This is a genomic window from Paenarthrobacter nitroguajacolicus, assembly GCF_029952445.1.
In the GTDB taxonomy this organism is placed as follows: Bacteria; Actinomycetota; Actinomycetes; order Actinomycetales; family Micrococcaceae; genus Arthrobacter; species Arthrobacter nitroguajacolicus_B.
Genome location: NZ_JAQPPK010000035.1, coordinates 1 through 41,584, shown reverse-complemented (window position 1 = coordinate 41,584; position 41,584 = coordinate 1). Strand labels below are relative to the sequence as shown.

General features: G+C 62.9%; 38 protein-coding genes, 1 tRNA gene and 1 rRNA gene. 25 read left to right on the top strand and 15 right to left on the bottom strand.

The window, feature by feature from the left end:
* Positions 1 to 249 precede the first annotated feature (249 nt).
* Complete coding sequence (locus PJL15_RS20125) at positions 250 to 717, top strand: hypothetical protein (protein WP_281452911.1); 468 nt, start codon at positions 250 to 252, stop codon at positions 715 to 717.
* Between the two features lie 41 nt (positions 718 to 758).
* Here PJL15_RS20125 and PJL15_RS20120 read toward each other — a convergent pair whose 3' ends face one another.
* The gene (locus PJL15_RS20120) at positions 759 to 2,318 is read right to left on the bottom strand and encodes a glycoside hydrolase family 32 protein (RefSeq protein WP_281452910.1); all 1,560 of its coding nucleotides are present in this window, start codon (positions 2,316 to 2,318) and stop codon (positions 759 to 761) included.
* Between the two features lie 326 nt (positions 2,319 to 2,644).
* On the opposite strand from PJL15_RS20120, the gene PJL15_RS20115 reads away from it, so the two are divergent.
* The 7 genes from PJL15_RS20115 to PJL15_RS20085 all read left to right on the top strand — a co-directional run bounded on the left by PJL15_RS20115 (position 2,645) and on the right by PJL15_RS20085 (position 10,124).
* A complete protein-coding gene (locus PJL15_RS20115; protein WP_281452909.1) occupies positions 2,645 to 4,081 on the top strand; it encodes a GH32 C-terminal domain-containing protein in 1,437 nt (478 codons plus the stop codon).
* A gap of 46 nt (positions 4,082 to 4,127) precedes the next feature.
* Positions 4,128 to 5,465, top strand: a complete 1,338-nt coding sequence (locus PJL15_RS20110) for an ABC transporter substrate-binding protein (RefSeq protein WP_281452908.1) — start codon at positions 4,128 to 4,130, stop codon at positions 5,463 to 5,465.
* A gap of 47 nt (positions 5,466 to 5,512) precedes the next feature.
* On the top strand, positions 5,513 to 6,394 hold the full coding sequence (locus PJL15_RS20105; protein WP_281452907.1) for a carbohydrate ABC transporter permease: 882 nt from the start codon (positions 5,513 to 5,515) through the stop codon (positions 6,392 to 6,394).
* Positions 6,391 to 7,296, top strand: a complete 906-nt coding sequence (locus PJL15_RS20100) for a carbohydrate ABC transporter permease (protein ID WP_281452906.1) — start codon at positions 6,391 to 6,393, stop codon at positions 7,294 to 7,296. Before PJL15_RS20105 ends, PJL15_RS20100 begins: the two co-directional genes overlap by 4 nt.
* A gap of 38 nt (positions 7,297 to 7,334) precedes the next feature.
* A complete protein-coding gene (locus PJL15_RS20095; RefSeq protein ID WP_281452905.1) occupies positions 7,335 to 8,408 on the top strand; it encodes a LacI family DNA-binding transcriptional regulator in 1,074 nt (357 codons plus the stop codon).
* Positions 8,409 to 8,505: 97 nt separating this feature from the next.
* Positions 8,506 to 9,399 (top strand): glucose 1-dehydrogenase, encoded by an 894-nt coding sequence (locus tag PJL15_RS20090; RefSeq protein WP_281452904.1) that lies wholly within the window; start codon positions 8,506 to 8,508, stop codon positions 9,397 to 9,399.
* 335 nt (positions 9,400 to 9,734) lie between these two features.
* Positions 9,735 to 10,124, top strand: a complete 390-nt coding sequence (locus PJL15_RS20085) for a response regulator transcription factor (protein ID WP_281452903.1) — start codon at positions 9,735 to 9,737, stop codon at positions 10,122 to 10,124.
* Between the two features lie 26 nt (positions 10,125 to 10,150).
* On the opposite strand, the gene PJL15_RS20080 is transcribed toward PJL15_RS20085, so the two are convergent.
* Together PJL15_RS20080 and PJL15_RS20075 are read right to left on the bottom strand one after the other, a co-directional pair.
* Positions 10,151 to 10,609, bottom strand: a complete 459-nt coding sequence (locus tag PJL15_RS20080; protein WP_281452902.1) for a Clp protease N-terminal domain-containing protein — start codon at positions 10,607 to 10,609, stop codon at positions 10,151 to 10,153.
* 8 nt (positions 10,610 to 10,617) lie between these two features.
* A complete protein-coding gene (locus PJL15_RS20075) occupies positions 10,618 to 10,821 on the bottom strand; it encodes a helix-turn-helix domain-containing protein (RefSeq protein WP_281452901.1) in 204 nt (67 codons plus the stop codon).
* A 95-nt stretch (positions 10,822 to 10,916) separates the two neighbouring features.
* Between PJL15_RS20075 and PJL15_RS20070 the strand changes: the two genes are divergently transcribed.
* The 3 genes from PJL15_RS20070 to PJL15_RS20060 are packed head-to-tail and all read left to right on the top strand — an operon-like array spanning position 10,917 to position 12,152.
* The gene (locus tag PJL15_RS20070) at positions 10,917 to 11,204 is read left to right on the top strand and encodes a hypothetical protein (RefSeq protein ID WP_281452900.1); all 288 of its coding nucleotides are present in this window, start codon (positions 10,917 to 10,919) and stop codon (positions 11,202 to 11,204) included.
* A gap of 4 nt (positions 11,205 to 11,208) precedes the next feature.
* Positions 11,209 to 11,739: a DUF2306 domain-containing protein gene (locus PJL15_RS20065; RefSeq protein ID WP_281452899.1), complete on the top strand. Its 531-nt coding sequence runs from the start codon at positions 11,209 to 11,211 to the stop codon at positions 11,737 to 11,739.
* Between the two features lie 29 nt (positions 11,740 to 11,768).
* Positions 11,769 to 12,152 (top strand): DUF1801 domain-containing protein, encoded by a 384-nt coding sequence (locus PJL15_RS20060; RefSeq protein ID WP_281452898.1) that lies wholly within the window; start codon positions 11,769 to 11,771, stop codon positions 12,150 to 12,152.
* A gap of 224 nt (positions 12,153 to 12,376) precedes the next feature.
* Here the strand turns inward: PJL15_RS20060 and PJL15_RS20055 are convergent, their stop codons facing one another.
* Positions 12,377 to 12,841 (bottom strand): DUF3806 domain-containing protein, encoded by a 465-nt coding sequence (locus PJL15_RS20055; RefSeq protein ID WP_281452897.1) that lies wholly within the window; start codon positions 12,839 to 12,841, stop codon positions 12,377 to 12,379.
* Positions 12,842 to 13,020: 179 nt separating this feature from the next.
* Between PJL15_RS20055 and PJL15_RS20050 the strand changes: the two genes are divergently transcribed.
* On the top strand, positions 13,021 to 14,232 hold the full coding sequence (locus tag PJL15_RS20050; protein ID WP_281452896.1) for a Fic family protein: 1,212 nt from the start codon (positions 13,021 to 13,023) through the stop codon (positions 14,230 to 14,232).
* Positions 14,233 to 14,308: 76 nt separating this feature from the next.
* On the opposite strand, the gene PJL15_RS20045 is transcribed toward PJL15_RS20050, so the two are convergent.
* Together PJL15_RS20045 and PJL15_RS20040 are read right to left on the bottom strand one after the other, a co-directional pair.
* Positions 14,309 to 14,385 (bottom strand) — tRNA-Thr (locus PJL15_RS20045).
* Between the two features lie 196 nt (positions 14,386 to 14,581).
* Positions 14,582 to 15,460 carry a DsbA family protein gene (locus PJL15_RS20040; protein ID WP_281452895.1) on the bottom strand — a complete coding sequence of 293 codons (879 nt, stop codon included), beginning with the start codon at positions 15,458 to 15,460 and terminating at the stop codon, positions 14,582 to 14,584.
* 176 nt (positions 15,461 to 15,636) lie between these two features.
* Between PJL15_RS20040 and PJL15_RS20035 the strand changes: the two genes are divergently transcribed.
* From PJL15_RS20035 to PJL15_RS20015, 5 genes are all read left to right on the top strand, one after another.
* A complete protein-coding gene (locus tag PJL15_RS20035; RefSeq protein WP_281452894.1) occupies positions 15,637 to 17,136 on the top strand; it encodes an alpha,alpha-trehalose-phosphate synthase (UDP-forming) in 1,500 nt (499 codons plus the stop codon).
* The gene (otsB, locus tag PJL15_RS20030) at positions 17,126 to 17,923 is read left to right on the top strand and encodes a trehalose-phosphatase (RefSeq protein ID WP_281452893.1); all 798 of its coding nucleotides are present in this window, start codon (positions 17,126 to 17,128) and stop codon (positions 17,921 to 17,923) included. Before PJL15_RS20035 ends, otsB begins: the two co-directional genes overlap by 11 nt.
* Before the next feature lie 206 nt (positions 17,924 to 18,129).
* Complete coding sequence (locus PJL15_RS20025; protein ID WP_281452892.1) at positions 18,130 to 19,212, top strand: ABC transporter ATP-binding protein; 1,083 nt, start codon at positions 18,130 to 18,132, stop codon at positions 19,210 to 19,212.
* A gap of 88 nt (positions 19,213 to 19,300) precedes the next feature.
* The gene (locus PJL15_RS20020; protein WP_281452891.1) at positions 19,301 to 20,887 is read left to right on the top strand and encodes a beta-N-acetylhexosaminidase; all 1,587 of its coding nucleotides are present in this window, start codon (positions 19,301 to 19,303) and stop codon (positions 20,885 to 20,887) included.
* Positions 20,884 to 22,299, top strand: coding sequence for a DUF4032 domain-containing protein (locus tag PJL15_RS20015; protein WP_281452890.1), 1,416 nt, complete (start codon positions 20,884 to 20,886; stop codon positions 22,297 to 22,299). The genes PJL15_RS20020 and PJL15_RS20015 overlap by 4 nt, the downstream gene beginning before the upstream one ends.
* A gap of 9 nt (positions 22,300 to 22,308) precedes the next feature.
* On the opposite strand, the gene PJL15_RS20010 is transcribed toward PJL15_RS20015, so the two are convergent.
* Entirely contained in the window at positions 22,309 to 23,064 is a 756-nt protein-coding gene (locus PJL15_RS20010) for a GntR family transcriptional regulator (RefSeq protein WP_281452889.1), read from the bottom strand.
* A complete protein-coding gene (locus tag PJL15_RS20005; protein WP_281452888.1) occupies positions 23,045 to 24,571 on the bottom strand; it encodes a chlorohydrolase family protein in 1,527 nt (508 codons plus the stop codon). The genes PJL15_RS20010 and PJL15_RS20005 overlap by 20 nt, the downstream gene beginning before the upstream one ends.
* Before the next feature lie 85 nt (positions 24,572 to 24,656).
* Here PJL15_RS20005 and PJL15_RS20000 point away from each other — a divergent pair, with 85 nt between their 5' ends.
* From PJL15_RS20000 to PJL15_RS19975, 6 genes are all read left to right on the top strand, one after another.
* Complete coding sequence (locus PJL15_RS20000) at positions 24,657 to 25,712, top strand: ABC transporter permease (RefSeq protein ID WP_281452887.1); 1,056 nt, start codon at positions 24,657 to 24,659, stop codon at positions 25,710 to 25,712.
* A 38-nt stretch (positions 25,713 to 25,750) separates the two neighbouring features.
* Entirely contained in the window at positions 25,751 to 27,475 is a 1,725-nt protein-coding gene (locus PJL15_RS19995; RefSeq protein ID WP_281452886.1) for an ABC transporter substrate-binding protein, read from the top strand.
* 66 nt (positions 27,476 to 27,541) lie between these two features.
* Positions 27,542 to 28,543, top strand: coding sequence for an ABC transporter permease (locus PJL15_RS19990; RefSeq protein ID WP_281452885.1), 1,002 nt, complete (start codon positions 27,542 to 27,544; stop codon positions 28,541 to 28,543).
* Complete coding sequence (locus PJL15_RS19985; RefSeq protein WP_281452884.1) at positions 28,540 to 29,586, top strand: ABC transporter ATP-binding protein; 1,047 nt, start codon at positions 28,540 to 28,542, stop codon at positions 29,584 to 29,586. Before PJL15_RS19990 ends, PJL15_RS19985 begins: the two co-directional genes overlap by 4 nt.
* 7 nt (positions 29,587 to 29,593) lie before the next feature.
* A complete protein-coding gene (locus PJL15_RS19980) occupies positions 29,594 to 30,616 on the top strand; it encodes an ABC transporter ATP-binding protein (RefSeq protein WP_281452883.1) in 1,023 nt (340 codons plus the stop codon).
* 23 nt (positions 30,617 to 30,639) lie between these two features.
* Positions 30,640 to 31,869 (top strand): amidohydrolase family protein, encoded by a 1,230-nt coding sequence (locus tag PJL15_RS19975; protein ID WP_281452882.1) that lies wholly within the window; start codon positions 30,640 to 30,642, stop codon positions 31,867 to 31,869.
* Positions 31,870 to 31,955: 86 nt separating this feature from the next.
* Here PJL15_RS19975 and PJL15_RS19970 read toward each other — a convergent pair whose 3' ends face one another.
* From PJL15_RS19970 to PJL15_RS19955, 4 genes are all read right to left on the bottom strand, one after another.
* A complete protein-coding gene (locus PJL15_RS19970; RefSeq protein ID WP_281452881.1) occupies positions 31,956 to 32,441 on the bottom strand; it encodes a pyridoxamine 5'-phosphate oxidase family protein in 486 nt (161 codons plus the stop codon).
* Positions 32,442 to 32,487: 46 nt separating this feature from the next.
* Entirely contained in the window at positions 32,488 to 33,900 is a 1,413-nt protein-coding gene (locus PJL15_RS19965; protein WP_281452880.1) for an MFS transporter, read from the bottom strand.
* 449 nt (positions 33,901 to 34,349) lie between these two features.
* Entirely contained in the window at positions 34,350 to 35,675 is a 1,326-nt protein-coding gene (locus PJL15_RS19960; RefSeq protein WP_281452879.1) for an MFS transporter, read from the bottom strand.
* A 161-nt stretch (positions 35,676 to 35,836) separates the two neighbouring features.
* Complete coding sequence (locus tag PJL15_RS19955) at positions 35,837 to 37,300, bottom strand: FAD-binding oxidoreductase (protein ID WP_281452878.1); 1,464 nt, start codon at positions 37,298 to 37,300, stop codon at positions 35,837 to 35,839.
* Positions 37,301 to 37,532: 232 nt separating this feature from the next.
* Between PJL15_RS19955 and PJL15_RS19950 the strand changes: the two genes are divergently transcribed.
* Positions 37,533 to 39,260, top strand: a complete 1,728-nt coding sequence (locus PJL15_RS19950; RefSeq protein WP_281452877.1) for a glycoside hydrolase family 13 protein — start codon at positions 37,533 to 37,535, stop codon at positions 39,258 to 39,260.
* 21 nt (positions 39,261 to 39,281) lie between these two features.
* The gene (locus PJL15_RS19945; protein ID WP_281452876.1) at positions 39,282 to 40,304 is read left to right on the top strand and encodes a LacI family DNA-binding transcriptional regulator; all 1,023 of its coding nucleotides are present in this window, start codon (positions 39,282 to 39,284) and stop codon (positions 40,302 to 40,304) included.
* Between the two features lie 8 nt (positions 40,305 to 40,312).
* On the opposite strand, the gene PJL15_RS19940 is transcribed toward PJL15_RS19945, so the two are convergent.
* From PJL15_RS19940 to rrf, 3 genes are all read right to left on the bottom strand, one after another.
* Positions 40,313 to 40,858, bottom strand: coding sequence for a GNAT family N-acetyltransferase (locus tag PJL15_RS19940; protein WP_281452875.1), 546 nt, complete (start codon positions 40,856 to 40,858; stop codon positions 40,313 to 40,315).
* The gene (locus tag PJL15_RS19935; protein ID WP_281452874.1) at positions 40,827 to 41,318 is read right to left on the bottom strand and encodes an SRPBCC domain-containing protein; all 492 of its coding nucleotides are present in this window, start codon (positions 41,316 to 41,318) and stop codon (positions 40,827 to 40,829) included. Before PJL15_RS19935 ends, PJL15_RS19940 begins: the two co-directional genes overlap by 32 nt.
* A gap of 140 nt (positions 41,319 to 41,458) precedes the next feature.
* Positions 41,459 to 41,575 (bottom strand): 5S ribosomal RNA (rrf, locus tag PJL15_RS19930).
* Between the last annotated feature and the right edge of the window lie 9 nt (positions 41,576 to 41,584).

Below are 41,584 nucleotides of genomic sequence, written 5' to 3'. Positions count from 1 at the left end.
CCTCCACCAAAACCGACAACCTCAAAGTCACCACCGCCTTCCCCACCACCGCGGACAACACCTTCCAAGGCGCAACCTCCACCATCGCCTTCGCCTTCACCGGCACCCAACGCACCGAAACCACCAAATAGGCAAAACCAACCAAAAGCCCCGGGAACCGGCCCGTTTGCCCTTCAGGCCGGTTCCCGGCCATTCCCCTGCCGCCATTCCTGGCAATCCACACCATCGAAACGGAAGTGACGACGAATCATGCGGGTCAAGTTCATCCTCTGGCGGGCGCCGGCCATCATTCTGGCCGTCCTGCTGATGCTGATGGGCTTTGCACTATCGCCGGCCCAGGCGCAGTTCAACGACGTCGAAAGCGCCGGCATGCCGGTAGCCGCGGCCAAGATCCAGGCGCCGGCTGCCACCGCTGTTTCGGTCACCAAGAGCTGCGACTCATTCTTGTGGTTCGGCCAGGCGAAGATCAGCGTCGGGAGCTACCCGGTCATTACGTACGCAAACTACTACGAGCTCAAGGTCATTGATCCCGACGGAGTGGTTCAGTTCACCGGTGATATGAGCAAGTCGTCCGGCCGCTCCTATAGTTCTGGAGTCCAGGGAGTTGGGAACCTTAGCGGTACGTGGACTTACCAGATCCGCGGCTACTACAAGGTCCCCAACTCCACCAACAGCTGGGCAGGGCAGCCCCTCACCGGCACGCTGAACTGTCCCTGATCCACCACGCTGAGTCCCCTAAGGGTGCGGACGGGGAGCGGCTAGATCGGGTTGCCGAACTCGCGGATTGTTATCCCCGTGAAGTTCGCCGGGCCGCCGTCGGCGTAAAGGGAAATCCCTGTGTCGCCGTCCGCGAAATGCACTTGCTGCGAAACAACGCTGTGCCCGGCGTTCACAAAGACCTCCACGCTCTGCTTATCCACGAATATGCGGAGGTGGACTGATCGGGCATTGGCATCAATCGGTGCGGCGGCGCGGGTATATGGCACCAGCGAGTATCCAGCCGCATCTGAGGGCGCCCGGTCTACATAGAGGTCCCCGCCGTACTTGCCGATGTTGGTGTGCCGCGATCCGTCTGCGGAACGTCCCACGGATACTCCGACATTCGCTGCGGTATCCCACGCGATATCCAGTTCCAGCTCGTAGGCCCGCCCATTCCATGGCAGGACGACACTGCCGTTGACGGTCTGGTTCGGAAGTGTGGTGGTAGCTGTGACGTACCCCGTGAGCGCACTCACGGGGCTGCTCAGCAGGGAGTACCAGCCCCCTCCCTGCTTCTCCAGGCGAAGTTCACGTGTAATGGAGTTCTGCCCGTTGTAGCCATCCGACGCATCGGTGGGAACGTCGCGGGCCGCGTACTTCCAGTTGTTCATCCATGCCGTCGCCAGCCGCTTGGTTTCGGGCGCATCCACCGACGGCCACGTCACGCCGGCATACCAATCCCAGCCCCAGTCGAGCCACTGGGGAGTGAGGTTGTCCGCCACAAAGGAAGTGCCGTTCCAGGTCCCCATCCAGTAGGCATAGGTCATGGGCAACCCGATGCTGTAGGCATCCATGCTCGCCGCAAAAACCAAGTGCCGTGTGCCATCGCCTGCGGTCATTTCAAACAAGTCCGGGCACTCGATTCCGCCCAACGCATGGTTGGGATAGTCGAAGTTCGACTTCCATTCCCAGTTCCGGAGATTGGTGGAGGTGTAGAAGGCGGCGTACCTGGCTCGGCCAATGACGCACACCCATTCGCTGCGTACGGCGTCCCAGTGGATTTTGGGGTCGCGGAACCACTCGGCGTTTTCGACCTCTGCCGGCGTGGTGGCAGCACGGCCGTCGGTGTTCACGATCACCGGATCCGGGAGGGCCGTGAAGGTGTAGCCACCGTCGGTGGACCAATAGAGGTACTGCTCCTGGTACTTCCGGATTCCGTCAGTCGGCTTGGTAGCCAGTACGACGACGGCTCCGGCACCAAAGCCTGCCGTGTTGGCTGTATCCACTACCCCTGAGCCGGACCATACGGGGAAGTTCGGTTGGAGGGGCAGGACGGCTCCGTGGTGGGTGAAGGACACTCCGTCCGTGGTGGTCGCGTGGTCCCATCCGCCTTGGCCGTTGTTGATACTGGAGTGCAGGTAGTACAGCTGGTAGCCGCCGTTCGTGTTCACCGGCCGCTGTGGATCACACAGCCATCCCGATGGTGGGGTCATGTGATAGACCGCCCGCTGGGAAGTGGAAGCATGGGCGGGGCCAGTAGCGGCGCCACCCATCAGCAGGGCCAAGGCCCCGGCTCCGGTACCTTGCAGGATCGTTCGTCGTGAGAATTCGGGCGTCATGAAGCGGTTTCCTCTCAAGCATTCATTGGTTGAGAACGCGATGGCAGCGCGGACACAGCAGTACATCCGGGCACGCCAAAGTGCGCCATCAAAGGAGCTGGATTACTTCGTCCGTTGGGCGCGACCAGTGTGTCCGCTCGGCGTCGAGGGGACGCGGGTGTGCCCTAGGTAAGCAAGGACGTTAGCGACATCAAGAGCCATTGGTCAAGCGTTTTAGCGTAGAAAAGTTCCGCGAAAATTAACTTTGCTAAAACGCTTGATCAAGCGGATTCGCGGTGCTAGCTTTCAAGTGATCAAACGCTTTAGCAGAATGGACATCAGCGCAGATGAAACGCTCAGTCTTCTTCCAACCCGCCGACGGCTGGGTTGGCGACCTTATCCCCTTCGAGAAGGATGGGGAGTTTTGGCTCTTCTATCTCCACGAAGTACGCTCAGACCCCAAACCAGGGACGTCATGGAACCTCATTACCACCAAGGACCTCACGCAGTTTGAGGACCACGGGGTAGCCCTCCCCCACGGAACCACCGCCGAACTGGACTTCAACGCCTACACGGGCAGCGTCGTCGTCGACGAATCCGGCGTCCACCACCTGTTCTACACCGGCCAGAACCCGCGCAACCTGGGTGCCGATGGCGTGCCTCTCCAACTGGTGATGCACGCCACCAGCATCGATGGCATGCAGAGCTGGACCAAGCATCCAGAACTGACGTTCGGAGCTCCGGATGGCTACGAGTCCGGGGACTGGCGGGACCCGTTCGTCTTCCGCGACGAAGCCAAGGGCCATTGGCGGATGCTGCTCGCGGCCCGGCATTCCACGGGCCCCGAACGGCGCCGGGGAGTCATTGCCCAATGCATCTCCACGGACCTGATGACCTGGGAGCACACCGAACCCTTCTGGGATCCGCGCCGCTACATCACGCACGAATGCCCGGACGTCTTCCAATGGGGCGAATGGTGGTACATGGTGTACTCCGAGTTTTCGGAATCCTTCACCACGCGGTACCGGATGGCGAAAAGCCCGGATGGTCCCTGGACCGTACCCAACCTGGACACGATCGACGGCCGGGCGTTCTACGCATCCAAAACTGCTGAACGCGATGGACGGCGCTTCTTCTTCGGCTGGATCGCCAGCAAAGAAGGCAACAGGGACCACGGGCCCTGGGAATGGGCCGGCACCATGTCCGTCCTGGAAGCACGGCAGAATCCGGACGGCACCCTCGCATTCTCCTTCGCGGACGAACTCGTGGAGAGCTTCTGGGAGGACGTGCCGGCGTCCCTGGCAGCCGAATTGCCGGTGTCGCTGGACGTACCGGACGGCTATACCGCAGTGGTCTCGCAGGAGGAACTCCCCACGCAGTTCTACGCAAAAGCGGTCCTGGACATCGCACCCGACACCACCGAATGCGGACTGCTCCTGCGATCAAGCCAGGACGGCGACCATTCGTACATCCTGCGCCTGGAGCCCAAGCGCAACCGCCTCGTCTTCGACCGATGGCCCCGCGCCATCACCGGAGACGCGCAGTGGCACGTGTCCGGCGACGTTCCCTTCGACATCGAACTGGAGCGGCCCTGCAACCTCGCCCCCGGCGAGCACAGCCTTGAGGTGATCGTCGACGGCGACACTTGCGTCGCCGTCGTCGACCGCCAGGTTGCGCTCAGCGCCAGGATCTACGACCTGACGACGGGACGGATCGGCGTCTTCGCCGGCGAAGGTTCCGTCACCGTCACTGAGCTTGAAATCCGTCAACGCACCGAAAACTAAACCACCCCAACCCCAACCTCTGTTCCAATCAAGGGAGATTGCCGCAATGAAAAAACTACTCCGCGCTGCCGCCGTCGCCGCTGCAGCTGCCCTGGCATTGACAGCTTGCGGCGGTGGAGGAAACACCGCCGACCCTGCCAACGTCAGCCCCACCGGTGAGATCAAACCCCGCGAAATTTCCTGGCTGCTCTCCAGGCCCGCCGACGGCGCAGTCATCAACATCATGAAGAAGCTCGCCGATGACTATGCAAAGGACCACCCCGGCTTCGCGCTGAACCTCATCACCACCCCGGACCGGCCGTCGTACATCCAGAAGCTCGAAACACTGGCCGCAGCCAACAAACTCCCTGAGCTCTTCGACACCGACGCCACTCCGTTCGCCCAGCAACTGGCAAAGCAAGGCAAGATGGTGGACGCCGACAAGCTGCTGAAGTCCTTGAATCTCTACGACAATTACCGCCCTGGAGCCTTGGACTACCAACGGTTCGACGACGGTTCGCTCTACATGATTCCGTTCCAATTCGAGCTGGAATTCGTTTGGTACAACAAGGCCCTCCTGGAAAAGGCCGGGGTTTCCGTCCCGAAGTCCCTGGACGACATCCCGGCTATGTGCACGTCTTTGAGGAATGCCGGAATCACTCCGATCGCCATCGACGGGCAGGACCAGTGGCCCTTGGAACGCTACGTTGCGTACCAGCCGTTCAGGGAGGCCGGCCCTGACTTCGTCCAGAAATTGAAGAAGGGTGATGCCTCGTTCTCGGATGCTGCCGGCCAAAAGACGGTGGAGTGGATGGCCTCGCTCGGCAAGGCCAACTGCTTCCAGGACGGATTCTCTTCACAGGGATATTCGGATGCCCAGAACCAGTTCACGTCCGGCCAGGCGGCCATGTACAACATTGGAACGTGGGAACTTCCGAGCCTGGCCACGGACAAGCTGAATCCCGCGGTCCGGGACAACATCGATTTCTTCACCTTGCCCACCACCGCGGGGTCGGTAACGTCGGCCAATGAGTTCGTCTCACCGTCCGGCATTGGCATGGCTGTGAACTCCAAGACCTACGATCCGCTGGTAAGCGACTTCCTCAAGTTCGCCTTGGAGAAGTACCCGGCCGAGTACGCGGCTACCGGCGCGCTGTCCCCCACCACCAATGTGCAGACCACCGTCCCCGCCAACGCAACGCCGCTCTATAAGAAAGCCCTGGAGACGGCCAACGACCTTGGGGACAAGCAGGCCATGCCATGGGATACGCAGTTGGACCCCACCACCAACGGCAGGCTCCAACAAGAGCTGGTGCTGCTGGTCCAAGGCGACATCACGCCTGAACAGTTCACCACCACGATGAACGACGCCATCAAGCAGAACGCGCCCAAGTTCTTCAAGTAAACGTAGCAGCGGGGGGTCGCAAGGCCCCCCGCCCGAAAGGCCCTGCCATGCTTCCCAACCGGTCAAGGACGTCCGTCCTGGTCTTCCTGCTCCCGCCGCTGCTGCTCTACTGCGCAGCAGTGCTCTTCCCCATCCTGCAATCGTTGTTCCTCAGCTTCTTCTCCTGGAACGGCATCAGCGACATGGAGTTCGTCGGACTCCAGAACTACATCCGGATGCTCACCGCTGATGACGTTTTCTGGCGCTCCTTCTTCAATGCCCTCCTCTACCTGGCCATCTGCCTGGTCCTGCAACTCGGTGGCGCCCTGGTTGTCGCCAGCCTTTTGACCTCCCTGCGCCGCGGCCGGGAGCTCATCAAAACCCTCTACCTGCTGCCCGCCGTCATCTCCACCGTGGCGATTGCCTTCCTGTTCGTCCGCATCTACTCGATCGATCCCGTAGGGCTGCTCAACCAGCTCCTTCACTGGGTGGGACTGGGTTCCCTTGAACGGGCCTGGCTATCCGACGTGAACACGGTGCTGGCCGCGGTGTCCGCCCCCGAGGGATGGCGTTTCACCGGGCTCTACATGCTCATCATCTACGCGGCCCTGATCGCCGTTCCCAAGGAATTGGAAGAAGCCGCAGTCCTGGATGGCGCATCGAAGTGGACGCTCTTCACCAAGATCCGCTTTCCGTACATCCGGCCTGTCTGGATCACCACCACCATCATGGCCACCACCTACGGGCTGCGCGGCTTCGACATCCCCTACCTCATGACCAACGGCGGCCCCGGACAGTCCTCCGAGCTGCTCACCACCTACATGTACAAGACGGCCTTCACCAGCACTGACTTTGGCTACGCAAGCACCATCTCCGTGTTCATCGTGATCGAGTGCCTCGTCGCCGTCGGCCTCATTCTCTTCATGCTCAAGCGGAAGGCAGACTCATGATCGCCCAAACAGCCCCGGCCACCCAGTCACCGGCGGTCCCGCCGTCGTCGGCTGCGCCCAAGCGGCGACGCCGCAAGCCGAGCCTGTACCGGACGCTTTCGCGGGTCCTGATCATGCTCATCGTCATCGTCCAGGTGTACCCGCTGGCCTGGCTGTTCCTCACCAGCCTCCGCACGGAACAGGACTTCGCAACCGGAGACCCCTTCGCCCTGCCAAGTTCATTGACGTGGGAGAACTACGCGCGGGCCTTTGAAACGGGCGATCTTGGCCGGAACATCCTGAACAGTTTCATCGTCACCATGGGCGCCAACCTGCTCATTGTCCTGTTCGGCATGATGGCCGCCTACGCCATCCAGGTCCTGGGCTTCCGTTTGAGCAGGTTTGTCAGGGGCTTGTTCCTGGTGGGAATCATCGTTCCTGTCCAGATCGCGCTGGTCCCGTTGTTCATTGACTACTCCACCGTGAACCTCCTGGACACCTACCAGTCGATGATCATTCCTTTGGCCGGGTTTGCGCTGCCCATGTCCATCTATCTGTTCTCGTCGTTCTTTGAGTACATTCCCCGGGAAACGTATGAGGCGGCCTCGCTTGACGGCGCCGGCCCTTACCGGATCTTCGGACTGATTACCTTGCCGTTGTCGCTGAATACGGTTGTCACCGTGGTTCTGGTCAACAGCATTTTCATCTGGAACGACTTCATTTTCGCCAATACCTTTGTCCTCTCCGAGGATCTCAAGACGATCCCGCTGGGCCTGCAGAACTACATCGGTGCCATGGGCAAAGTGGACTGGACGGCCACGTTCGCTGCCGTCTGCGTGACCATCACACCGTTGCTGCTGGTTTTCCTGGTGCTGAACAAGGCCATGATCCAGGGCCTTGAGAGCGGGGCGACGAAGGGATGACGGCGACTGCAGATGGATATACTCCTGATGGAGGACAGATGATTTCGCAGGAGAAAAATTCAGGCAGCGCGGCCGACGTTCCAATCACTACCGACCGCGCCCATCCGGTCACCCTCCGTGAAGTTGCTGAAGCAGCCGGTGTTTCAACGGCCACAGTGTCTCTGGTCATCAACAAAAAGAAGAACGCCCGTATCGCCGATGAGACCCGCCGACGCGTGCAGGAGGCCATCCGGCGCCTGGGGTACCGGCCCAACGCGATGGCAAAGAACCTGGTCAGCGGGACGTCCAAGTTCATCGGTCTCGTTGCCGACGGCGTAGCGACTACCCCGTTCGCCGGCCAGATCATTCATGGCGCGCAGGACGAAGCATGGAAACACGGCTACGCCCTGCTGATCGCCAACACAGAGGGCAACGTGGACCTGGAAAAGGACGCCATCGCCATGATGCTTGAGTACAAGGTCCGCGGCATCCTCTACTCGACCTGGTTCCACCGGGCTACCGAGATTCCCGCAACCCTGCGTGAGTCCGATTTCGTGCTGGTCAATTGCTTCTCGCCGGATTCGTTGACATCCCGCGCAGTGGTGCCGGACGAGGCACAGGGCGGGAAGTCGGCCACGGAAATTCTGTTGCGCGGCGGCCATCGCCGCATCGCGTTCATCAACACCACAACCCCTGCTCCGGCCAAGGATGGACGACTTAAGGGCTACATGGATGCGCTGGAAGCTGAGGGAATTGCGTTCGATCCCGAGCTGGTGTTGGAGGCCTACCCGGACCAGGAGGGTGGCTACGGCGCTACGGAGGACTTGCTCAAGCTCAACGTTTCCGCCGTTTACTGCTACAACGACCGCATGGCAATGGGCCTCTACGACGGCCTCCGGGAGCACGGACTGGCCATCCCCGACGACATCGCCGTAGTGGGTTTCGATAACCAGGAAGTCATCGCCGCGCACCTTCGGCCGCCACTGTCCACAGTGTCCCTGCCCCACTATGAACTCGGCGCAGCAGGAGTCCGCTTGCTGCTGGGCCTGGACCAGGCCGACGTCGAGGGCCCCGTGAAAATCGCCTGCCCTGCCGTTGAGCGGGCGTCCGTGGCGGTCCACTCAGCCGCCTGATACGTCTGGTTTGGCATAGGCGCCTCCACATGCCTAGGCTGGAATCATAAGCTTACTTAGCTTTTGTTTTCCATGCCGAAGCAACCGGAGGACCACCATGACTGACCAGTACACCTTCCGCAACCCGGTCACTGCCTACGAGCAGATCTCCCCGCCAAAGCAACACCAGCCCGAGCCCGGCCTCGACGCCGAACTGACGCCCAAGGCCGACCTCGGCGAAGACAGTTACCGCGGTACCGGAAGACTTGAGGGACGCAAAGCGATCGTCACCGGCGCGGACTCGGGAATCGGCGCAGCCACCGCCATCGCCTTCGCCCGCGAGGGGGCCGACGTCGTGCTTTCCTACCTTCCCGAGGAAGAAGAGGACGCCGCACGGGTCGCAGGACTCATTGAGGCCGCAGGCCGCAAGGCCGTAAAAGTCCCCGGCGACCTCAAAGACTCCGCAACCTGCCAGGAAGTGGTGGACACCGCCGTCGCGGTTTTGGGCGGCGTTGACATCCTGGTCAACAACGCCGGCAAGCAGGTCGCCCAGAAGGACCTCGCCGACATCACGGACGAGCAGTTCGACCACACCCAGAAAACCAACGTGTACGCGATGTTCTGGCTGACAAAGGCCGCGCTCCCCCACATGCCCGCCGGCTCCACGATCATCAACACCACCTCCATCCAGGCGTACAACCCATCACCCACACTGGTGGACTACGCCACCACCAAAGCGAGCATCAACAACTTCACCAAGGGACTCGCGCAGCAACTCGCGCCAAAGGGCATCCGCGTCAACGCCGTTGCACCCGGACCCATCTGGACCCCGCTGCAGGTCAGCAGCGGCCAGCCCAAAGAGGAACTCCCCGAGTTCGGCCAGTCCACGCCCTTGGGCCGCGCCGGCCAACCGGCGGAACTGGCTCCGGCCTACGTGTTCCTGGCGTCACCCGAATCCAGCTACGTCGTAGGAGAGACGCTCAACGTCAACGGCGGCAGCCCCACGCCGTAGCGCAACCTGGAGAAGTACGACGGCGACGCCTCCACACGCTGGGGGGGTCGCCGTCGTCGTCCCAGCCGCGTAGCCCTCGCGTCAGGGCCGGACGGCACTTCTGGGAGATGCCTCCGGCCCTGCGCCGCGGATCCGATGGGCAGCACCGGCCGACGAGGGGGGTCATGGGCCGTTGCTTGGATCCGCTGTATCCAGTACAGGCCCGACCACGGGGAATGACACGAGTAGTTTGTACTCGTTTTTTACTCCTCGGCGAGGGCGCGCTACTTGCCACTGCCCTGCCTGCGAACCTTTAGAGCAGGCTTGCCTCTAGACTGGCCCTGAAGGGGGCCCATATGACTTCACGAGGCATCTGCGTCGTCATCGAAGACGACAACGACATCCGCGACCTCATCGACCTGATCCTTAGCGCTGAAGGATTCGAGGTCCACGCGTTTGAAACGGGTACGGAAGGCGTGATGGCCGCCGAACGGCTGAACCCGACCCTGATTACCCTTGACGTGGGCCTTCCGGACATGGACGGCCGCGAGGCGGCGAGGCTCGTTGCCGCCGTGTCCCCGGCGCCGATCCTGATGATCACGGCGTTCGCCGAACGGGACGATGAACTCCACGGCATCGCCTCCGGCGCTTCGGCCTACCTGGTCAAGCCGTTCCGGCCCCAGCAGCTTCGGGAAGTCGCGCAGGGGATGGTTCCCCAAGAGCTGGCAACCATCCCACCTGCGTAGCGGGTGTCAGGGTTCTGCCTGCCGGCCTAGCGGGACAACAGCCGAGCGCGAACGGCCGTGCGGTCCACTTTGAGCTCCTGGAAAAGGGCAGACACGGGGTCGTGCTCCTCTCGCTCCAGCAGCGAAATCAGGAGGCTCGACGCTGTGATCTTCCGCGATTTTTGATCGACGGCAAATTTCACCATTGAAGCCATGACCTCTTTGGCCCCGGAACTGAAGGGCGGCTTCCTCCCGAGGGTTGGCATGGCTGCCCGCACAAGGTCTTTGCTTTCGAAGCCGATTGCTTTCAACGCAGCGGAATCCAAGCGTGCTGCGGCCTTCCGCGCATCCTCCAAGGAAACACCCAGCGCCTCGGCCGGACCGCGTTCGTGGAGGGCCCCCAGAAGCAGGTGCTCGGTTCCCAGCCGTTTGTCGCCCAGACTGCGCGCTTCTTCCATGGCATACCCAACAATCCGGCGGGTGTCCTGCGTAAATTGCTCAAACATGGCTCAACTCATTCCCTGTATTTAGCGTGCACCGATTGCCGGGAAACACCCAAGGCGTCACCGATCTGTTCCCACGTCCAGCCTTGCTCACGGGCCGCCCGGACATGGACTGCCTCCACCTGTTCGGCCAGGCGATGGAGGGCGCCCACGGCCCGCAATCCAACTGCGGGGCTGGTGGAGTGGATCTGCTCGGACAGTTCTTCGGCTTCCATACGTGTCAGGCTAGATTGACAGGTGCTCCTTTGTCAATGCAGACTGACAGGGTTCTTCTTGCGGGGCTGGATACTCTTCTCGACTAGACTCACCTGTGAGGACGGATTGGGGGATCCACGACGACGCACAATCGTCGTTCCGCTGGTCAGTCGAAGCCAGCAAGCAAAGGATCCCTGTGGCCTTCTTCCAGGATTTCCCCGTACCGACACCACCGCAACGCGGCCGCCAAGTCCGGCTCGTTCCACCGCCGTGGTCCGGAGCGCAATGGCCTGAACTCGGTATCGAGGAAAACTCATTGATTCTCGACGGCGGACAACTCAGGTCCGCCGCGGCAAGAGCCAAGGAGTTCTGGCCGGCCGATTACCCCGGCTCGGCAGGCTGACCCCATGCCCTCTCCCTGGACCTTCCTCATCGCCCTGCACGCCATCGCTGCGGGCTACGCATTGATCTTCGGCGCAGTGAACCTGCTCCGCCGCAACAAGGGAACCACAGCTCACAAGATCCTTGGACGCATCTGGGCTGTGAGCATGTACATCGTGGTGTTCACGTCCTTCGGAATCCGGACCATCGACGGCGGGTTCAACTGGCTCCACGCACTGTCCGTTCTAACGTTCTGCACCCTGACCCTGGGCTTATGGTCCGTCCGTCGCGGCAATATCCGTGCGCATCAGCGGTTCATGACCGGCAGCTACTTCGGACTCGTAGGTGCGTTCATCGGCGTCGTGGCCGTACCCGCGAGGCGACTGCCGCAGATGGCCGTCCACGACGTCGGCGGACTCGTCCTCTGGGTGGCCGCCCTTGCGCTCACCGCTGGGCTGACCGTGGCCGGGCTGGCGCAGCTGCGCCGGAAGGCTCCGCATTCGGGCAGCCATGCCCAATCACCAGCGCCGGCCGGCAACTCACGCCGGAGCTTGTGACCCGGCTCCGGATGGGGCAATCTGATGGGGTGATCACCTCGAATGTCGATCCCCGAGTTGACGAGTACATCGACCGGCTCCCCAAATGGCAGCAAGCCATCTGCCAACAAGTGCGTTCGATCGTCCGCGAAGCTGATCCCGAGGTAGTCGAGACCATCAAAAGGTCCGTACAGCCATACTTCGTACTCCAGGGCAACATCTGTGCCCTGTTGGCCACTAAAGACCATGTCAACATATTCGTCTATGACCCGACGGTGCCTGATCCACACGGGATTATTAATCAAGGACAGGGCAACGCCACTGCACGAGCAATCCAGGTCTACGACGGGGACGAGATCAACGTGGATGCCCTGCTTGAGATGTTCCGTGCGGTCATCGCAAACAACCGCGCCGGTGGCTGGCGTCGTTTGTAGGCTGCACCCGAGCTACCGCGCGCTGGTTCGTGATCGGGATTGCAGATCCGCATCGCTGACGTATTGAGGTCCGTTGCGGTCTGTCCCCAGCCATCCATGAAGCATGAGCACAAGCGCGGCTCCGGACAATAGCCCGTCAGCTATTCCTCAGCGGCTGTTCGAGTGCCAGCGGCGGCCTATGGGGCCGTTTCCACGACCGAGGTATTCATCGAGGTCCACTGTGGCTAGCCGCGTCCGCCGAAGTGCTTATAGACCGCCCCGGCCAACACCGGAATGAAGTCGCCGTCGTCACCCTGCGCCCATCGTTTCTCGACGGCGTTCAGCGGGTAGACCAATGTGTTGTTCTGCTCGGCGTGCAGCGCCATTTCCCGCCCCAAGGAGTCCTCTGCAATAACCCATCGCAAAGGTGTCGTGCGTACCAGCAGTTCACCGTAAGCGACGCCTGCTGCGTTGCAGTACGGTTCCCGAAGGTCCGCCAGGGTGCCGTCGGGAGATGTCTGCCAGGTTGCGTAAACGAGCTCATAGAACTCAGCCACACTGACCGGGTCCTGAAGATCCACTTCTGCTTGGTCTGCCAGCTTGATGTGGTTCGCCAGAAATGCCTTGTGCTCATCGTTTAGCTCGGAATATACCGGGCTCTCCACGTCCGCGACCGGCGTGGATGCAGTCCTCTTCCTAAAGAATCCCATGTCGCACAGCTAACCAGTTCTCAGCGTCGGATGCCGAATCGGTCCCTCGCAGCAACACGGCTTCAGGTCCAACGAAGGACGTCCGCCAGCAATTAGTCGCTCTGAAGCTCAAAACCTCAAATATTCTCATTCTTATGCGATTATGAGAAAATCAACTCTCGATCTTCTCAAAGGAACCCATGGACGCCGAACCCGAGGTCATCGTGAACCCTGATCGGCCTTGGCCGGCGATTGGCTACGAGGAACACCCGTGGGAAACCGACCCAGACCGGGGAGCATCACGCCGGCAGCGGCTATTGGCCAGGGGGCCCTATGCGGCCGCCGTCGTGCCAGAAATAGCAGAGGTGGACCCCGCCGTTGACTCCCGAACCCAGGCTTTGGCCGAGGCCGCCACGGTGGAGATGGTCCGCTTCGATGCCGAACTGGGTCGTGACACCGCTGCATTCTCGGCGCTGCTGCTGCGCAGCGAATCCGCGTCCAGTTCCCAGATCGAAAACCTGACAGCAGGTGCCCGCAGGATCGCGCTGGCCCAGATAGGCGACACCTCCAGCAAGAACGCCTCGCTGGTAGCCTCCAACGTCAAAGCACTGCAGGCTGCCATAGACCTCTCGGAGGACCTCTCCATAGCGAACATCGCCGTCATGCACCATGCCCTGCTGAACGCCTCCGACAACAGCATCGCAGGGGAGTACCGGGACGCCCAGAACTGGATCCGCGGTAACTCCCCGCACACCGCCGAATTCGTGCCTCCCCACCCCGACCGGGTGCTGCCCGCCATGGAAGACCTGGTCGCTTTTATGAGGCGGGATGACATTCCTGCACTGACCCAAGCGGCAATCGCCCACGCCCAGTTCGAAACCATCCACCCGTTCGCCGACGGTAACGGCCGCACCGGACGGGCCATTGTCAGCGCCCTGCTGAGGGCCAAGGGCGTCACCGAGAACGTCACCGTCCCGGTCTCCTCGGGGTTGCTGACTGACACCGGCCTCTATTTCGATGCCCTGAGTGCCTACCGCGATGGAGCCATCCAGCCGATCGTGGAGCGTTTCGCTGAGTCAGCCGTCCGGGCCGTCGACAACGGCCGGCAGCTGGCCTCGGACATCGAGGCGGCAGAGCAAGGGTACCGGGAGAAGCTTGCCGGCGGCCCACCGTCTGTCCGCAAGGTCCTGGACATCGTGCCCAGGGAACCTGCGCTGACTGCGGAGATGGTCGCGGAGCATACCGAGGCATCCCTGGCCACGGCCTACCGCGCTGTCGAACGGTTGGAGGCAGCGGGAATCCTGGCATCGGCCGGCAAGATCCGCGGCACCCGGGTGTGGGTGGCGCCAGAGATCATCGCGGCCTTGGACGCTTTCGCTGACCGGGCAGGACGCCGGAACAAGCACAAGTAAACGTGCAGTGCCCCGCTAGTCCAGACACGAAAAACCCCTCCATTCGCGGGTAAAATCGCCGGAACGGAGGGGTTCGTGGAGCCCCCTGTCGGATTCGAACCGACGACCCCCGCTTTACAAGAGCGGTGCTCTGGCCAACTGAGCTAAGGAGGCACGCACCGGTAACCCGGAGCAAAGCGCCGAAGAGCGCTAGATAAGGTTAGCCCACACCGTCCCCGTCACGGAAATTCGCGGTAACCAGCCCGAACCGCCGCACAACAACGGCCGGCCACCCCGCAACGCAAGGTAACCGGCCGCCATCGTGATTCCGGACAGGCGTAATTCCGAAAAGCGTAATTCGGAAGGGCGCTTAGCCCTTTGCCGTGATGGCGGTCTGGATCTCGGCGTTCAGGTCGGTGGTACCGTCCCACTGCTTGCCGTCGACGAAGATCGTCGGGGTGCCGGTGATGCCGATTGCCGCAGCTTCCTGTGTGGCAACCTTCACCCATGGACGGTACTGCTTGCTGTCCACGCAAGAGTCAATGTTGGCGGCGCCAACCTCCGTGGCCATGGCCTTGAGGTCCTTGTCCGAGATGCCCGCGCTGCCTTCGGCCGGCTGACGCTCGAAGAGGAGGTTGAAGAAGTCCGCGTATTTGTCCGGCGAGGTGTTCGCTACGCAAGCTGCTGCGTTGGCCGCGCGGGAGGAGTAGTTGGTGGTGGACTGCTGGTCCAGGAACCCGAGTGGGCGGTACTCGAGGGAGATTTTGCCGTCGTTGCGGAGCTTGGTGAGAGCATCGCCGTAGGTGGTCTCGAAGCGCTTGCAGACCGGGCAGATGAAGTCGATGTAGGCAACTACCTTGACCGGCTTGCCGGCCTCGGCTTCGCCGCCGGGCACGGTCACCGTGGCGGGTTTGGTGGCGGGAGCGGAAGGCACGTCGGCCACGTTGACCGAGGCCGGCTCGGACTTCACAACTTCGCTGCCTGCCAGCAGCGTGACGCCGCCGTGGACGTTGCCGTTGGCCGGCGTCGGACCCTGATCGGCAATCGGCGCGTTGTTCTGGACGCCGCCGACAACCACGGCCGCGATGATACCGATGATGACGACAATGGCGACCACGATGCCCCAGCCGATCAGAAGCTTGTTGCGCTTCTCCTTCTTCAACTGTTCTTCGCGGATTGCCCGCGCTTTCTCCCGTGCCTGGGCGGTGCGTTCAGCCTTTGACAGGCGGGATTCGTTTGCGGGGCTCATCAGTTCCTCGGGTTACTCGACGTCGTAGTGAATAGCTAGGGCAACGGGGACAGTTTACGGGAGCCAACTTGGAGCTCCACCGCACACCCTCCCGCCCGGTTGTTGAACGATCAACCGCCCGTGAAGATTCCGCTAGTAGGCTGGGAGTTGAGTCACAGCAACCCCAGGGAGCATTAATGCAGGAACCGGCAAGCGAAAAACTCACGACCGATCAGGGCACACGGTCCTCCCGGACCAAGAAGCCCACGGCGAGCAAGTTCGAGTTCATGGTGGTCTCCAACAGACTGCCCGTGGACCGCTGCAGCGACGCCGACGACGACGGCGGTGACGGCTGGCGCCGCTCCCCCGGCGGTTTGGTCACTGCACTGGCGCCCATGATGACCAAGTCCGACGGCGCGTGGGTGGGCTGGCATGGCGCCCCCGACGAGACAGTGCGCCCGTTCAGCCATGAAGGCATGGACCTGGTCCCGGTCCAATTGAGCAGCCATGAAGTGGAGCTGTACTACGAGGGCTTCTCCAACGCGACCATCTGGCCGCTCTACCACGACGTCATTGCGCCGCCGGAATTCCACCGAACGTGGTGGGATTCCTACCGCACCGTGAACAAGAAATTCGCCGACGCCGTCATCCGCCACGCTGCCGACGGCGCCACCGTCTGGGTTCAGGATTACCAACTCCAGCTGGTCCCCCGCCTGCTCCGCGAGGCACGCCCGGACCTCAAGATCGGCTTCTTCAACCACATCCCCTTCCCCCCGCCGGAGATCTTCGCGCAGCTTCCCTGGCGCCGTGAAATCATCGACGGCTTGCTGGGGGCCGACCTCCTGGGCTTCCAGCGGCCCAGCGATGCCGGCAACTTCATGCGCTCGGCCCGCCGCTTCCTGGGTGCCAGCGTCAAGCAGCAGCAAGTCCACGTAAAGGGCCCGGACGGCGAAGTCACGCACATCGCCAGGGCCCAGGCCTTCCCGATTTCCATCGATGTGGACCAAATCCGCGAACTGGCCTCAAATCCGGAGATCATCGAGCGCGCCAAGCAGATCCGCAAGGACCTTGGAGATCCCAAGACGATCCTCTTGGGAGTTGACCGCTTGGATTACACCAAGGGAATCGGCCACCGCCTGAAGGCCTTCGAAGAACTCCTGGCGGACGGCCAGATCAAGGTCGAAGACGCCACCCTCATCCAGGTGGCCAGCCCCAGCCGCGAGCGAGTGGAGCAGTACCGCCTCCTGCGCGAGGAGATCGAAGGCACGGTTGGCCACATCAACGGCACCTACGACACCATCCAGAACACGGCGGTGCGCTACCTGCACCACAGCTACCCCGTGGAGGAAATGGTGGCCCTCTACCTCGCGGCGGATGTCATGTTGGTGACGGCCTTGCGCGACGGCATGAACCTTGTGGCCAAGGAATACGTCACGGCCCGTTCCGAGGACGACGGCGCGTTGGTCTTGAGCGAGTTCGCCGGCGCTGCCGACCAGCTCAAGCAGGCATTCCTTATCAACCCGCACGATATCGATGGCCTCAAGTCCGCCATCCTGCGTGCCGTGAACCTCCCACCCAAGGAAGCCCGCCGGCGCATGAAGCTGATGCGCAAGCAAATCCTGGACCACGACGTCGATTACTGGTCAGCAGCATTCCTTGCCGCCCTTGAAGAGAAGGTGGTCCGCGATGACAGCTGAGGACCTGTCCTTGACGCCGGAGTTGCTGGACGCCGTCCGCCGCATCTCCACCACTGAACACTTGCTGGTGGCGCTCGATTTCGACGGAACCCTGTCCCCGATCGTCGATAGCGCCGAGGACGCGCGGCCCCTTCCGAGGTCGGCCACGGCCTTGGCGAGCCTCGCCGAACTGCCACGCACGACGACGGCACTCATCTCGGGCAGGGCCCTGGACAGCCTGCGGTTGGTCGCCTCTCCCCCTGCGGACACGCTGTTGATCGGTAGCCACGGAGCCGAGGTATGGCTGGGCGAGGGATCCTTGGGCCTGGAACTGGACGAGGAGCAGCGGAAGAAACTGGCCGCAGTCCGCGAGGTCCTGGCCGAGATTGTGAACATCGCTCCTGGAACAGTTCTGGAAGACAAACCCGCCGGAGTGGTCCTCCACACCCGGATGGCTGACGACGACGTGGCTGAAGACGCCGTCGAGGCCGCCACCCGGGTCCTGCGCGAACATCCCGGGGTGTACCTGAAGACGGGCAAGCGTGTGCTGGAAACGTCGGTGGTCCATGCTTCCAAGGGCGAAGCTGTGGAGTTCCTGCGCCAGGCGACAGGTGCCACGGCCATCCTGTTTGCCGGCGATGACGTCACTGATGAGGACGCACTGGGCAGGCTGATGGGCGATGACGTTGGCATCAAAGTCGGTCTTGATTTCACCCAGGCGCAGTACCGCGTGGAGGCTCCCGTTCACGTGGCCGAGTTGTTGGAAGCGCTCCTGCGGGAGCGGCGCAGGGTCACCGCCGAGGCGTAGCCAGTGATCAGCGCAACATGTGATGTTCGTAACATTTAGGTAGTTAGTCAAAAAGTCTGACATACTCTTGGTTGTGATGTGACGCACAGTACCGTGCGGCGTCATACGATCCTCCCCGGCCTTGGGCCGGGGAGTTCAACTGAAGAAAATGAACCATTCACAACGGATCGTCCGGCACGTACCTGCCGGTGAAGGGATTGATAACTGTGGCTACAGTTACTTTTGATAACGCTACGCGTCTGTACCCGGGCACAGATAAGCCCGCCGTCGATAAGCTCAACATCGACATCGCCGATGGCGAATTCCTGGTCCTCGTTGGACCCTCCGGTTGCGGTAAGTCCACCTCCCTGCGCATGCTCGCAGGTCTTGAGGATGTGAACGCCGGCCGCATTCTGATCGGTGACCGCGACGTCACGGATGTTCCGCCGAAGGACCGCGACATCGCAATGGTCTTCCAGAACTACGCCCTGTACCCGCACATGACCGTTGCGGACAACATGGGCTTCGCACTGAAGATCGCCGGCGTCTCCAAGGAAGAGCGCGCCGAGCGTGTTCGCGAAGCCGCCAAGCTTCTTGACCTCGAGCAGTACCTGGACCGCAAGCCGAAGGCACTCTCCGGTGGTCAGCGCCAGCGTGTTGCCATGGGCCGTGCAATCGTCCGAAACCCGCAGGTCTTCCTCATGGATGAGCCGCTTTCCAACCTTGACGCCAAGCTCCGCGTCCAGACCCGTACGCAGATCGCGTCCCTGACCCGCCGCCTCGGCGTCACCACGGTTTACGTGACGCACGACCAGGTCGAGGCAATGACCATGGGTGACCGCGTTGCAGTCCTCAAGGACGGCCTTCTGCAGCAGGTTGACACCCCGCGCAACCTCTACGACAAGCCGAAGAACGTCTTCGTTGCAGGCTTCATTGGCTCCCCGGCCATGAACCTGCTGGAACTGCCGGTTGTCGACGGCGGCGTCCAGTTCGGTGGCACGATCTACCCCGTGCCGCGCGACGTGCTCCAGGAAGCTTCCGGCCAGACCGTCACGGTCGGTTCCCGCCCGGAAGACCTCGAGACCGTCGGCAACGGCGAAGGCCTCCAGGTCGAGGTTGACGTTGTTGAAGAACTCGGCGCCGACGCATACGTCTACGGCCACACCACCCTTGATGGCAAGAGCCACGACATCGTCGCCCGCGTCGATGGCCGTCGTCCTCCGATGAAGGGCGAGTCCATCTTCGTACGTCCGCAGTCCGGCCACGTGCACCTGTTCGACACCAAGACGGGCCTGCGCCTGGGCGACTAATCACGTCTGCACGTTCCGCATGTGATGGCGGCCCGACCCTTCCGGTCGGGCCGTTATCACGTTAACCCAACTCCTGCGAAAGAACGGCATGAACACCACGGACAACCTCATCCCACGGCCCTCCCACGTTGCACTTCAGGACAGCCCGGCCTTCACGCTCTCCCCCGCGGCCAGGATCGCTACCAGCGGTTCCGCGGTGGAGCTCGCGGGGCAGCTGGGCGCGCTGCTGCGCAACGCAACTGGATATGCGCTGCCCCTCGTTGAAGAATCCCGCCCCGGAGATATTGCGCTGGAGCTTGCGGCGGCGTTCGACGGCGGCCGTGAGGCCTACGCACTGAAGGTCACCGACGCTGGAGTGCGGCTCACTGCTTCCACTCCGGCAGGCCTCTTCAATGGCGTGCAGACGCTCCGACAACTTTTCCCGTCTGCCATCGAGGAAAGCGGACCCGCCGAAAACCGCGCGTGGGTGGTTCCCGCCGTCGAAATTCTGGACGAACCGCGCTTCGCCTACCGCGGCCTCATGCTGGACGTAGCCCGCAACTTCCTCACGGTGGAGGAGGTGAAGGAGCAGATCGACGTCATGACCCAGTTCAAGTTCAATGCCCTCCACCTGCACCTGACCGATGACCAGGGTTGGAGGATCGAGATCCGCCAGCCGGAGCACAATCCTTCCGGACTGGACTATGGCCAGTTGACCGCCGTGGGTGGGCAGGGTGCTGTGGAAGTCGCCACGGCAGTTCCGCCCCGCGGCGCCTCGGGCTTCTATACCCAGCAGGAGTTCAGGGATCTTCAAGCCTATGCCGCTGCGAAAAACGTGGTGGTCATTCCGGAGATCGACCTTCCGGGCCACGTCAATGCCGCCCTGGCAGCCATCCCGCAACTCAACCCGGACGGCGCTGCCAAGGCAATGAGCACCACCGCGGATGTGGGCTGGTCAACGCTGGATGCTTCGCTTCCGGTGACGTACGAGTTCGTCGCCGAGGTCCTGGGCCAGCTTGCCGAAATGACCGTGGGTCCTTACCTGCACATCGGCGGCGACGAGGCCTTGGTTACGGGACACGGGAACTACCTGCAGATGATGCAGGAGTTCGCACGCTTGGCCTCGCTCACGGGAAAGACCGTGGTGGGCTGGAACGAGTACGCCGAGGCAGAGCTTCCAACCGGAGCCGTGGTCCAGTACTGGTTCGGCGAACTCGATGCCACCATCCAGAAGGCTGAGGCAGGCGCCCCCACGGTGATCATGTCCCCTGCAGCCAACACCTATCTGGACCAAAAGTACTCCCCGGACAGTCCCATCGGCCTTGAGTGGGTAAAGGGCGGGCCATTCACCTGGGCCGAGTACTACAACTGGGATCCAGCCCAAGGTGGTTTGAAAGACCAGCAAATCCTGGGCATCGAAGGCCCGCTCTGGACCGAAACAGTGCGCAACAACCAACAGGCACAATGGCTGCTGTATCCACGGGCCATCTCCTTGGCGGAAGTCGCTTGGTCCGGTCAGGAAGTCCGCAACGCCGGTGACTTCCGACGTCGGCTGGGCGCCTTTGGTGAGCGCCTCGCCAAGCAGGGGGTCGCTTTCCAGGAGGCCCCCGACGTCGAATGGTCGGCATCGCCGGCCAACCCCTTCACGGCGCCGGGTGCACCGGCCCCGTCCGAGTACGGAACAATTGAGGCATGAGCGAGCAAAACGAAGCCCAGTGGCACGACGAACCCACCGACTACGGGCAGATCGGCAAGCTCCCCCGGACCGAGGCTGCCAGCGCACAGGATGGTGCCCCTCCGGCGAGCGTCATCGGTTCGCTGAACATTACGGCGGCCACTGCGGATCCGGAATTGCTGGACCTGCCCTGGCACATCGCCCTGGAGGACTGGCCCGCTGAGAACCTCGCCGCGCTTCCCCGCGGTATTTCCCGGCACATTGTCCGTTTCGCGCATTTGGGCGGTTCGGTGATCGCCATCAAGGAAACCTCGGAGCACGTGGCCCGCCACGAGTACCACATGCTGCGCAAGCTGGCCCGCCTGGACGTCCCCTGCGTGGAGCCGGTTGCCGTCATTACCGGCCGCACCACTGTGGATGGCAGGCCACTCAACCCGGTGCTGGTGACCCGGCACTTGAAGTTCTCCATGCCCTACCGCGCCCTGTTCTCCCAGATGCTGCGCAAGGACACCCTGACCCGGCTTATTGATGCCCAGGCTCTTTTGCTGGTCCGGCTGCACCTGATCGGCTTCTACTGGGGCGACGTCTCGCTGTCCAACACGTTGTTCCGCCGCGACGCCGGCGCGTTCGCCGCCTACCTGGTGGATGCTGAGACCGGTGAGCTTTACCCGGACCTGTCCATGGGCCAGCGTGAATACGACCTTGAGATTGCTCGCGTGAACATCGCCGGTGAGCTGATGGACCTGCTCGATGGCGGGCTCATCGAGGAGAAGGTGGACCCTGTGGCCACCAGCGAGCTGATCATGGGCAGTTACCGCCGGCTCTGGACCGAACTGACCGAGAAGGAGTCCTTCGAACTGGGCGAACGCTGGCGCGTTGGAGCCCGCATCCGGCGCCTCAACGAGCTCGGCTTCGACGTGGAGGAATACGCCATCAAGACCACGGCGGACGGCTCCACCATCCAGCTCCAGCCCAAAGTTGTCGACGCCGGCCATCACCAGCGGCGCTTGCTGCGCCTGACGGGCCTGGACGCCCAGGAGAACCAGGCGCGAAGGCTCCTGAACGACATGGACCAGTTCCGGGCGGACAACAACCCGGACCTGGACGAGGAAATCAGCGCCCACATCTGGGTCAGCCAGATCTTCGAACCCATTGTCCGTTCCATCCCGCGGCACCTCGCCGGAAAGCTGGAGCCCGCGGAAGTGGTGCACGAGGTCCTGGAACACCGCTGGTACATGAGCCAGAAGCAGGACAGGTACGTGCCTTTGGCTGAAACAGTCCAGTCCTACCTGGACACCGTGCTGCAGCACCGTCGCGACGAGGCAGCGATCATGCTGAACCCGGACACGGAGCTGCTCAAGATCCTTGAGGTCGAGGTGGAGGAGTCCGGCCGGTACGACGACGAGGATGAGTACCCGGACGCGGACGACTAACTACTGCTACTAGGGTTCCAGGGTCTCCGCGAGCCCGGCCAGGACGGGCTCGCGGCCCAACTCGATGTGCGAGTAGGCAAGGGAGTAGGCCAGGTCCGGTTTTCCCGCAAGGATCGCATTGCACAGCTCGGTGTGTTCGTCGCGTTGAAGTTCATTGCTGCGGTTGTGCGTGAGCCCGAAGATCCAGCGCATCCGCCCGAACAGCGGTTTGACGGACTCGACAAGGAGCCGGTTCCCTGACAGGCGCACGATTTCGGCGTGAAGTTCGGCACTGATCAAGGCAACATCCTCAGTGCGCTCATCATCGATGGCGGCGTTGGAGGCCTCCATGAGTTCTTCCAGCCGGCCGCCGTCCTTTCCCTCCGCAACCCGGGTAGCGGCCATCCGGGCAGCGAACGTTTCCAGGCACAGGCGGATGTCGAAGAGCTCGTTGACGTCGGTCAGGGTCAGTTGGCGCACCACCGCACCACGCCGCGGGAAAGTTGCAACGAAGCCGTCCTGTTCCAGTCGCTGGATGGCTTCCCGCACCGGGATGCGGGAGACGTTGTAGACCTCCGAGAGTTCGCGCTCACGGAGCCGTGCGCCCTGCGCATACTTACCTGTGACAATGCCTTCGAGCACCAGTTGGTAGACGTTCTCCGCCCGGGCCTCGTCATCGCGGCCATTCCCGGTTTCCGGCGTCGCCTCAGCCACTGTGGAACTTCCCTTCATCCCTGCGTCCGCTCCCGGTGCCGGGCGGCGCCGGTCAGCGTTCCAACCGAGCATACACGGGAGGAAACAGCTCATCGGCAGGACGGTTCCTGACGTCACGTTCGCTGTAGGCACGGCGCATCTTGTGGAACAATTCCTGTCCCTTGGCCCGCCAGAATTCCAGGTCCACACCTTCGATCACGCCGTCGGCCATCACCGTCCGGCCGGCGACCACTGACAGCACTGCCTGGCGGGCCGTCCCGTTCAGGAGCAGGGTCCTCAGCGGGTCCTCGTGGACGCCGTCGCGGATGTCCCCCAGGGAAAAGGCCACAAGGTCGGCCTGGGCGCCTGGCTCAAGCCGGCCCAGGTCCGGGCGCCTCAACGCCCGCGCACCTCCCACGGTGGCGGCGTCGAAGTATCCGGCGACATCACCGGCGTCGTTCCTGCCCGCGAGGATCTTGCCGAGCTGGACGCCGGCGTCGATTCCCCGGATGAGGTCCGGCGGGAACGAGTCCGTGCCCAAGGAGATGTTGATTCCGGCTTCCTTGTACGCGGCGAAGGAGTCCAGCGTGCTCCCGTAGCGCATGGAGGTCAGGGGGCAGTGGATGATGCTGGCACCGCTGCCTGCCAATCGGGCGAGGTCGCCACGGTCCTCGCCATGCACCACGGGGTTCCTGTCTGTGTAGGTGGCATGCGGGATGAGGAGCCGTTCATTGAGCAGGCCAACCTGGTCCAGGAGTTCAAGCGGCGTCAGGCCATGCCAGTCCAGGATGAGCTGGCGCTCCACAAGCCCCTGGAGTGAGTGCAGGCGCACCAGCACGTCCCGTTCGGCGGATGCCACAGCGGTGGCTTTGAGCAACTCGAGGTCCAGTGTCTCAATGCGGCACGGGAGCAGGACTCCGTTGACCAGCGGATCGTCCAGATCCTTCGCGTAGTCAATGAAGCGCAAGGCATCGGCGAGCCCGTCCCGGCCGCGGTCGGGGTCGAACATCACTGAGCGTTCGCCGTCCTCCAACACGACGTTTACGCCGGAGCGATAGGCGGGGCCAAGATAGCCCCGCAGGCCCAGCCGCCGGCTGGTTTCCGCCATGCCCACCAGTTCCTGAAACGGCTCAGCCCATTCTGAGTGCACCTCGGAGGCAATGGGCATGTAGGTGGTGATGCCGTGCAGGACCAGTTGGATGAGGGCGTATTCACGGATCTGCTGGCGCTCATCGTCGGTGAACACGTTGGCGCGGTGGTTCCGGAAATAGTCCTCCGACCACTGGTGGCCCTTGGCCTGCTCCGGACCTGCCCAGCTGTCCAGGATGAGGTGGTCGATGTCGGTGAGGGCGTCCAGGTCGATCAAGCCCGGCATCAGCAGCGCCTCCCCCAGCCGGTGCTCCCCATCCACAGGGCCGGCGTAGTCATGGCCGACGTACTCGATGGTGTGGCCGGAGTAGACCACGCATGCGTCCTCCAGTAACACGTGGCGTCCGTTGTGGTGGCCCAGTACATAGCGGGCGGTGACCTTGGTGGGCACGTCGACTCCTGATTCCCGTCCGGCTGCGGACATTGCGATAACTACTTTCTGGTATTCCAAACAATACATTATTTGTGATTTACATCGCATGAATCCTGCTTTAGGCTATTTTGGTATACAAGAACTCCGGAGCCAGCTCCAGATCATGAATCGAGCAGAACCGTTGACCCAAATACAGTCCGTCGAAGCAAACACCGGCAGTCCGCCGCTCCCACCGGCAACGACGCCGGGGAGCCCAGTGGCCGCCACTGCCGAAGCACGAACGTTGCTCGCGACCGCGTGGATGAGGATCAGGCGCAGCAAGATCGCCCTCATCAGCCTGTGCGTCGTAGTGGCGATCATGCTGTTCGCCGTCCTGGCCCCCGTGCTCAGCGCGATGTCCGGGAACGATCCCTTCACCTCAAACACCAGCCCCGAGGTCCTGGATGATTTCCAGACACCGGGATTGCCCCTCCCCGGCTCCATGTACCCCTCAGCCCAGCACTGGCTGGGCGTCGAACCCGGCCTTGGCCGCGATCTCTTTGCCCGGCTTGCCTACGGTGGCCAGGTCTCCCTGACCATCGCGTTGCTCTCCACGGCAGTGTCCGTCGTCCTGGGAACAGTAATTGGCGCCGCAGCCGGCTACTTCGGTGGCAAGACCGACGCCATCATCAGCCGGATCATGGATCTCTTCCTGGCGTTCCCCCACCTGCTGCTGGTGCTGTCGCTGACGCCCATCCTGCAATCACGGCTCCGCGACACGCCGTTGGGCGAGGGCAGCTTCCTGCCCATGGCCTCGCTGGTGATCATCCTTGGCTTCTTCGGCTGGGCCTACCTGGCAAGGATCGTCCGCGGCCAGGTGCTGAGCCTCCGCGAGCGCGAGTTCGTCGAAGCCGCGCGGTCCTTCGGAGCATCACACCTGAGCGTCCTGTTCAAGCAGATCATCCCCAACGTCATGGGTGTGGTGCTGGTCTACGCCACCATGCTGATCCCCACCAACATCTCGGCCGAGGCTGCGCTTTCTTTCCTGGGCGTCGGCGTCAAGGACCCCACGCCGTCGTGGGGCCAGATGCTGAACGCCGCCCAATCAGGCAACTGGTACCTCAGCGATCCATGGTTCCTTGCCGTCCCTGGCGTCATGCTCATCATCACCGTCCTGGCCTTCAACCTCCTGGGCGACGCTGTCCGGGACGCCCTGGATCCCAAGGCGTCCCGCCACTAACAAACCTCCGTTTCACCCGACACCCTCTTAGGAGCATCATGAAAACCCCCACGAGAGCACTGGCGCTTTCCGTGCTGATCGCAATGGCCGCTACCGGCTGCGCGGCGGGCCAAAGCCAACCAGGCAATTCCAAGCCTGCCGAATCCGTCACCGAGCTGGCGCCCGTTGTGGTCAAGTCCGGCTTCACCGGCAAGGGCGGCAACATCAACGTCCTGATGTCTTCGGACTTCCAGACCCTGGACCCCGGAAACAGCAACTACGTCCAGACCGCCAACGTCGGACAGCTGTACTACCGGACGCTCACCATGGCCAAGGAAACAGCCGGGCAGCCACCAACTGTCGTCCCTGACCTCGCGACCGACACCGGCAAGGTCTCCGACGACGGACTCAGCTGGACATTCACCCTCAAGGAAGGCGTGAAGTTCGAGGACGGCACCCCCATCACCTCCGCCGACATCAAGTACGGCGTGGAACGCACCTTCGCGCAGGACGTCTTCACCCAGGCGCCGCAGGAGTTGAATGCAGCGCTCGACGCCGGTGGGTACAAGGGCCCGTACAAGGATCCTTCCGCTGTGCTCAAGGCGGTTGAAACACCTGATGAGCGCACTGTGGTGTTCCACTTGAAGAAGCCGTTCGCAGAGTTCCCGGCACTGGCATCGCGTTCCAACACGGCGCCGGTCCCTAAGGCCAAAGACAGCAAACTCGACTACACCAACCACCCGGTGTCCTCGGGTCCGTACATGGTGGAGTCCTACAACCGTGGAAAGTCGCTGAAACTGGTCCGCAACCCGCACTGGGATCCTGCCACGGACCCGAACCGTTCCGCCCTCCCGGACACGTTCAGCTTCTCCTTGTCCACTTCCCAGGCAACCATCAGCCAGCAACTGCTCGCTGACTCCGATCCGAACGCCATCACCCTCGATTCCAACGGCGCTCTTCAGACCTCGGACTCCGCAAAGCTGGCTGACGCCAAGGTAAAGGACCGTGTGGCTTCCGGACTCCTCGGCTGCAACGACGTCCTGAGCCTGAACACGGAGAAGATCAAGGACCCGGATGTCCGCAAGGCGATCGCGTTGGCCCTGGATCGCCAGTCCATCCTGGTCCAGTACGGCGGACGTCGCTTTGGCGAACTGACCCAGAGCCCGCTCAACGACAAGATGCGCGGCTACGTCGAAACACCGCTTGAGCTGGACCCCGCCGGCAAGCCCAAGCTGGAAGAAGCCAAGAAGCTCCTTGAGGGCAAGGAATACCCCAAGACCCTCACCTACGGGTACGCCAACAACCGCGATGCCTTCAAGAACACCGGCACAGTGGTCCAGCAGAACCTGAAGGCCTTGGGAATCGACGTGGAGCTCGTAGCAATCCCGGCGCCCAACTACTACTCGATCCTGGCAAGTGAACAACTTCCGGACATGGGCCGCTCCGGTTGGTGCGGCGGGGCCGATCCCGCCTCCGTCCGCACCTCGGCTGATCCTTTGCTGGGACCGAACAATGACGGCACGAGCTACGGCTTCTCCAACACCTCCCGCTACTTTGATCCCGTGGTTTCCAAGACGATGTTCGAACTGCGCAACACCGATGGCTCTTCGGAGGAACTCGGTAAGAAGTGGTCCGAAGCGTTCGGTACGGCGTTGAAGACCTACCCGATCGTGCCGCTCATCCGCACCCACACCAACAGCGTGGTGGGTTCGAAGGTCCGCAATGCCCAAGTGGGCTACTTCTTCGGCGGCATCGACCTCTCGATCGTCGGCGTCGAGCACTAACCGGGCTTCGGAAACCAGAAGGAGAAGCGGGCCGCCTGCATCTGCGGGCGGCCCGCAACCACCACCATGATGACTTTCATTCTTCGCCGGGCCGGATCATTGGTCCTGCTCCTTTTCGCGGTAAGTTTCATCACCTTTACGCTGTTCCAGCTCGGACCCTCAGATCCCGCCGCCGCTGCCTGCGGCCAGGAGTGCACGCCCGAGCGGGTCTCCGAAGCCCGGGTTGCTTTAGGTATGGACCAGCCCTTCTTTCTCCAGTACTTCGATTACGTCCGCGGCCTCTTTTCGTCACGGATGATCGGAGCCCCGGGAGCCCAGACGCTTTGCGAATGGCCCTGCCTGGGCAAGTCCTTCCAAACCAACGAGAACGTCGCGGACATCATCGCCCGCTCCTTGCCCTATACGTTTTCCATGGCCATCGGCGCATTGGTGCTGTGGACCATCACGGGCGTCGGGCTCGGCCTGATGGCTGCCCTCCGGAAGGGCTCACCCGTGGACAAGTTCATTGTGGGCGCGGCCTCGGTTGGGGTTTCGCTGCCCATCCCCGTGACCGGTTTGTTCCTGCTGCTCCTGTTCGTGAACCAACTGCATCTGCTGCCGTTCACCACCAACGAGATCAACAGCCCGTTCGGTCCACAGGGCCCGGGGGCGTGGGTGGCCAACTATTTGCTCCCATGGATCGCCTTGGCCGTTCTCTTCAGCGCCTCCTACATTCGTGTCACCCGCACCAACATGATCGAGACCTTTGGTGAGGACTTCATCCGGACCGCCCGTGCGAAAGGCCTGGCACCCCGGACCGTCACGTTCAAGCACGGCGTCCGGGCGGGCATCACCCCGGTGGTGACGATGCTTGGAATGGACATTGGCCTGTTGCTCGGTGGCGCGGTCCTCACGGAGCAGATCTTCTCCGTTCCCGGCCTGGGCTTCACCGCGGTGCATGCCGCCATTTCAGGTGATCTTCCAGTCACCATGGCCATCACCATGCTGGCTGCGTTCTTCGTGATCGTCGCAAACGTTGCCGTGGACCTCGCCTATGCCGCCATCGACCCCCGAGTGAGGCTCCAATGACACAACTGCACACCAGCGCCCCGACAGCGGGTGCCACAGCCACGGACGCCTTCCTCGAGGTCCGCAATCTCTCCGTGAAGTTCCCGACGGACGACGGTTTGGTCTCCGCGGTCAACGGCATGGACTTCACTCTGGAACGCGGCCAAACGCTGGGAATCGTTGGCGAGTCCGGCTCCGGAAAATCAGTGACGAGCCAGGCCTTGATGGGCCTGCTCAAAGGCACGTCCGCCCAGGTCACCGGACAAGCCATGTTCCAGGGCAAGGACCTGGTCACGCTCCCCGAGTCCGCGATGCGGCAGCTGCGCGGCCGCAACATCGGCATGATCTTCCAGGATCCGCTCTCAGCCCTGCACCCCTTCTACACGGTGGGCCACCAGATCGCCGAGGCATACCTCGTCCACAACAAAGCGAGCAAGAAGCAGGCCCGGGCAGCCGCCGTCGACATGCTGGGAAGGGTGGGTATTCCAAGCCCGGAGCAGCGCTACGACGAGTACCCCCACCATTTCTCCGGCGGCATGCGGCAGCGTGCCATGATCGCGATGGCGCTGATCTGCGAGCCCGAGCTGTTGATCGCCGACGAACCCACCACCGCCCTGGACGTGACGGTCCAAGCGCAGATCCTGGACCTCATGTCCGAACTCCAGGAGGAGACCAACTCCGCACTGATCCTCATCACGCACGACCTCGGCGTGGTAGCGGAGGTCTGCGACGACGTGCTGGTCATGTACGGCGGCCAGTGCGTCGAATCCGGGCCGGTGGACGAGATCTTCTACGACACCCAGCACCCGTACACCCTGGGGCTGCTCAACTCAATGCCCACGCTGAGCACCGCCGCAGGCGAACTGAATCCGATCCCCGGCCAGCCGCCGTCGCTCCTTGACCTGCCCAAGGGCTGCATCTTTAGCGCCCGGTGCCAGTACGCCGAACTCGTCGGCGAGGGTAAATGCGCCAAGGAGCGGCCCGAACTGACGGTTGAAGCCGGCCACGGCAAGCGCTGCCACCTGAGCGGCCCGCAAATCATCACCATCCGGACTTCGCGTTAGGAACCCCATGGAACACCAGCCAATTCTCCAGGTGGAGAACCTGCAAAAGCACTTCCCGCTCAAGGGCGGGTTGCTGCCGGGTGCCGCTAAGCGTTCGGTCAAAGCGGTCGACGGCGTATCGTTCAGTCTTGCCCGCGGCCAGACCCTGGGGCTCGTGGGTGAGTCCGGTTGCGGTAAGTCGACCACCGGACGGATGGTGGCCAGGCTCATGGAGCCGACGGGCGGACGGATCATGATCGACGGCGTCGACATCAGCCAGTTGCGCGGCCGGGACCTTTACAACTTCCGCCGCAAAGTCCAGATGATTTTCCAGGATCCCTTCGCGTCGCTGAACCCGCGCCAGACCGTGGGCACGGCCATCGCCGCTCCCATGGTGGCGCAGAAGATCAATCCACCGGGAGGCCTCAAGAACCGTGTGAAGGAACTTCTGGACCAGGTGGGCCTCAAACCCGAGCACTACAACCGGTTCCCGCATGAGTTTTCCGGCGGCCAACGGCAACGTGTGGGCATCGCCCGGGCCATCTCGCTGAATCCCTCTGTGATTGTGTGCGATGAGCCCGTTTCCGCGTTGGACGTCTCCGTACAGGCCCAGGTGGTGAACCTCCTGCAGCAGATCCAGCGTGATACCGGTGTGGCCTACATCTTCATCGCCCACGATCTTTCAGTAGTCCGGCACATTTCCGACGACGTTGCGGTGATGTACCTGGGCAAAATCGTGGAAAAGGGAAACCGGGATTCTTTGTTCGGCAATCCCCTGCACCCTTACACCAAGGCCCTGCTCTCCGCCGTTCCGCTGCCGGATCCGCGGGCTGCCCGCGAACAGGTCAAGATCCGGCTCCGCGGCGATTTGCCCTCTCCGGCAAATCCGCCAAGCGGTTGTGTGTTCCGGACGCGTTGCCCCTTGATCGGGACACTTCCTGAAGAGCAACGCCAGCGCTGCATCAGCGAGATTCCCACAGCGGCCACACCGTCCACTCCGGCCTGCCACCACTCGGGTGTGGCCGCAGCGGCCCTGGCCGGCGTTCAATAGACCCACTATCAAAGGAGTAAACAGTGAACACCCTGATCCGCGCCGCCCGTCCCTGGGGGCAAGCGCTCAGCGACGTCACGATTGTTGCGGGCGAAGCAGGTGGCAAGATCACCGGCGTCGAACCCCATGATGCCGGCCGTGCCGTGCCCGATGGCGTGACAGTCGTGGAAGGGCGGGGCCGCATCCTGCTTCCGTCCTTCTCGGATGTCCACGTCCACCTGGATTCCACCCGGATCGGACTGCCCTTCCGGGAACACACGGGTGGCCCTGGCGTCTGGACCATGATGATGAACGACCGGCAGAACTGGCGCAACGCCGAGGTTCCGTTGCAGGACCGCGTGAATGACACGTTGGGCCGGATGATCGCGCGCGGCACCACGCGTGTCCGCTCTTACGCGCAAGTTGACGTGGACTGCCGCCTGGAGCGTTTCGACGCCGTTGCTGCCGCCAAGGAGAAGTTCGCGGGGCAGGCATCCGTGGACATCATCGCCTTCCCCCAGGCCGGATTGCTGCTGGAAGAAGGCACCGTGGAACTCATGGAAGAGGCGCTGAAGGCCGGAGCCAACGTCATGGGTGGGATCGATCCATGCACCCTTGACCGGGATCCTGCCAAGCACTTGGACATCGTTTTTGGGCTCGCGGAAAAGTACCAAGTGCCCATCGACATCCACCTCCACGAGCCCGGCGAACTCGGCGTCTTCAGCACTGACCTGGTGTTGGAGCGCACCCGCGCGCTGGGGATGCAAGGCAAGGTCACCATGTCACACGCCTACCAACTGGGCAGCGTCAATGAGGCCACGACGCGCAGGCTGATCGATGCCTTCGCGGAGCTCGACGTTTCCTTGGCATCGGTGGCACCTTCTGCTTCCGGACAACTGCCCATACCTTTGCTGACCGAGGCCGGTGTTCGTTTGGGCTTGGGTGAGGACGGGCAGCGCGACTACTGGTCCCCCTACGGGAATACCGACATGCTGGACCGGACCTGGCAGCTTGCCTTTACCCACGGCTTCCGGAAAGACGAGCTCATCGAGCATTGCCTCGCCATCGCCACCATCGGTGGCGCGAGCATCCTCGACCCCAACGCAACCCGGCTGAAGGACGCAGCCCACCGCCCCGGCGTCGAGGTTGGCGATCCGGCCGAGTTGCTTTTGGTGGACGGCGAAACGGTGGCTTCCACTGTCATGGACCGTGGCAAGGACCGCACGGTCATTCACGCCGGCAAGGTTGTGGCGGACCAGCTGGAACTGGTCTAGGCGCTACGCGAAGAACCCGCCCTGGTTCGTGATTCCTCCCGCTGTGCGGTGAGGGGTCCGAACGAGGGAGGGTTCATCTGCAGCCGCTATTCGCCCCTCGCTGTGGGAGCATCATCGAGCGGCGTCCACCAGGTGGCTGGCGCTGTGACCTTGAATCGGCGACCGGTCACCTTGCTGGGGGTGATGCGGATGAACTGGTCCTTCTGCCCCGCCTCCCAGGGGAAGAGCAGGAGGCCGATGGTATCCAATACGTCCTGGGTCAGGCTTACGGCCGCTGCCTGGCCCTTGACCACCACGCTCCACGCAACTCCGGTCTCAGCGTTCACACCGTCGGCTTCGATCGCAACAGGGGTGTCGCTGAGAGCCGCGTGCAGCTTGGTGCCTTCTCCCGTGCGAAACACCATGGTGCCGTGGTCCACCTTGTAGTTCACGGGAAAGATGTCTGGATGGTGGTCCACCACCACGGCCAGGCGGCCTACGGAAACCCCTCGGAGCAACTCCCAACATTCATTGGTCTCAAGGATTTCCGTAGCGGGCGTACTTGGCTGATTCGACCCTGATGAGTTCGTCATATGGCCGAGGATACGCCGCGCAGATGCCACTCAACAGGGCTGGGAGTCAGTGGGAGAAGTCTGCTGAGATCTCGGCGAGGGTGCGCCCCTTTGTCTCAGGCGCGAGCCACTGCGAAAGGATCGCGCCGAGCAGTGCGACGACGGCGGCCACCACCATGCTTGGACCCATGCCGATGTTGCTGATCGCCCATGGCAGGGCGAAGGTGCCGAGTGCGGCTCCGATGCGGCTGAAGGACGCGGCGAAGCCCATGCCGATGCCGCGCAGGTGGCCGGGGAAGATCTCCGCCGGATAGACCTGGGTCATCGTGGTGTAGCCGGCGTTGAAGAAGGAGAATGCCAGGAACAGGACAAGCACCAGGATCGCGGGCGCGTCCGCCCAGACGCCGATGACCAGCAGGATGCCTGCGCAGAGCCACTGCCCGGGCACGGTGAGGATTCGACGGCCGAGCTTGTCGATCAAAAGTACTGTGGTGACAACGCCCGCGGCGGCAAGTGCGGACAGGCCGACTCCACCCGTCCAGCCGCCACCAAAGCCGAATTGGTTCAGCACGTCGTCGGCAAAGGTCGCGATTGCGAAGTACGGAGTGACCGCGCAGAACCAAAAACCTGAGGTGAAGAGCGTGGTGCGCCAGTACTGCTTCGAGAAAAGCATGCCGAACGAGGCGTTCTTGATTTTGGTTTTGCTCTTCGCGGCCTGGGCATCCTGGATCATCCTCAGGTCCATCTCCTCGGTGATGCTGTCGCGCATCTGGGGTGATTCGACGTACCTGCGTGCGATCTCGAGCGCTTCCTTATGCCGTCCCTTCGTGATGAGCCAGCTCGGTGATTCGGGGAGGCCCAAGCGGGCGATGAACAGGACGAAAGCGAGGATCGTGCTCGTGCCGATCACGATGCGCCACGGGGTGCCGGCGTCGTGCAGTACCGTGCCGATGATGAACGCCACCATGAAACCGACGTACCACGCGATCAGGGTCAGCCCGAGCAATCGCCCTCGGAGCTTTGGAGGGGAGAACTCTGAGAGCAGTGGCCCACCGATTGAGTACTCGCCGCCGATCGCGACGCCCATGAAGAACCGGATGGCAACCAGCTGGATCACGGCCCCGTCTCCGGATGTTACGAAGAACTGTGCCGCCGAGGCCGCCAGGAAGAGGCCCATGTCCACGAGGAACATGGGCTTGCGTCCGAACTTGTCAGCAGCCCACCCTGCCAGCGGGGAGCCGACGAAGATGCCAACCAGCGGGCCCGCAGCGATCAGGCCCAGAGATATTTCGTCGAGCTGGAGATCCGGCCGGATGAGTCCGGTGACGGGACCAATGATTCCAAGGATGTAACCGTCGAGGAACATCCCGCCGATAAAAACAGCGACTAGCCGCACCATGAAGCGGCGTTTGAACTTGGAGCTGGTCTCGCTCGATGTGGGGGTTTCGACGGAGGCCGTCGTCCTGGTCGGATGGATCATAAAGATTTCTTCCCTTCTGGCGTGAGCGCAATTCGTTGACGGCACCTAAGCTCCGTTACCCGGATGCACGGCCAGCGGCGGCCCTTAGCAGCAACCTGTGGACGATGCCGACTGGCTCGAGCCCAGCCGATGTGGCCGTCCAGGACTCGCGAGATGACTCCGGCGTCCGTCATGTGTCACAACCCGTCGAGATGGATGCGGCCAGGCCTCGGTTTTCCGGCACCCCCACGCCGGCTCATCGGGATCAAACCTCGAGTCGGGATCGACCGAGTGTGACATATGACTCATATATCAGAACTCTAAGGGCGCGATCCGGTCCGGTCAAGGCTTGACAATTATTTGGTTGTAGCGTTGGCTCTCGCTCGGTGTCGTAGACCCCGTAGTTCCGGGAGGCATCGATAGCCCCATCCTCAAACACGCCACTACCTACACTTCTCCAACAACAGTGGTCAAGCAAGGGCCTCGGTATCCGCAGGCTTGGAGCCCGCCACCACCCGCGCCTCCTCTACCCTCACCACCGGGCCCCGGATGGCAAAGAAGCCGGCTCCCGCCAGCACCATAGCCTCCGCCGCGAGCGCCCAGAACGTTGCTTCCCACCCGCCGGTCAAAGTGTGCAGCAAACCTGCCAGCAATGGACCCAGGGAAGCCAGGGCGAACCCGAATCCCTGGCTCATTGCGGACAACCGTCCGGCGGACTGCGGGCCGGCCGAGCGAATCACCACCAAGGCCATGCCGAGGCCGAATCCGGCGCTTTGCACCACCCCCAATATCCCCACCGCCAGGAACTGCAGTTCAGCCGGCGCCGTAAGGACCCCAACCAGCGCAAGCGCCACCGACAACCCCAGCCCTGGCGCCATCCAGCGCAGAATCGCGGGACGGCTGGCGAGGACGGGCGCCAGCAAACTCGCCGGGAGCCCCGCGAGACTGAACCAGGCCAGGAGGGCGGCAGCGTCAGCGGACGAAACCCCCCGGGACACCAGGTACACCGCCAGCCAGGACGTGATGGCAAAGTAAAGCATCGCCTGGAGCCCGAAGAAAGCCGTCACCGCCCAGGCTGTGCGCTGCTTCCGCAGCGGCGTACCAAGCGGGGTTGGGACAACAACGGACGACGCCGCGTCCCGACCAGCCGTCGCAGCGTCCCCTGCCGCTGAGGTGACATCGCCCGGGACAGTCAGTGCCGCCGTCGAGCTTCCTCCGGTGCGCTGGATGAGGACAGCCCCGAAGAGGGCGGGAACCGCCCACACCGCCAGCGCCCACGCCAGATTGCCGCCAAAGGCCTGCTGAAGAGGTTGAACCAGACCCGCCCCGAGCGCCGCGCCCAAGCCGAACCCCATGGTGCAGAGGCCTGTCCACCATCCGGTACCCCGGTTGGCTTTAACGATCTGCGGCACCAGGACACTGGCCGTCATGATCGCCATGCCAGCGAGGAACGTGCCGGGCAGCAGAAGTGCCGGGACCGTGGCCCGGATGACGAGCGCCGCAGCAAGGACCAGGAGCGCAAGCGCAACGGCGCGCCCGGTCCCGATCCGACGCGCCAGCCAGGGTCCGATCGGCCCGGACACCCCAAAGGCCAAGACCGGCAAAGTTCCCAGCAGGGGAAGCAGGGCGGGATCCAGGGTGAAGACGCCAGGAATTTTCCCCATCACCCCGGCGACAGTTGTGATGGCCGGCCGGAGGTTCACGGACACCATGACGAGCGCGAACAGCACCAATCCTGTGGCAAGTCGGGCGCCACGCCCCGGAGGTCGGGCGAAGGCCCGGCGCTGTTCTTCCACGTCATTCTCCTCATAACATTTTTGGTATACCAAGTAAGCCTAAGATGCGATGGGTGGAAAGTAAATGTAGAGAAATACGGCGCGACAATGTGACCCACCAACAGCGGCAACCAGTTTGGAATACCAACTGAGCGAGGCCAGTCCCCCGTTCAGGGGAAACGCTAGATGGCCTTCCCCGGATTCAGAATCCCCTGCGGATCAAACAACTCCTTGATCCGCCGCTGCAACTCCCGCACCGGTTCAGGCTGCTCCGACCCCAACCACCGCAGCTTGTACTGTCCCACCCCGTGTTCGCCGGTGATGGTCCCGCCCATCTCCAGCCCTACGCGGATGGACTCGTCCAAGGCTGCGTTGAGGCGCACCAGGGCGTCCGCGTCCGTTGTCGGGTCCACCCGGTCCATCCAGAATGTGGGGTGCAGATTGCCGTCACCGGCGTGGGCCACCACTTTGAGGCGAACCTCGAAGCGGTGGGCGATCGCTTCCAGCCCAGCAACAAAGTCCACCAGGCGTGAACGCGGCACCGCGATGTCCTCCCCCACCCTGAATTCGTCGTCCACTTCCACGCCGCGGCTGTTTCGGCGCAACTCCACCAGCATCTCAGCCTCGGCGCTGGCTTCAGTGGTCACGGTGGCGCCGCCTGCGGCGAGAACCTGCCGGACGACGTCGGCCTCTGCAGCCGCGCCGAAACCGTCGGTTTGAATCAGGAGCAGGGATTTTCCGCGTTCCTGCAGGTTGCCTCCGTGCAGTTCGTCCAGCTGGACGAGAGTGCCGTTGTCCAGCAGTTCCATGATGGCTGGCTGCACGCGCGCCTTGCCGACTGCCAGGACACCGGCGGCTGCGCTGCGGAAGTCCTGGTAGAACGCAGCAATGGTGTGGACCTCGCGCGGGAGGTATTTCAGGCGGACGGTCACGCCCACCACGATGCCCAGTGTTCCCTCCGAGCCCACCAGCAATGCTGTCAGGTCGTAGCCGGCAACGCCTTTGAACGTCTGGTGACCGGTGTGCATCAAGGAGCCATCCGCCATCACCACGTCCAAGGCCAACACGGAATCGCGCGTCACCCCGTACTTGGCGCAACGGAGCCCACCGGCGTTGGTGGCTACGTTGCCGCCAATGGTGGATATTTTGTAACTGGCGGGGTCGGGCGCGTACATGAGGCCGTGTTCAGCGGCAGCAGCGTTCAGCTCGGCATTGATGACGCCGGGTTCGACGACGGCGGTCTCGTCATCGGGGTTCAGGTCCAGGATGCGGTTCATGCGTTCCAGTCCCAGGACGATACAGCCTTCGGTGGCGTGGGCACCTCCGGAGACTCCGGTTCCTGCGCCGCGGGCGACGATCGGCACACGATGCGCCGCACAGCTGCGAACCACGTGCTGGACATCCTCCACGGATTCGGCCCAAACAACGGCCAGCGGAAGGTGTCGCTCGAGCATTGGCCCTTGATCGATCGAGTAGACAGTGAGGGTTTCTTCGTCGCGAGCCAGCTGGTGGGCTTCAAGGCCATAGGCCAGTTCCGCCAGAAAGTCCCTCTGCGCAGCCGTATGCAGCACAGTTTCCGTTTCGCCGACCGTGCGGCTCCTGATGCTTTCTCCCGATGTTCCGGCGATAGCCGTTTCGTCCGACAAGACATTCCCTCCACATGTGCACCGCGGACACGCCAAACCGGCAGTCTTCGCAGCCTTTCAGGGCCAGTCTAAGTCTTTGCGGCTTCTGCAATGGAAAGGTGGAAGCGATTCCACACGACGCAAATGCGCTCCTGTCTACCGGAATCCGGGGCGAGTCAACACACATGTAATGACAGCACCCTTAGGACTGGAAGCGTTTACAATTCAAGGAAAACTCTTCTACGATGACTCCATGTCCGTTGATTCCCTGCTCCAGGTCGAGGCCCACGAGCCCCCTGCAGCTTTTACGCAGCTCACCCCGGTCCACGACGCCTCCACGGCCCACGGATGGTGGCGCTCGGCTGTGATCTACCAGATCTATCCGCGGTCTTTCCGCGACCTCAACGGTGATGGAATCGGAGACCTTGCGGGTATCACGGCCGAGCTTTCCCAGTTGGCAGGTTTGGGAGTCGACGCCGTCTGGTTGTCGCCGTTCTACCGCTCACCCCAGCGGGACGCAGGATACGACGTCAGCGACTACTGCGATGTCGATCCCCTGTTCGGGACCCTGACCGATTTCGATGCGCTGATCGCAGAAGCCAACAGGCTCAATCTCCGGGTCATTGCCGACATCGTCCCCAACCACTGCTCGGACAAGCACGTAGCCTTCCAAGCAGCACTGACCGCCGGCGCCAACAGCCCCGAGCGCGATGTGTTCATTTTCCGGGACGGCCTGGGCGAGGACGGCAACCAGCCACCGAACAACTGGCAGTCACACTTCGGCGGCCCCGCCTGGACACGGATCATCGAGTCGAACGGGCAGCCAGGACAGTGGTACCTGCACCTCTTCGATTCCTCGCAGCCGGACTTCAACTGGGACAACCCGGCGGTTCACGCTGAGTTTGAACGGGTCCTGCGGTTCTGGCTGGACCGCGGTATTTCCGGCTTCCGGGTGGACGTAGCCCATGCACTGGTCAAAGCCCCCGGCCTGCCCAACTGGGGTGGCCGGGCCGATGGAAACAGTTCCGAAGGCTTCCCCGGGCAGGATGCTCCCATGTTCGGCCAGCCCGCCCTGCACGATATCTATCGTCGCTGGCGTTCCATTCTGGAAGAGTACGGTCCGGACCGCATCCTGTGCGCTGAAGCCAACGTGGACCCGCTCCCCCGGCTGGCGCAATGGGTGCGTCCCGACGAAATGCACCAGGCCTTCAACTTCCCCTACCTCCATGCAGGCCTAGACCTCAACCGTCTGCGACACATCATCACCGATTCCCTGCTTTCCCTGGATGCGGTGGGCGCCCCGAGCACGTGGGTCCTGTCCAACCACGACGTCGTCCGACACGTGTCCCGCTTCGGCTACGACGGTCCGGGTCCCCGCGACGGTGATGGCATCGGCCCTGACGACGTCCAACCCAACGAAGAACTCGGACGACGCCGGGCTGCCGCAGCCACCATGTTCATGCTCGGCCTTCCGGGCGGCGCCTACCTCTACCAAGGCGAAGAGCTGGGCCTTCCCGATTCCACGTCCATTCCCGGAAGCATGCGGCAGGACCCCACCTTCGCTCGCACCGGAGGCGCGAGGATCGGACGCGACGGCTGCCGGGTGCCCCTGCCCTGGCGTTCGGCAGAGCCCAATGCGGGATTCGGCCACGGACTGGACCCCTGGCTCCCCCAGCCCGAGTCCTGGCCCGCACTGGCGAGGGACAAGCAGGAGTCCGATCCGGCGTCGCACCTTAACCTGTACCGTTCCTTGCTTGCAGAACGGGCGCGGCTGCGCCTCGGCTCAGGATCGCTCGCCTGGGTGGAGGACTACTGCAACGGATCCACCTTGGCCTACCTCAACGGAGGAACGCTGGTGATCATGAATGTCGGCGAGGAATCCGTTCCGCTCCCCGAAGGCCAGGTCATTCTGCGCAGTTCCGCGGCGGATCACGGCCATCCACTAGGCTCGGGGGAGACAATCTGGCTCTCAGCCAGCTAACTTCCCCCATCGAGGAGCTGCATGACCGGCATCAAGGACGTAGCCGAGCGCGCCGGGCTGTCCGTTGCCACTGTTTCGCGTGCGCTGAGCGGGAAGGGCCATGTCTCCCCCACCAGCCGGGAACGTGCCAGGGCCGCGGCCGCGGAACTCGGTTTCGTGTTGTCCTACCATGCCTCGAGCCTGGCCTCGGGCCGCACGCACAATGTGGGCCTGGTGGTGCCCTCGGTACACCGCTGGTTCTTTTCAGCGGTGATCGAGGGCGCTTCCGCCGCGCTCCTGGAAGCCGGCTACGACCTCACCCTGTACAACATCGGTGAAAACCCGGCTCATCGCAACAGCGTCTTCAGCGATTTCCTGCTCCGCAAACGCGTTGACGCCGTAATCGCCGTGTCACTGAAACTCAGTGACAGCGAGATCCAGCAACTGCATGCGGTGCACCGGCCCATTGTTGGCATCGGCGGCCCCCTTCCGGGTGCTTCGACCATCCGCATCAATGACACAGGCATCGCGATGAAGGCCACCAACCATTTGCTGGGGCTCGGCCACACCAAGATCGCGCACATCACGGGAAACGAAGCCTACGACCAGGACTTTCGCCTGCCAGGCACCCGCCGCGGCGGTTTCGAAAAAGCGATGAACGACGCCGGCTGCCCGGTCAGGCCCGAATGGATCGTTGCGGCGGACTTCACCATCGAAGGCGCTTACGCCGCTGCCCGGCAGCTGCTGGCCAGTGCGCCAGACCGGCCCACGGCCGTGTTCGCAGCCTCAGACGAAATGGCAATCGGCACCATCCTGGCTGCACGGGATTTCGGCCTTCGCATTCCAGAGGACCTCTCGGTCATGGGCATCGACGGACACGATCTGGGCAATGTCCTGGGCCTGACCACCATCGACCAAGACGCCAAGGGACAGGGCGCGTTGGCTGTCCGGACACTCCTTGGAGCCATCACCAACGGACTGGTTCTCGAGCCGGCCGACGCCGAACACCCCACCAAGCTGGTGGTGCGGACGAGTACGGCCGTGCCGAAGGTGGGCGCAGCCTAGGAATGCCTCTAAGGCAAGTGCCGCTCCATGACCAATTCTCGCTTGGCGGTGTCCTGTGGATAGGGACGGCTTGCACCCGTGGTCTCGAATCCGTGCCGCCTATAGAAGGCCTGAGCACGTGAATTGTCCTCATGGACGCCCAGCTCAAGGTACTGGGCTGCGAGCTCGTCCGCGCCGGCCTTGCACGCCGAACTGAGGAGTTCGTCGGCCAGCCCCAGGCCGCGGTGCTCGGGGCTGACATACACGCTGATGAGCATCGCTTGCAGTGGGCGTGCACGATCCTGGGGATCTTTGACCACCACCCGCATCAGGCCACAGAATCTGGAACCATCCTCGCCACTGTCAGCCACCAGGGTGATACTGCCCTCCCCTGTCATGGCCGCGGCGCGTTCCTGCCATTGGCTGTCCGTCTGCCGTCGCGCAGCTGCCAGGCTCTCCACGTAGGCCATGGGTGTGTCCGCCAGCATCTCCAACCTGACGTTCTTCAGCAGTTGCCAGTCCTGTGCGCCCAGCCTGCGGACCCTAGGCAACTGCTCCGCCCATGAACCTGGCATAGCGCTGCAGCACCCGGGGCCAACCTTCGGCGTAGGACGCCCTGGAAGCCGCAGGGTCTTCAGCGCCTTCCCAACCGTCGTGGATCAGGCGCACTTCCGTACCGCCATCCACGGAACTGAAAACCACCCGGATCTCGGTGGACCACAGGGGCGTCCCTGCGGGATACCAGCTGGCATGGAACGACAACGGCGGTTGCCAGTCATCGATTGTTCCCCACACGGACGTGCGGCCGTCCTCTGCGGTCTCCAGGATGAGGTTCTCCTCGAACTCAACGTGTGAACCCGCACCATAGACGCTTTCCTCCTCCAACGGCCACCACAAATGAGGATGGTCCGTGAATCCCTGGAAAGCGTGCGGCACCGTGGTGGGCACCACGACGCTGACGATAAGGGGTTCGAGGCTTTCGCCCGACCGGGCCGCCTCGGGCTCTGACTCAGGGTGGCTGAAGAGGTTTTCCATGACCACCAACTCTACCGGCGCGCTTGGGCTCCCTCTACTGTGCCGTCAGCTTGTGGTCTTTGATTCTGCGTGCTTCCGGGTGTGGGTCCTTAAATGCGAAAGGCCCCAACCCTGTACGGGTTGGGGCCTTTCCAAAGTATGTCCGGCGGTGTCCTACTCTCCCACACCCTCCCGGGTGCAGTACCATCGGCGCTGTGGGTCTTAGCTTCCGGGTTCGGAATGGGACCGGGCGTTTCCCCCACGCTATGACCGCCGTAACCCTTGTA

Excerpts from the sequence above, each read along its gene's own strand:
- PJL15_RS19945 (WP_281452876.1), top strand. The coding sequence starts at position 39,282 with ATGACCGGCATCAAGGACGTAGCCGAGCGCGCCGGGCTGTCCGTTGCC.
- otsB (WP_281452893.1), top strand. The coding sequence starts at position 17,126 with ATGACAGCTGAGGACCTGTCCTTGACGCCGGAGTTGCTGGACGCCGTC.
- PJL15_RS20110 (WP_281452908.1), top strand. The coding sequence starts at position 4,128 with ATGAAAAAACTACTCCGCGCTGCCGCCGTCGCCGCTGCAGCTGCCCTG.
- PJL15_RS20040 (WP_281452895.1), bottom strand. The coding sequence starts at position 15,460 with ATGAGCCCCGCAAACGAATCCCGCCTGTCAAAGGCTGAACGCACCGCC.
- PJL15_RS19965 (WP_281452880.1), bottom strand. The coding sequence starts at position 33,900 with ATGATCCATCCGACCAGGACGACGGCCTCCGTCGAAACCCCCACATCG.
- PJL15_RS20065 (WP_281452899.1), top strand. The coding sequence starts at position 11,209 with ATGCCCTCTCCCTGGACCTTCCTCATCGCCCTGCACGCCATCGCTGCG.
- PJL15_RS20075 (WP_281452901.1), bottom strand. The coding sequence starts at position 10,821 with ATGGAAGCCGAAGAACTGTCCGAGCAGATCCACTCCACCAGCCCCGCA.
- PJL15_RS20090 (WP_281452904.1), top strand. The coding sequence starts at position 8,506 with ATGACTGACCAGTACACCTTCCGCAACCCGGTCACTGCCTACGAGCAG.
- PJL15_RS20085 (WP_281452903.1), top strand. The coding sequence starts at position 9,735 with ATGACTTCACGAGGCATCTGCGTCGTCATCGAAGACGACAACGACATC.
- PJL15_RS19970 (WP_281452881.1), bottom strand. The coding sequence starts at position 32,441 with ATGACGAACTCATCAGGGTCGAATCAGCCAAGTACGCCCGCTACGGAA.
- PJL15_RS19980 (WP_281452883.1), top strand. The coding sequence starts at position 29,594 with ATGGAACACCAGCCAATTCTCCAGGTGGAGAACCTGCAAAAGCACTTC.
- PJL15_RS20000 (WP_281452887.1), top strand. The coding sequence starts at position 24,657 with ATGAATCGAGCAGAACCGTTGACCCAAATACAGTCCGTCGAAGCAAAC.
- PJL15_RS20010 (WP_281452889.1), bottom strand. The coding sequence starts at position 23,064 with ATGCTCGGTTGGAACGCTGACCGGCGCCGCCCGGCACCGGGAGCGGAC.
- PJL15_RS20125 (WP_281452911.1), top strand. The coding sequence starts at position 250 with ATGCGGGTCAAGTTCATCCTCTGGCGGGCGCCGGCCATCATTCTGGCC.
- PJL15_RS20015 (WP_281452890.1), top strand. The coding sequence starts at position 20,884 with ATGAGCGAGCAAAACGAAGCCCAGTGGCACGACGAACCCACCGACTAC.
- PJL15_RS20115 (WP_281452909.1), top strand. The coding sequence starts at position 2,645 with ATGAAACGCTCAGTCTTCTTCCAACCCGCCGACGGCTGGGTTGGCGAC.
- PJL15_RS19935 (WP_281452874.1), bottom strand. The coding sequence starts at position 41,318 with ATGGAAAACCTCTTCAGCCACCCTGAGTCAGAGCCCGAGGCGGCCCGG.
- PJL15_RS20035 (WP_281452894.1), top strand. The coding sequence starts at position 15,637 with ATGCAGGAACCGGCAAGCGAAAAACTCACGACCGATCAGGGCACACGG.
- PJL15_RS19990 (WP_281452885.1), top strand. The coding sequence starts at position 27,542 with ATGATGACTTTCATTCTTCGCCGGGCCGGATCATTGGTCCTGCTCCTT.
- PJL15_RS20120 (WP_281452910.1), bottom strand. The coding sequence starts at position 2,318 with ATGACGCCCGAATTCTCACGACGAACGATCCTGCAAGGTACCGGAGCC.
- PJL15_RS20050 (WP_281452896.1), top strand. The coding sequence starts at position 13,021 with ATGGACGCCGAACCCGAGGTCATCGTGAACCCTGATCGGCCTTGGCCG.
- PJL15_RS20020 (WP_281452891.1), top strand. The coding sequence starts at position 19,301 with ATGAACACCACGGACAACCTCATCCCACGGCCCTCCCACGTTGCACTT.
- PJL15_RS19940 (WP_281452875.1), bottom strand. The coding sequence starts at position 40,858 with ATGCCAGGTTCATGGGCGGAGCAGTTGCCTAGGGTCCGCAGGCTGGGC.
- PJL15_RS20105 (WP_281452907.1), top strand. The coding sequence starts at position 5,513 with ATGCTTCCCAACCGGTCAAGGACGTCCGTCCTGGTCTTCCTGCTCCCG.
- PJL15_RS19995 (WP_281452886.1), top strand. The coding sequence starts at position 25,751 with ATGAAAACCCCCACGAGAGCACTGGCGCTTTCCGTGCTGATCGCAATG.
- PJL15_RS20095 (WP_281452905.1), top strand. The coding sequence starts at position 7,335 with ATGATTTCGCAGGAGAAAAATTCAGGCAGCGCGGCCGACGTTCCAATC.
- PJL15_RS20100 (WP_281452906.1), top strand. The coding sequence starts at position 6,391 with ATGATCGCCCAAACAGCCCCGGCCACCCAGTCACCGGCGGTCCCGCCG.
- PJL15_RS20055 (WP_281452897.1), bottom strand. The coding sequence starts at position 12,841 with ATGGGATTCTTTAGGAAGAGGACTGCATCCACGCCGGTCGCGGACGTG.
- PJL15_RS20080 (WP_281452902.1), bottom strand. The coding sequence starts at position 10,609 with ATGTTTGAGCAATTTACGCAGGACACCCGCCGGATTGTTGGGTATGCC.
- PJL15_RS19950 (WP_281452877.1), top strand. The coding sequence starts at position 37,533 with ATGTCCGTTGATTCCCTGCTCCAGGTCGAGGCCCACGAGCCCCCTGCA.
- PJL15_RS19985 (WP_281452884.1), top strand. The coding sequence starts at position 28,540 with ATGACACAACTGCACACCAGCGCCCCGACAGCGGGTGCCACAGCCACG.